Source organism: Nocardia terrae, from assembly GCF_009760405.1.
GTDB lineage: Bacteria > Actinomycetota > Actinomycetes > Mycobacteriales > Mycobacteriaceae > Nocardia > Nocardia terrae.
In genome coordinates this window covers 226,573-283,390 of record NZ_WRPP01000003.1, presented here as the reverse complement: position 1 = coordinate 283,390, position 56,818 = coordinate 226,573, and the positions used below count along the sequence as shown (strand labels likewise).

53 protein-coding genes (2 of these 53 running past the window's edge) are annotated in these 56,818 nt (G+C 68.6%); 27 read left to right on the top strand and 26 right to left on the bottom strand.

Translation table 11 applies throughout. From position 1 onward, the window contains the following. Together GPX89_RS16755 and GPX89_RS16750 are read right to left on the bottom strand one after the other, a co-directional pair. Positions 1-1,123: the 5' portion of an aminotransferase class I/II-fold pyridoxal phosphate-dependent enzyme gene (locus GPX89_RS16755; protein WP_157388495.1), read on the bottom strand. It extends 11 nt beyond the left edge of the window; the window shows 1,123 of its 1,134 coding nt (coding positions 1-1,123); its start codon is at positions 1,121-1,123; the stop codon falls past the left edge of the window. Positions 1,124-1,129: 6 nt separating this feature from the next. Further along, positions 1,130-2,770 (bottom strand): ABC-F family ATP-binding cassette domain-containing protein, encoded by a 1,641-nt coding sequence (locus tag GPX89_RS16750; RefSeq protein ID WP_328601920.1) that lies wholly within the window; start codon positions 2,768-2,770, stop codon positions 1,130-1,132. A gap of 116 nt (positions 2,771-2,886) precedes the next feature. Here GPX89_RS16750 and GPX89_RS16745 point away from each other — a divergent pair, with 116 nt between their 5' ends. From GPX89_RS16745 to GPX89_RS16730, 4 genes are all read left to right on the top strand, one after another. Then, complete coding sequence (locus GPX89_RS16745; protein WP_235947461.1) at positions 2,887-3,105, top strand: PspC domain-containing protein; 219 nt, start codon at positions 2,887-2,889, stop codon at positions 3,103-3,105. 104 nt (positions 3,106-3,209) lie between these two features. Further along, the gene (locus GPX89_RS16740; RefSeq protein WP_157388494.1) at positions 3,210-3,518 is read left to right on the top strand and encodes a DUF6802 family protein; all 309 of its coding nucleotides are present in this window, start codon (positions 3,210-3,212) and stop codon (positions 3,516-3,518) included. Positions 3,519-3,563: 45 nt separating this feature from the next. Then, positions 3,564-3,884 (top strand): hypothetical protein, encoded by a 321-nt coding sequence (locus tag GPX89_RS16735; RefSeq protein WP_157388493.1) that lies wholly within the window; start codon positions 3,564-3,566, stop codon positions 3,882-3,884. Next, positions 3,881-5,905, top strand: a complete 2,025-nt coding sequence (locus GPX89_RS16730; RefSeq protein ID WP_157388492.1) for a hypothetical protein — start codon at positions 3,881-3,883, stop codon at positions 5,903-5,905. Before GPX89_RS16735 ends, GPX89_RS16730 begins: the two co-directional genes overlap by 4 nt. A 319-nt stretch (positions 5,906-6,224) precedes the next feature. On the opposite strand, the gene GPX89_RS16725 is transcribed toward GPX89_RS16730, so the two are convergent. Then, entirely contained in the window at positions 6,225-7,088 is an 864-nt protein-coding gene (locus tag GPX89_RS16725; protein WP_328601919.1) for a dienelactone hydrolase family protein, read from the bottom strand. Positions 7,089-7,189: 101 nt separating this feature from the next. Between GPX89_RS16725 and glmS the strand changes: the two genes are divergently transcribed. Further along, a complete protein-coding gene (glmS, locus tag GPX89_RS16720) occupies positions 7,190-9,058 on the top strand; it encodes a glutamine--fructose-6-phosphate transaminase (isomerizing) (protein WP_157388491.1) in 1,869 nt (622 codons plus the stop codon). A 202-nt stretch (positions 9,059-9,260) separates the two neighbouring features. Here the strand turns inward: glmS and GPX89_RS16715 are convergent, their stop codons facing one another. Further along, the gene (locus GPX89_RS16715; protein ID WP_157388490.1) at positions 9,261-9,683 is read right to left on the bottom strand and encodes a cupredoxin domain-containing protein; all 423 of its coding nucleotides are present in this window, start codon (positions 9,681-9,683) and stop codon (positions 9,261-9,263) included. Between the two features lie 135 nt (positions 9,684-9,818). On the opposite strand from GPX89_RS16715, the gene GPX89_RS16710 reads away from it, so the two are divergent. After that, entirely contained in the window at positions 9,819-11,285 is a 1,467-nt protein-coding gene (locus tag GPX89_RS16710; RefSeq protein ID WP_328602060.1) for an NAD(P)H-hydrate dehydratase, read from the top strand. Positions 11,286-11,400: 115 nt separating this feature from the next. Here the strand turns inward: GPX89_RS16710 and GPX89_RS16705 are convergent, their stop codons facing one another. After that, positions 11,401-12,282, bottom strand: a complete 882-nt coding sequence (locus GPX89_RS16705) for a LysR family transcriptional regulator (RefSeq protein WP_157388488.1) — start codon at positions 12,280-12,282, stop codon at positions 11,401-11,403. 71 nt (positions 12,283-12,353) lie between these two features. Between GPX89_RS16705 and dapA the strand changes: the two genes are divergently transcribed. The 6 genes from dapA (at position 12,354) to tsaD (ending at position 17,274) form a co-directional block, all read left to right on the top strand. Then, positions 12,354-13,259, top strand: coding sequence for a 4-hydroxy-tetrahydrodipicolinate synthase (dapA, locus tag GPX89_RS16700; RefSeq protein ID WP_157388487.1), 906 nt, complete (start codon positions 12,354-12,356; stop codon positions 13,257-13,259). 116 nt (positions 13,260-13,375) lie between these two features. Then, complete coding sequence (gene alr, locus GPX89_RS16695) at positions 13,376-14,512, top strand: alanine racemase (protein ID WP_328601918.1); 1,137 nt, start codon at positions 13,376-13,378, stop codon at positions 14,510-14,512. 11 nt (positions 14,513-14,523) lie between these two features. After that, entirely contained in the window at positions 14,524-14,955 is a 432-nt protein-coding gene (gene tsaE, locus GPX89_RS16690; RefSeq protein ID WP_157389107.1) for a tRNA (adenosine(37)-N6)-threonylcarbamoyltransferase complex ATPase subunit type 1 TsaE, read from the top strand. A 59-nt stretch (positions 14,956-15,014) separates the two neighbouring features. Continuing rightward, a complete protein-coding gene (gene tsaB / locus GPX89_RS16685; RefSeq protein ID WP_157388486.1) occupies positions 15,015-15,725 on the top strand; it encodes a tRNA (adenosine(37)-N6)-threonylcarbamoyltransferase complex dimerization subunit type 1 TsaB in 711 nt (236 codons plus the stop codon). Beyond that, positions 15,722-16,246, top strand: a complete 525-nt coding sequence (rimI, locus tag GPX89_RS16680; protein ID WP_157388485.1) for a ribosomal protein S18-alanine N-acetyltransferase — start codon at positions 15,722-15,724, stop codon at positions 16,244-16,246. Before tsaB ends, rimI begins: the two co-directional genes overlap by 4 nt. Then, a complete protein-coding gene (gene tsaD / locus GPX89_RS16675) occupies positions 16,243-17,274 on the top strand; it encodes a tRNA (adenosine(37)-N6)-threonylcarbamoyltransferase complex transferase subunit TsaD (protein ID WP_157388484.1) in 1,032 nt (343 codons plus the stop codon). Before rimI ends, tsaD begins: the two co-directional genes overlap by 4 nt. 67 nt (positions 17,275-17,341) lie before the next feature. Here the strand turns inward: tsaD and GPX89_RS16670 are convergent, their stop codons facing one another. Further along, the gene (locus tag GPX89_RS16670; protein WP_157388483.1) at positions 17,342-18,784 is read right to left on the bottom strand and encodes an Hsp70 family protein; all 1,443 of its coding nucleotides are present in this window, start codon (positions 18,782-18,784) and stop codon (positions 17,342-17,344) included. A gap of 636 nt (positions 18,785-19,420) precedes the next feature. Between GPX89_RS16670 and groES the strand changes: the two genes are divergently transcribed. Continuing rightward, a complete protein-coding gene (groES, locus tag GPX89_RS16665) occupies positions 19,421-19,723 on the top strand; it encodes a co-chaperone GroES (protein ID WP_328601917.1) in 303 nt (100 codons plus the stop codon). Between the two features lie 220 nt (positions 19,724-19,943). Continuing rightward, entirely contained in the window at positions 19,944-21,551 is a 1,608-nt protein-coding gene (groL, locus tag GPX89_RS16660; protein WP_157388482.1) for a chaperonin GroEL, read from the top strand. Between the two features lie 92 nt (positions 21,552-21,643). Here the strand turns inward: groL and GPX89_RS16655 are convergent, their stop codons facing one another. The 5 genes from GPX89_RS16655 to GPX89_RS16635 form a co-directional block, all read right to left on the bottom strand. Further along, the gene (locus GPX89_RS16655) at positions 21,644-22,390 is read right to left on the bottom strand and encodes a hypothetical protein (RefSeq protein ID WP_157388481.1); all 747 of its coding nucleotides are present in this window, start codon (positions 22,388-22,390) and stop codon (positions 21,644-21,646) included. Positions 22,391-22,525: 135 nt separating this feature from the next. Further along, positions 22,526-22,729, bottom strand: a complete 204-nt coding sequence (locus GPX89_RS16650) for a hypothetical protein (protein ID WP_157388480.1) — start codon at positions 22,727-22,729, stop codon at positions 22,526-22,528. 168 nt (positions 22,730-22,897) lie between these two features. Continuing rightward, positions 22,898-23,212 (bottom strand): RskA family anti-sigma factor, encoded by a 315-nt coding sequence (locus tag GPX89_RS16645; RefSeq protein ID WP_235947458.1) that lies wholly within the window; start codon positions 23,210-23,212, stop codon positions 22,898-22,900. Position 23,213: 1 nt separating this feature from the next. Beyond that, positions 23,214-23,780 carry a sigma-70 family RNA polymerase sigma factor gene (locus tag GPX89_RS16640; RefSeq protein WP_328601916.1) on the bottom strand — a complete coding sequence of 189 codons (567 nt, stop codon included), beginning with the start codon at positions 23,778-23,780 and terminating at the stop codon, positions 23,214-23,216. Between the two features lie 497 nt (positions 23,781-24,277). Then, positions 24,278-24,571, bottom strand: a complete 294-nt coding sequence (locus GPX89_RS16635) for a WhiB family transcriptional regulator (protein ID WP_157388479.1) — start codon at positions 24,569-24,571, stop codon at positions 24,278-24,280. A 610-nt stretch (positions 24,572-25,181) separates the two neighbouring features. On the opposite strand from GPX89_RS16635, the gene GPX89_RS16630 reads away from it, so the two are divergent. The 3 genes from GPX89_RS16630 to GPX89_RS45455 all read left to right on the top strand — a co-directional run bounded on the left by GPX89_RS16630 (position 25,182) and on the right by GPX89_RS45455 (position 27,950). Further along, positions 25,182-26,096 (top strand): hypothetical protein, encoded by a 915-nt coding sequence (locus tag GPX89_RS16630; RefSeq protein ID WP_157388478.1) that lies wholly within the window; start codon positions 25,182-25,184, stop codon positions 26,094-26,096. 158 nt (positions 26,097-26,254) lie between these two features. After that, on the top strand, positions 26,255-26,836 hold the full coding sequence (locus GPX89_RS16625; protein ID WP_154786124.1) for a sigma-70 family RNA polymerase sigma factor: 582 nt from the start codon (positions 26,255-26,257) through the stop codon (positions 26,834-26,836). Next, on the top strand, positions 26,829-27,950 hold the full coding sequence (locus GPX89_RS45455; RefSeq protein ID WP_157388477.1) for an anti-sigma-D factor RsdA: 1,122 nt from the start codon (positions 26,829-26,831) through the stop codon (positions 27,948-27,950). The genes GPX89_RS16625 and GPX89_RS45455 overlap by 8 nt, the downstream gene beginning before the upstream one ends. 114 nt (positions 27,951-28,064) lie before the next feature. On the opposite strand, the gene GPX89_RS16615 is transcribed toward GPX89_RS45455, so the two are convergent. Further along, the gene (locus GPX89_RS16615; RefSeq protein ID WP_029923780.1) at positions 28,065-28,478 is read right to left on the bottom strand and encodes a DUF5319 domain-containing protein; all 414 of its coding nucleotides are present in this window, start codon (positions 28,476-28,478) and stop codon (positions 28,065-28,067) included. 323 nt (positions 28,479-28,801) lie between these two features. Between GPX89_RS16615 and guaB the strand changes: the two genes are divergently transcribed. Together guaB and GPX89_RS16605 are read left to right on the top strand one after the other, a co-directional pair. Continuing rightward, entirely contained in the window at positions 28,802-30,346 is a 1,545-nt protein-coding gene (gene guaB / locus GPX89_RS16610) for an IMP dehydrogenase (RefSeq protein WP_157388476.1), read from the top strand. 81 nt (positions 30,347-30,427) lie between these two features. After that, positions 30,428-31,561: a GuaB3 family IMP dehydrogenase-related protein gene (locus GPX89_RS16605; protein WP_157388475.1), complete on the top strand. Its 1,134-nt coding sequence runs from the start codon at positions 30,428-30,430 to the stop codon at positions 31,559-31,561. Between the two features lie 128 nt (positions 31,562-31,689). Here GPX89_RS16605 and GPX89_RS16600 read toward each other — a convergent pair whose 3' ends face one another. Then, the gene (locus tag GPX89_RS16600) at positions 31,690-32,508 is read right to left on the bottom strand and encodes an alpha/beta fold hydrolase (protein ID WP_328601915.1); all 819 of its coding nucleotides are present in this window, start codon (positions 32,506-32,508) and stop codon (positions 31,690-31,692) included. Between the two features lie 505 nt (positions 32,509-33,013). Here GPX89_RS16600 and guaA point away from each other — a divergent pair. Continuing rightward, entirely contained in the window at positions 33,014-34,612 is a 1,599-nt protein-coding gene (gene guaA / locus GPX89_RS16595) for a glutamine-hydrolyzing GMP synthase (protein WP_328601914.1), read from the top strand. A gap of 255 nt (positions 34,613-34,867) precedes the next feature. Here the strand turns inward: guaA and GPX89_RS16590 are convergent, their stop codons facing one another. The 6 genes from GPX89_RS16590 to GPX89_RS16565 all read right to left on the bottom strand — a co-directional run bounded on the left by GPX89_RS16590 (position 34,868) and on the right by GPX89_RS16565 (position 42,122). Continuing rightward, the gene (locus tag GPX89_RS16590) at positions 34,868-35,071 is read right to left on the bottom strand and encodes a hypothetical protein (protein WP_157388474.1); all 204 of its coding nucleotides are present in this window, start codon (positions 35,069-35,071) and stop codon (positions 34,868-34,870) included. Further along, positions 35,064-36,959 carry a PspC domain-containing protein gene (locus GPX89_RS16585; protein ID WP_157388473.1) on the bottom strand — a complete coding sequence of 632 codons (1,896 nt, stop codon included), beginning with the start codon at positions 36,957-36,959 and terminating at the stop codon, positions 35,064-35,066. Before GPX89_RS16585 ends, GPX89_RS16590 begins: the two co-directional genes overlap by 8 nt. Before the next feature lie 101 nt (positions 36,960-37,060). Then, positions 37,061-37,705 (bottom strand): MspA family porin, encoded by a 645-nt coding sequence (locus tag GPX89_RS16580; RefSeq protein ID WP_157388472.1) that lies wholly within the window; start codon positions 37,703-37,705, stop codon positions 37,061-37,063. Positions 37,706-37,817: 112 nt separating this feature from the next. Then, positions 37,818-38,003: a hypothetical protein gene (locus tag GPX89_RS16575; protein WP_157388471.1), complete on the bottom strand. Its 186-nt coding sequence runs from the start codon at positions 38,001-38,003 to the stop codon at positions 37,818-37,820. A 60-nt stretch (positions 38,004-38,063) separates the two neighbouring features. Next, positions 38,064-38,225, bottom strand: a complete 162-nt coding sequence (locus GPX89_RS16570) for a hypothetical protein (protein WP_157388470.1) — start codon at positions 38,223-38,225, stop codon at positions 38,064-38,066. A 90-nt stretch (positions 38,226-38,315) separates the two neighbouring features. Continuing rightward, entirely contained in the window at positions 38,316-42,122 is a 3,807-nt protein-coding gene (locus tag GPX89_RS16565) for a WD40 repeat domain-containing protein (protein ID WP_157388469.1), read from the bottom strand. Positions 42,123-42,896: 774 nt separating this feature from the next. Here GPX89_RS16565 and GPX89_RS16560 point away from each other — a divergent pair. The 4 genes from GPX89_RS16560 (at position 42,897) to GPX89_RS16545 (ending at position 46,118) form a co-directional block, all read left to right on the top strand. Beyond that, positions 42,897-43,784 carry a helix-turn-helix domain-containing protein gene (locus GPX89_RS16560; RefSeq protein WP_157388468.1) on the top strand — a complete coding sequence of 296 codons (888 nt, stop codon included), beginning with the start codon at positions 42,897-42,899 and terminating at the stop codon, positions 43,782-43,784. Further along, positions 43,781-43,993: a DUF397 domain-containing protein gene (locus GPX89_RS16555; protein WP_328601913.1), complete on the top strand. Its 213-nt coding sequence runs from the start codon at positions 43,781-43,783 to the stop codon at positions 43,991-43,993. The genes GPX89_RS16560 and GPX89_RS16555 overlap by 4 nt, the downstream gene beginning before the upstream one ends. A gap of 1,001 nt (positions 43,994-44,994) precedes the next feature. Next, positions 44,995-45,366, top strand: coding sequence for an HIT family protein (locus tag GPX89_RS16550; protein ID WP_198347474.1), 372 nt, complete (start codon positions 44,995-44,997; stop codon positions 45,364-45,366). A 29-nt stretch (positions 45,367-45,395) separates the two neighbouring features. Further along, complete coding sequence (locus tag GPX89_RS16545; RefSeq protein WP_157388467.1) at positions 45,396-46,118, top strand: nucleotidyltransferase domain-containing protein; 723 nt, start codon at positions 45,396-45,398, stop codon at positions 46,116-46,118. On the opposite strand, the gene GPX89_RS16540 is transcribed toward GPX89_RS16545, so the two are convergent. The 3 genes from GPX89_RS16540 to GPX89_RS16530 form a co-directional block, all read right to left on the bottom strand. Further along, positions 46,115-46,519 (bottom strand): nitroreductase family deazaflavin-dependent oxidoreductase, encoded by a 405-nt coding sequence (locus tag GPX89_RS16540; RefSeq protein WP_157388466.1) that lies wholly within the window; start codon positions 46,517-46,519, stop codon positions 46,115-46,117. The two genes, GPX89_RS16545 and GPX89_RS16540, sit on opposite strands and share 4 nt — an antisense overlap. A 65-nt stretch (positions 46,520-46,584) precedes the next feature. After that, positions 46,585-50,517 carry a WD40 repeat domain-containing protein gene (locus GPX89_RS16535; RefSeq protein ID WP_157388465.1) on the bottom strand — a complete coding sequence of 1,311 codons (3,933 nt, stop codon included), beginning with the start codon at positions 50,515-50,517 and terminating at the stop codon, positions 46,585-46,587. A gap of 89 nt (positions 50,518-50,606) precedes the next feature. After that, positions 50,607-51,266 carry an MspA family porin gene (locus GPX89_RS16530; RefSeq protein WP_157388464.1) on the bottom strand — a complete coding sequence of 220 codons (660 nt, stop codon included), beginning with the start codon at positions 51,264-51,266 and terminating at the stop codon, positions 50,607-50,609. 330 nt (positions 51,267-51,596) lie between these two features. Here GPX89_RS16530 and GPX89_RS16525 point away from each other — a divergent pair, with 330 nt between their 5' ends. Genes GPX89_RS16525 through GPX89_RS16515 form a run of 3 tightly spaced genes read left to right on the top strand, consistent with a single transcriptional unit; the run spans position 51,597 to position 53,921 of the window. Next, on the top strand, positions 51,597-51,929 hold the full coding sequence (locus GPX89_RS16525; protein WP_157388463.1) for a hypothetical protein: 333 nt from the start codon (positions 51,597-51,599) through the stop codon (positions 51,927-51,929). 36 nt (positions 51,930-51,965) lie between these two features. After that, positions 51,966-53,279 (top strand): ATP-binding protein, encoded by a 1,314-nt coding sequence (locus GPX89_RS16520; protein ID WP_157388462.1) that lies wholly within the window; start codon positions 51,966-51,968, stop codon positions 53,277-53,279. Further along, complete coding sequence (locus GPX89_RS16515; RefSeq protein ID WP_328601912.1) at positions 53,280-53,921, top strand: response regulator transcription factor; 642 nt, start codon at positions 53,280-53,282, stop codon at positions 53,919-53,921. A gap of 6 nt (positions 53,922-53,927) precedes the next feature. On the opposite strand, the gene GPX89_RS16510 is transcribed toward GPX89_RS16515, so the two are convergent. From GPX89_RS16510 to GPX89_RS16495, 4 genes are all read right to left on the bottom strand, one after another. Then, positions 53,928-55,082 carry a serine/threonine-protein kinase gene (locus GPX89_RS16510; RefSeq protein ID WP_157388461.1) on the bottom strand — a complete coding sequence of 385 codons (1,155 nt, stop codon included), beginning with the start codon at positions 55,080-55,082 and terminating at the stop codon, positions 53,928-53,930. A gap of 172 nt (positions 55,083-55,254) precedes the next feature. Then, a complete protein-coding gene (locus tag GPX89_RS16505) occupies positions 55,255-56,232 on the bottom strand; it encodes a sucrase ferredoxin (protein WP_328601911.1) in 978 nt (325 codons plus the stop codon). Beyond that, positions 56,229-56,789 carry a YdeI/OmpD-associated family protein gene (locus GPX89_RS16500; RefSeq protein WP_328601910.1) on the bottom strand — a complete coding sequence of 187 codons (561 nt, stop codon included), beginning with the start codon at positions 56,787-56,789 and terminating at the stop codon, positions 56,229-56,231. The genes GPX89_RS16505 and GPX89_RS16500 overlap by 4 nt, the downstream gene beginning before the upstream one ends. Positions 56,790-56,813: 24 nt before the next feature. Beyond that, on the bottom strand, positions 56,814-56,818 hold the final stretch of the coding sequence (locus tag GPX89_RS16495) for an alpha/beta fold hydrolase (protein WP_328601909.1). It continues 760 nt past the right edge of the window; the window shows 5 of its 765 coding nt (coding positions 761-765); its start codon lies beyond the right edge, outside the window; the stop codon is at positions 56,814-56,816.

Sequence of the window (56,818 nt, the reverse complement as noted above, 5' to 3'; positions counted from 1 at the left end):
GGCGGCTGATCGCTTCGCGGAGAGTCGCGTCCTTCTTGCAATAGGCGAAGCGCACCAGGGTGTTCCAGTCGGAGCGGTGGGACAGGGCGGCGACCGGGATCGCCGCCACGCCCGAGCGGGCCGGTAGGTCGCGGCAGAAGGCGGTCCCGTCGGTGCCGACGTCGGCGCACACGAAATAGCCACCCGCGCTGCGCTTCACATCGAATCCCCTGTCCCGCAGGGCATTCGACAGCAGCAGGTACTTGCCGTGCAGTGCCACGCGATTGGCCGCGGCCCAATCCTGTTCGTGCTCCAAGGCGTAGGCGATGGCGGGCTGGAACGGGGCCGGGGGCACGAAGGTCAGGTACTGCTTGGCGGCGAGCACCGCGGTGATCAGCGGTTCGGGCCCCAGCGCCCAGCCGATCCGCCAGCCGGTGACATTGAAGGTCTTGGCCGGTGCGGACACCACGACGGTGCGCTCGCGCATGCCCGGCAGCGCCGCTATCGAGGCGTGCGGGATCTCGTCGAAGACCAGGTGTTCGTAGACCTCGTCCGAAATCACCGGGAAGTCGTGCTCGCAGGCCAATTCGGCGATGGTGGCCAGGTCGGCGTCGCTCAGCAGTGAGCCGGTCGGGTTGTGGGGCGAGTTCAGCAGCAGCGCCCGGGTGCGCGGGGTGATCGCCGCGCGCAGTTCGTCGAGGTCGAGGGTGAAGCCGTCGCCGTCGGGTACCATCGCCACCGTGCGCGCCGTGGCTCCCGCCAGCGCGACCGCCGCCGGGTAGGAGTCGTAGAACGGCTCGATGAGGATCACTTCGCCGCCGGGTTCCACCAGGCCGAGCAGGGCGGCGGTGAGCGCCTCGGTGGCGCCGGCGGTGACCACCACTTCCGTTGCCGCGTCGTACCGTTCGCCCAGATGCCGGGCGCGTTCGGCCACGACGGCGGCCCGCAGCTCCGGCTGCCCCTTCGCGGACGTGTAGTGGTTCACCCCGCTCGCGATGGCCTCGCGGGCGCGGTCGAGCATCGCCCGCGGTCCCTCGTAGTCCGGGAATCCCTGGCCGAGGTCGATCGCGCCGTGCGTCACGGCCAGCTGGGACATCTCCCCGAAAACCGAAGAGCTGTAAGGGCGAAGCCGTTGGACGAGCATGGTGCGCTACTTTTCCGTGAGTTGTCCGTCTGCGATGTGCCAGCGGCGGGTGGCCCGCACATTGTCGAGCATGCGGCGGTCGTGGGTGACCAGAAGGACGGTGCCCTCGAAGGATTCGATCGCCTGCTCCAGCTGCTCGATGGCGGGCAGGTCCAGGTGGTTGGTGGGCTCGTCGAGGACGAGCAGGTTCACGCCGCGGGCCTGCAGCAGGGCCAGGGCCGCGCGGGTGCGCTCACCGGGGGACAGAGTGTCGTTGGGGCGCACGACATGCGGGCCGCGCAGGCCGAATTTCGCGAGCAGGGTGCGGACGTCGGATTCGTTCCAGTCGGGGATCTCGGCGCTGAAAGTGTCGGCGAGGGAGGCGGTTCCGCGGAACAGGCCGCGGGCCTGATCGACCTCGCCGATGGCCACCCCCGACCCCAGCGCGGCGGATCCGGTGTCCGGCTTCGTCTTTCCCAGCAGCAGTGCCAGCAGGGTGGACTTGCCCGCGCCGTTCACGCCGGTCAGGACGATGCGGTCACCCCAATCCACCTGCACCGTCACCGGCCCGAGGGTGAACTCGCCGCGGGTGACGGTCGCACCGGACAGGGTCGCCACCACCGATCCGCTGCGGGGCGCGGCGGCGATGGACATGCGCAGCTCCCACTCCTTGCGCGGCTCCTCCACCGCCTCCAGGCGTTCGATGCGCTTGACCGTCTGCTTGACCTTGGACGCCTGCTTCTCGGTGGCTTCCGCGCGGGCCTTGCGGCCCATCTTGTCGGAGTCGGCCTTGGACTTGCGGCGCGCGTTGCGCACTCCGTGTTCCATCCAGTTGCGCTGCATATTGGCGCGCGCCTCCAGACCGGCCTTGGTGTCGGCGTACTCGTCGTAGGCCTCGCGGGCGTGGCGGCGCGCGATCGCGCGTTCCTCCAGGTACGAGTCGTAGCCGCCGTCGTAGACGCCGACCTGCTGCTGGGCCAGATCCAGCTCGACGATGCGATTCACGGTGCGCGCCAGGAACTCCCGGTCGTGGCTGATCACCATGAGCGGCTCGCGGACGCCGGTCACGAACTGCTCGAGGCGGGCCAGGCCGTCCAGATCCAGGTCGTTGGTGGGCTCGTCGAGCAGCAGGATGTCGAAGCGGGACAACAGGACCGAGGCCAGACCGGCGCGCGCGGCCTGACCGCCGGAGAGCGCGGTCATGAGGGTGTCCAGGCCGTGCGGGAGGCTCTCGGCCAGGCCGAGGTCGGCGGCCACCTCCTCGGCACGCTGTTCGAGGTCCGCGCCGCCGAGCGCCAGCCAGCGCTCCAGGGCGGGGGAGTACTCGTCCTCGCCGCCGTCGGCCAGGCGCTCGGCGGCGGCGTCCATGGTCTGCTGGGCGGTGGCCACACCGGTTCGGCGGCGCAGGAATTCGAGCGCGGTCTCGCCCGCGATGCGCTCGGGCTCCTGGGCCAGGTAGCCGACGGTGGCGTCGGGCGGGCTCAGCACGATCTCGCCCTCGGGGGCGTCGCGGTCGGCGAGCATGCGCAGCAGGGTCGACTTGCCGGCCCCGTTCACGCCCACCAGCCCGATCACGTCGCCGGGGGCGAGGATCAGGTCCAGGTCGGAGAACAGGATCCGCTCACCGTGTCCGGCGGCCAGGCCGCGCGCATGCAGAGTGGTGCTCACCAGGGCGATTCTGCCGTGCTCGGGGTGAGACCCTGATTCCGGCCCTGTCGAAAGTCAGGGTCGGAATGGGGCGTAGGACCGATGTGCCCGGTGATCGAACTCGGCACAGTGGAGTCATGACCACACAGTTCTCCGGCCAGATGCCCACTCAGACCCCCAAGCGGCTGACCCGATCCAGCACCGACAACTGGATCGGCGGCGTGTGCGGCGGGCTCGCCGAATACCTCGGCTGGAACGCCAACCTCGTCCGCATCCTCTTCGTGGCGTCCTGCCTGTTGCCCGGACCGCAGTTCCTGCTCTACATCGCACTGTGGATCATCATCCCGAAGCGCTGAGTTATCCCCAGGGGCGAGTTATCCACATTCGGCATCGAAGGTGGTGCGAGGGGTGAGGCCGAATGCCAGGATGGGAGCCACGTCACGACTGAGGAGCCGAAACGATGGTCACATCGGGTGATCTGCCAGGGTTGGAGTTGCCGGATTTCGACGCGCATTCGGAATTGGGCGGACTCGGCGCGATCGAGTTGTCGCACCCCACACAGGATCTCGATGGGGACGGGCTGCTCGACACGGTGACCACCGGCACCGATCACGCCATGCAGGTGTGGACGGACATGGATCACGACGGGTTCGCCGATCACATGACCGTGGTCGACAGCGGCGGGGACTTCTCGGCGTGGGAGTTCCACCATCATCCCGACGGCACCACCGAATGGGTGCGGACGGACAACGGGCACCTCGGCAAGTAGCCCGGGGCGCGGGGGCTTTCACGACACGGGTTCGGAGGGGGGCCAATGGGTGGACACGGTGACTTCGGCGTGCGCGTTTCGATCCTGCACGCCGGGGCCGCAACGTTGCGCGACAATGCCGATGCCCTGCAGCAGCATTCGAGAGCGGTCGGTGAACACCCCTTCGGCATCGCCGAGAACGAGGCCGGTCGCAACTACGCGACGCAAGGCGCGGCCGTCCACCAAGGCTTCGAACGCGCGGCCGCATGCCTGCGCTACTGGGCCGCCGCCGCGACGGCTACCGCCGACGTATTCGATCGCGCCGCAACCGAATACACCCGGATCGACCAGGCCGGCGCCACCGTCCTCACGGAGGCGGGCCGATGAGCTTCGACCCGACCGGCAAGAGCGTCGACCAAATCCTCGACTACGGTGCCCCCGGCTTGCAGTACTGGGAACAATTTCTGCCTCTCTACGCCAAGGCTTTCGGCGCGCCCCACGGCCTGTTCCTCACCGACCTCTACGCCCGTTACGACGAACAGCGCGGCACGAGGCTCGCCGAATTCGACACCGCCCGAGCCGAACTCGACAGGGCCCTCGCGGACGCCGAGACGCGCTGGTCTGCCCAGCAATCGGTAGCCCACTCCCTCCCCGCCGCCTGGACCGGGCCCACCGGCGACGAGGCCCTCACCATCGTGAATTCCCAACTCCGCCAGGCCCGAGAAGACCTCGACACGGCTCACACCGCCACCGCCGCCATCTCCGCCGCCCTCGAACCCCTCCGGCACGCAGTCCTCACCAAGGCCGAGGTAACGCTCGCCCTTCTCGAACCCACCCGAGACGGCGAGGGCCGCGTAGCCATCGACGGCAAGACCGCCGAAGACATCGAAGACCTCGTCTCCGACGGCAGCGACCCCTGGCTCACCGCCACCTTCCGCCCGGACATAGAGCGCAAACTCACCACATTCACCGCCGCCTGCGACACCGCCGACCGAACCTTCGACTCCCACTACCGCACCATCCTCACCGCCTTCGCTCAGGTCATCGACCACCCCTACCCCCAACCGGCCCAAACCCTCCTGCCCCGACCCGACCCGGATCTGTCACCGAGTTCTCCCACAGCCCAGCCTGTTCCGGCTCCGAGGTCCTACCCAGCACAGTCGCAGCTGCCCGCCGCGGGTTTCGGGCAGACGCCGCAGCAGCCCGCTTACTCACTCGTCCCGGCCGAAACACCCGGTGCGGCCGAATCAGCCCGCGCATCCGCCGTGCCCGAAGGCGAGCCCCGAGAGCCGACGCACCCGGCTTCCACAGTTCCGGAAGCCCTTCCGGGCCCGGCCACCACGCCGCCTGCCACTTCGGAGTCGGCCGTCTCCACGCCGTCAACCGCCGATGCCGCAGATCCGTCACGACTCCAATCCGATCAATTCACCCGCTCTGCGACCACGGTCTTCGACCAACTCGAATCCGCCCTCCAACAGGGCATCTCCACCGCCCTCGAGAAACTCGGCTCCCTCACCGGCCAGCAGTCGCCTTCCGCGACCCCCGGGAGCACGCCCGACGCCCCCGAACCCGAGCCGAAGCCGGACAGCGCGAGCCTCCCGAACCTCCCCACCGGCCGCCTCGAATTCGACCTCGCCGGAAACCACTTCATCCTCGAACGCACCCCGGTCGGCGAACTCACCCTCACCATGACCGACCAATCCGGCCGAACCCACACCCTGACCCTCAACCAGAACGGCACCCCAACCCTGCCCGACGGCGACTCCACCGCTCCGCATGACAACCCCACCACCGCCGACCCGGCCGGGGACACCCCGACTTCCAGAGCATCGGCCCCCGATCAGCCACCTCCTGCCGTCTCTGCACCCCCTGACCCATCCGGCCTGGAACACCCCGCGCCACAAGAGGCTTCACCGCCAACAGCCGGCACCGACCGCAACGCGCCGGGCTGCCCATGCCCGCAGGACGCCCAGATCACTCCGACCCGCCCGCCCGAGCCCGCCGCTGATTGCCAACCCGCCAACCCGCCAACCCCCGCCCTGCGATCCGGCCCGGATCAGGCAGCGCAGCAACTTCCCCCGTCGTCGGCTGTATGCCAACCGCCGCATGACCAGGGACCGGCCACTCCTGCCTGCGACCCATCGCCACTCGAACCGGGTGTGCCGACCCCATCGCCGGATCCCCCTGGACCGCTGGACGTTTCGCCACCCACGCCTGCACCGACACCGCCCTCCAGCGGCTCCGAGCCACCGCAGGCCGCAAGCCCGTCGATCGAAAACAACGTGCCGACCGAACTGCCCGCGAATCCGCCGCCCTCACTGGGCAGTCCGGACGCGCCGCTGGAAATCCCGGAGGGTGGTGTCGAGATCCCCGAACTCTCCCCGCTCGTCGAATCGACCACGGAGTGAGGCACCCGGCTGGGTGGTCGGTACTCGGGCCGCATCGCCCGAACCCCTGCGTCCGGTGAAGCGCTTACGAATCGACTTCGTGCGGGGAATGCCCGGCGGCGAAGTGGACGACCTCGGAAGTGGTGTCCCGGGGCCTCGCTGCTCGTTGATCGGGGCCATGCGGTGCGGCGTGCCGTCGGTGTTCGCTATCTGGCGGCGTAGCTACGAATCCGGTTCCCGCGCTGGGTAATCCGGCCGCACTGTCGGCGGAGCCATCGGGATCTGTGACGCGGGCGCGCCGAGTTCGGGGTTGCGAGCAGCCAGGGTGTGGTGGGCGAGGCTACTTACGCAGGGCCTGGATGAGTTGGAGGACCGGGAGTTTTTGAGGCTGGTCGGTCTCTTCTTCCACGGCGTCAGGGTCGACGAGGGTGGTGTGGGGGAGGACTGCTTCGGGGTCGGCGAACGGCTTGTATTTCTTGTCGCCGAGGACTGTGTAGTTGAGGTAGCCGATGAGGAGGGCTCGGGTGAGGCGTTCGGTTTTGGGTTCGTGTTTGCCGGCGCCGAGGGCGGCGAGGGCGCGGCGGCCCTCGACCATGCCGTTGTGGCTGGCCTTGTCGAGGGAGCGGAGGATGGCGTCCTCGCCCCAGGCGGAGGCCAAGGGGGTGGCGTTGGAGCTGACCGAGTCGATGTCGGTGGCGCCCGCCAGGATCAGGGCGGGGGCGTCGATCTTGGGGGCGAGAGCCTCCGCCGAGGGGGCGGTGGGGGAGGGGTAGAGGGCCGCCACGGCGGCCACGTCGCGCTGGGAGGCGGCGATGGCGGCCGCGCCCGCGCCCATGCCGTGGCCGGCCAGGGCCAGCTTCTTCGGGTCGACGCTGATATTGCCCGCGCCCAGCCGCACCCCGGCGCAGATGTCCAGGGTGGTCAGCAGGTCGGTGGCCAGGTTCAGGTGCGAGGGGATCGGTCCGCGTTCGGTGTCGGGCGCGGCGGCCACATATCCCCAGGAGGCCAGGTGTTCCAGCAGCCGCCGGTAGTTGCCGACGCCGGTCAGCCACCCGTGCCCGAAGGCCACCGCGGGCAGGTTGAGTCCCTTCCCGGGCGTGTACACCACCCCGGGCAGCCCGGCGATGCCGAGATTCCCGCGCAGCACCTCGTGCGGGCCGCGCAGGGTCAGAGTGCTCAGAAGCGATTTCACAGACGCCGACACGGACTAGAACCTATCCGATCAACATGTACTTGGGGCGTTTCGCCCGGTAGGACATCGACTCGGATTCGTGTGACGGTGTCATCCCGTTAGGCTATGGGCCCATGTGCGGAATCGTGGGGTATGTGGGGTACCGGGATGCGCTCGAGGTGGTCGTCGATGCGTTGCGCCGCATGGAATATCGGGGTTACGACTCCGCGGGCGTAGCGATCCTCGACGGCGCGGGCGGGCTGGCCGTGGAGCGCAAGGCGGGCCGCCTGGCCAACCTCGAGGCCGAACTCGCCGAAGCGGGCCGGGAGCGTTTCGCGGGAGCCACCGGCATGGGCCACACCCGCTGGGCCACGCACGGCGCGCCCACCGACCGCAACGCCCACCCGCATCGCGACCACACCGGCCGGGTCGCGGTGGTGCACAACGGCATCATCGAGAATTTCGCTCCGCTGCGCCGCGAGCTGGAGGAGGCGGGTGTCGAGCTGGGCAGCGACACCGACACCGAGGTGACGGTCCACCTGGTCTCCCGCGCGTATGCCAAGGGCGACACCGCCGGTGACTTCGTGGCCTCCGCCCTCGCGGTGGTGCGCCGCCTGGAAGGCGCGTTCACCCTGGTCTTCTCGCACGCCGACCACCCGGGCACGATCGTCGCCGCCCGCCGCTCCACCCCGCTGGTGGTCGGCGTCGGCCGGGGCGAGATGTTCCTCGCCTCCGACGTGACCGCCTTCATCGAACACACCCGCGAGGCAGTCGAACTCGGCCAGGACCAGGCCGTCGTCATCACCGCCGACAGCTACCGGGTCACCGACTTCCACGGCGGGACCGACGGCGTCCGCACCCGCCCGTTCACCATCGACTGGGATCTGGCCGCCGCCGAGAAGGGCGGCCACGACTACTTCATGCTCAAGGAGATCGAGGAGCAGCCGCAGGGCGTCGCGGACACCCTGATCGGCCACTTCGACCAGGGCAAGATCATTCTCGACGAGCAGCGGCTGCACGATCAGGAGCTGCGCGAGGTCGACAAGGTCTTCGTGGTCGCCTGCGGCAGTTCGTATCACGCGGGCCTGCTGGCCAAGTACGCCATCGAGCACTGGACCCGGCTGCCCGTCGAGGTCGAGCTGGCCAGCGAATTCCGTTACCGTGACCCGGTTCTGGACCGCTCCACCCTGGTGGTGGCCATCTCCCAGTCCGGCGAGACCGCCGACACGCTGGAGGCCGTGCGCCACGCCAAGGAGCAGAAGGCGCGAGTCCTGGCCATCTGCAACACCAATGGCGCGCAGATCCCCCGCGAGTCCGACGCCGTGCTCTACACCCGCACCGGCCCGGAGATCGGCGTCGCCTCCACCAAGGCGTTCCTGGCACAGATCACCGCCAACTACCTGGTCGGCCTGGCGCTGGCGCAGGCGCGCGGCACCAAGTATCCCGACGAGGTCGCCCGCGAGTACGCCGAGCTGGAGTGCATGCCGAAACTCGTTGCCCAGGTGCTGGAGTCGGCCGAGCGGATCCGCGAGATCGCCCGGCGGTTCGCCCACGTGCCGACCGTGCTGTTCCTGGGCCGCCACGTCGGCTACCCGGTCGCGCTCGAAGGCGCGTTGAAGCTCAAGGAATTGGCGTACATGCACGCCGAGGGCTTCGCGGCCGGTGAGCTCAAGCACGGCCCGATCGCCCTCATCGAAGACGGTCTGCCGGTCTTCGTGGTCATGCCCTCGCCGAAGGGCCGCGCGATGCTGCACTCCAAGCTGCTCAGCAATATCCGCGAGATCCAGGCCCGCGGCGCCCGCACCATCGTGATCGCCGAGGAGGGCGACGACACCGTGCGCCCCTTCGCTGACCACCTGATCGAAATCCCCTCGGCCCCAACGCTGTACCAGCCGCTGCTCTCGACGGTCCCGCTGCAGATCTTCGCCGCCGAGGTCGCCCGGGCCCGCGGCTACGACGTCGACAAACCCCGCAACCTGGCCAAGTCGGTCACCGTCGAATAGCGCTCGTCGCACGGGATTCGGGGGTAGGGCTCTCCGCACCTGAGGGTCGAGGTAGGGCACTACGCACCTGAGGGTCGAGGTACGGCACTTGGCGCCCGGGGTTCGGGGGTGCGCACCGAGCATCCGGGGTGCGGGGACAGCGCTCGACTCCCGGGTTCGGGGTTTCAGGGGCGAAGCCCCTGAGAGTCCCCGAGAGTTGGGCCTACTGCACGGTGACGGTGCCCTTCATCTCAGCGTGCAGCGTGCAGATGTAGCGGTAGGTGCCGGGCGTGGTGAAGGTGTAGCTCCACTGGCCCTTGTGGATGATCGGGCTGTTGAGCGCCATCGCGATGTCGCCGACGCCCTGCACATTGTGCGGCGCCCGGTCATCGAACTTCCAGGTCACGGTGTCCCCGGCCTTGACGGTGATGTCGGCCGGGGAGAACTTCATGTCCTTCACCTCGACCGTCACGGCCGCGGGCGCCGCGGGACCGGTGGAGGTCGCCGCCCCGGACGTCGGTGCGGCGGTGGTGGAGGTGGCGGCGCTGTTCGAGCCGTTCGACGAGCAGCCCCCGGCGACCAGCGCCCCCGCCACGACGGCGACGAGAAGCAGGGCACGCGAAGACGACTGGCGGCGGATCCACATGCCAGCCAGGTTAGTCCCCGCCGATAGCGGACCGTTCGCGGGCACCCGCCCTGACCTGCGCGCCGGACTCCGCGGCGTAGTCTGCACAAGCGCAGGCAGTCGACTCCCGGGAGGCGAACCATGACCGCAGCGGCGGTGCGCGCGTACTACACGGCCGACGAGGTTCGAGCCGCCGAAGCCGAGCTCTTCACCCGCGTCCCCGCCGGAATGCCCATGCGGCGCGCCGCCTTCGGCCTCGCCGACGTGGTGGCGCGGGAACTCCGCGAACGCACCGGGGGAGTGGCGGGCCGGTCGGTCACCCTGCTCGTCGGCTCCGGCGACAATGGCGGCGACGCGCTCTGGGCGGGCTCGTTCCTGCGCCGTCGCGGGCTCGCGGTGCGCGCGATCCTGCTCTCACCCGAGCGTGCCCACGCGGAGGGTCTGGCCGCGCTGCGCCGCACCGGCGGCCGGGTCGTACCCGCTCCGGCCGCCGCGGACGAGCTGCGCGCGGACGACCTGCTCGGCACACCGGATCTGGTAGTGGACGGCATCGTCGGTATCTCCGGCCATGGCGCACTGCGCCCCGTGGCGGCCGAAATCGTTGCGGGCGTGCGCTGCCCGATCATCGCCGTCGACCTGCCCAGCGGCGTCGACCCGGACACCGGAGCCGTCGCCGGTCCCGCGGTCACCGCCGCGGTCACCGTCACTTTCGGCGCGTACAAGCCCGTTCATGCGCTGGGCGCGCCGCATTGCGGCCGAGTCGACCTGGTGCCGATCGGATTACGACTTCCCGCCGCGAATCTGATTGCGCTGGAACACCGTACGGTCGGCGCGGACTGGCCGGTCCCGGGCCCGTTCGACGACAAGTACACCCAGGGCGTCACCGGCGTCTGCGCGGGCAGTGCCACCTACCCCGGCGCGGCGGTGCTCTGTACCGGCGGCGCGATCGCCGCCACCTCGGGCATGGTCCGCTACGCGGGCACCGGCGCGGCCCAGGTCCTCGCCCACTTCCCGGAAGTGATTGCCGCCGAGACCATTTCCACCACCGGCCGCGTCCAGTCCTGGGTCTTCGGCCCCGGCGCGGGCACCGACTCCGCCGCCCGCGACCGCCTCGCCGAAATCCTCGCCACCGACCTGCCGGTCGTGGTCGATGCCGACGGCCTCACCCTGCTCGCCGCGGATCCATCCTTGGTGACCGGCCGCGCCGCCCCCACGGTCCTCACCCCGCACGCCGGTGAATTCGCCCGCCTGACCGGCTCCGACCCCGGCCCGGACCGGGTCGCCTCGGTCCGCAAACTCGCCGAATCCTGGCAGGTCACAGTCCTGCTGAAGGGCCGAGCCACCCTCATCGCCAGCCCTGGTCACCCGACCTACGTCAACGAGGCGGGCGGCTCCTGGGCCGCGACCGCCGGTTCCGGCGACGTTCTCTCCGGCATCATCGCCGCCCTCCTCGCACACGGCTCCGACCCCGCTCGGGCCGCCGCGGCCGCCGCCCGCGCCCACGCCCTCGCCGCCAACCTCGCCGCCCACGCGGCCACCACCGCCGGAGCCCCGATCTCCGCCTCCCCCTTGCTCTCCCACCTCCGCGCGGCCATCGGCACCCTGCGCGAACTCGCCGCCTGACCGTCCTCGAGCGGGTGTCCGCCCCGGTTCCGGCGGCGTGGCGCCCGGCCGGGCAGTGGGCGGAATGGTGGATCGGGGGAGGAGATCGGCACGGCCCTGATGAACCCGGAGCAGTTCACGCACCAGCTGCACGATCGGTAGCGGCGGCGTGCAGGGCGGCCCGCGCGGCGGCGACGATCGGATGTGCTCCGGTGCCGCGGCGGTAGGCCAGGCGGGTTCGGCGATGCGTCGGCAGCGCCGTGAGGGTGACGCCCGCCGGCACCGAGAGCACGCCCAGATCGGGGACAAGCGCGACGCCTTGGCCCGCGCCGACCAGCGCGAGGACGGTGCCGAAGTCGTCGGCGTGATGGCGGATGCGGGGAGTGAATCCCGCTGCGAGACAGGCACGGACCGTCATCTCGTGGCAGAGGGTGCCGGGTGTGCCCGCGATCCAAGGGCAATCCGACTGGGCGGCAAGCGGTCCGGGCTCGAGGGTGGCGAGGTGGATGACTTCCTCGAACAACGGCTCGGTGTCGAGGCCGGGTTCCGGCGCGAGGGGCACGTAGTCGTATTCCTGGAGCAGTGCGATGTCCAGGGTCTCGGCGCGCAGGGCGGCGGGCGCGGCGGCCGGATCGAGTTCGGTGACGAGCAGTTCCAGCAGGGGATGGTCACGGCTGAGTGCGACCAGGGCGGGGGACACGATCGTGTGGACGGCGGTGGGGAACGCGCCGATGCGCAGGGACCCGGTGAGCTCGGATCGGGCGGACGCGAGTTCGGCTGTCGCCGTTTCCAGCACGGCGAGGATCGTTTCGGCGTGCTCGACCAGGCGCAGGGCGGCCGGGGTGAGGGTGACGCTGCGGCCGGTGCGTTCGAGGAGCGGCACTCCGGCCTCGCGTTCCAGGGCGGTGAGCTGCTGGGAGACCGCCGACGGGGTGTAGGTGAGGGCGTCGGCGACCGCGGCGATGGTCTTGCGGTGCGCGAGCTCGCGGAGCAGGCGCAGGCGGCGGACGTCGAGCATCAGCTCAGCTTACGCTCGGAAGTAGAAACGTGAAATGGACCTGACGCACGGACTCGATAAGGCTGGTCGGCATGACATTCACCGGCTTGTACGTGCCCCTGATCACGCCCTTCACGGCCACCGACGAGATCGCCTCCGACGCGCTGGAGGCCCTCGCCCACGAGGTCCTCGACGCGGGCGCGGCCGGCCTGGTCGCCCTCGGCACCACCGGGGAGCCCGCCACCCTCACCGCCCACGAACAGACCCGGGTGATCGACATCTGCGCCGGAGTCTGCCGGGAACGCGACGCCGCCCTCATCGTCGGCGCGGGCTCGAACGCCACCCTCGACTCGGTGCGCGCCCTGACCACCCTCGACCCCCGCGCGACCGCGGCGCTCGCGGTCGTCCCCTATTACACCCGGCCCTCCGAAGCCGGTGTGGTGGAACACTTCCGGGCCCTCGCCGCCGCCAGTCCCGTGCCGGTGCTGATCTATCACATTCCCTACCGCACGGCCCGGTCCCTCAGCGCCGAAACCCTGTGCCGCCTGGCCGAACTGCCGAATGTCGCGGGCTTCAAATACACCGCCGGCGGCATCGACGACACCACCGTCGCCTTCATGAGCCGCCTGCCCGATCACACCTCGGTGCTCGCGGGCGACGACCTCTACGCCGCCCCGCTGCTCGCCCTCGGCGCCTCGGGCGCGATTCTCGCCTGCGCCAATGTCGCACCCGGGCCCTACGCCGAGCTGATCACCGCCTGGCATGCGGGCGACCTCCACCGCGGCCGTGAAATCGGCAACCGCCTGGCCCCTGTGGCCGCCGCCCTGTTCACCGAACCCAACCCCGTTGTCGTCAAGGCGGTTCTGGCCGCCCAGGGCCGCATCCCCACCCCCAACGTCCGCCTGCCCCTGCTCCCGGCGAGTCCGAACTCGCTGTCCGCCGCGTCGGCGGCGATTGCCGTCGCCAAGGTGACAACTGATTTCGTGAGATGCGGGTAACTCACCGGGTATGTCCACAATCGGTTCGGCACCCGACCGCCGGCACGGGTGTGGGATAGGTAACGGCTCTCAGCCGCCCGCTAAAGGCCCGGAGAGGCGGCATTAGCATCGAGGGCGTGAATACGCCCGACCCTCAGGTGGAGATCCTCGTAGACCTGGACGCCATTGCCCACAATGTGCGCATCCTGGCCGAGCACGCCGGAGACGCCGCCGTCATGGTCGTGGTCAAGGCGGACGGGTACAACCACGGCGCGGCCGAGGTGGCGCGGGCCGCCCTGAACGCGGGCGCCCGCGAGATCGGGACCACCACGGTCGCCGAGGCGGTCGCCCTGCGGGCCGCGGGCATCACCGCGCCGATCCTGTCCTGGCTCAACACTTCCGACGCCGACTACGCGAGCGGCATCGACGCCGATATCGAACTCGGCGTCTCCGCGCTCGCGCAGCTCGAGCAGGTGGCCGCGGCCGCCCGCCGGCTCGGCCGCACCGCCATCGTCAGCCTGAAGGTCGATACCGGTCTCAACCGCAACGGCATTCCCGCCGCCGAGTTCCCCGAGGTGCTCGACCTGCTCGAGAAGCTGGTCGCCGACGGCGTCGTGCGTTTCCGCGCCCTGTTCTCCCACCTGGCCATGGCCGACCTGCCCGAGCACCCGGTCAACGACATGCAGCGCGACCGCTTCCTCGAGTTCATCGCCGCCGCCCGCGACCGCGGCCTGGAACCCGAGCTCGTGCACCTGGCGAATTCCGCTGCCGCGCTGACCCGCCCGGACCTGGCCTTCGACATGGTGCGTCCCGGCATTGCGGTGTACGGCCTTTCGCCGATCCCGGAACTGTCCGACTTCGGCCTGCGCCCGGCCATGACCTTCCGCGCCCGGGTACTGCGGGTGAAGCGGGTCGCCGCGGGTGAGGGCGTCTCCTACGGTCATCAGTGGATCGCCGACCACGACACCACCGTCGCTCTGGTTCCCGCCGGTTACGCCGACGGCGTGCCCCGGCCCCTGAGCGGCAAGTTCTCGGTGTGGCTGGGCGGGGCGCGCCGCCCCCAGATCGGCCGGGTCTGCATGGACCAGTTCGTGGTGGATCTGGGTGAGAACGAATCCGGTGTCCAGCCGGGCGACACCGCCGTCCTGTTCGGGGGTGAGCCGGGCCACCCGCACGCCGACGAATGGGCCGACGCACTCGGCACCATCAACTACGAAATCGTGTGCGCCCCCCGCGGCCGCGTGATCCGCACCCACCTCGGAGGTACCCGGTGAGCGAGCACCGCATGCTCGCCACCGTCGAGGACACCGAGGCGCTGGGCCGCGAGCTGGCCGGGCAGCTGCAGGCCGGGGATCTGGTCATCCTCGACGGCCCGCTCGGCGCGGGCAAGACCGCGCTCACCCGCGGCATCGCGGCGGGGCTGGGCGTCGAAGGACGGGTCAGCTCACCGACTTTCATCATCGCCCGCCAGCATCGCGCCGGCACGCATCCGGGCGCGGTGGCCCTGGTGCACGTGGACGCCTACCGCCTCGCCGGCGATCTCGACGAACTCGACGCCCTGGATCTGGACACCGATCTGGACCACGCGGTCGTGGTGGTGGAGTGGGGTCTGGGCGTGGCCGAACACCTGGCCGACCGTCACCTGCGCGTGCAGCTGCGCCGCGAGCCGGAGTCGGATGTGCGCACCGCCGAATGGGAGTGGGTCGCCGCGAACTAGTTCCCGCAGGCAGACACCGCGCCTTGTGGGCTGTACCACCCGGTATCGTAAAGACAATCATGCTGATATTGGCTGTCGACACCGCGACTCCCGCTGTCACGGCGGGACTGGTGGAACTGGAACCGGCGCAACCCGGGTCGAACGCACCGCGCATCACCACGATCACCGCCAAGGTGACCGTGGACGCTCGCGCGCACAACGAGGTGCTGACCCCGCAGATTCTGGCCTGCCTGGCCGAATCCGGGCGCTCCCGTGCCGATATCGCCGCCGTCGTGGCCGGGATCGGCCCCGGCCCGTTCACCGGATTGCGCGTCGGCATGGCCACCGCGGCCGCCTTCGGCGATGCGCTCGGCGTGCCGGTTTACGGCGTGTGCAGCCTCGACGCCATCGCCGCCGACACCGAGAGCTACCTGCGCGAGAGCTCCGAGCCGACCGAGCTGCTGGTCGTCACCGACGCCCGCCGCCGCGAGGTGTACTGGGCGCGCTACCGCGCCACCGGCGACGGCCGCACCCTGGCCCGCGCCGAGGGCCCCGAGGTGAGCAAGCCCGCCGACCTGGATCAGGCCGCGGCGACCGTGATCGCCGGATCCGCCTCGCACGTCGACTATTTCGATCTGCCGGTGCTGCCGGTCGAAACGCCCTCCCCGGCCGGGCTGGTGCAGTGCGCCGCCGCCGAGATCCTGGCCGGCGCCCCGCCCGCCCCGCTGGTGCCGCTGTACCTGCGCCGCCCCGACGCGGTGGAGAAGAGTTACGCGCAGGTGGGCCGATGACCATCCGCATCGAACCGATGCGGCCGGCCGACGTCTCCCGCTGCGCCGAACTCGAGCAGGTGCTCTTCCCGGAGGACGATCCCTGGCACGAGGTTTCGTTCCTGTCGGAACTGGCCGGACCGCACAATCGCTACATCACCGCCCGCGACGCGGGCGGCCGCATGGTCGGCTACGCGGGAATCGCGCTGCTGGGCACCGCCGATCATCCCGAGGCCGAGGTCCACACCATCGGCGTCGACCCGGACTGCCACCGGCAGGGCGTCGGCACGCTGCTGCTGGAAGCGCTGCTGCTGGAGGCCGGACGCCGTGGCGGACCGGTGTTCCTCGAGGTCCGCACCGACAACGCGCCCGCCATCACGCTCTACGAGAAGCACGGCTTCCACATCATCGGTTTGCGCAAGAACTACTACCAGCCCAGTGGGGCCGACGCGTACACCATGCGGCGTCCCGACATGGCGGGTTCTTTCAACCGGCACCGTCCGCAGGACGGATTCACCACCGACGCCGAGGTCTCGTCATGATCGTCATGGGTATCGAAAGCTCCTGCGACGAAACGGGAGTCGGCATCGTGCGCCGATTGCCCGACGGCAGTTGCGAACTGCTCGCCGACGAGGTCGCCTCGAGCGTGGACCAGCACGCCCGCTTCGGCGGCGTGGTCCCCGAGATCGCCTCGCGCGCCCACCTCGAGGCCATCGTGCCCGCCATGCGCCGCGCGCTGGCGGCGGCGGGGATCAGCAAGCCCGACGCACTGGCCGTCACCATCGGACCCGGTCTCGCGGGTGCGCTGCTGGTCGGCGTCGCGGCGGCGAAAGCCTATGCGGCGGCGTGGGATATCCCGTTCTACGCGCTCAACCACCTGGGCGGGCACGTGGCCGTGGACACCCTCGAACACGGCCCGATGCCCCCGGCGGTCGCACTGCTGGTCTCCGGCGGCCACACCCATCTGCTGCAGGTCACCGATCTCGCCGAGCCGATCACCGAGCTGGGCAGCACGGTCGACGACGCCGCGGGCGAGGCCTTCGACAAGGTGGCCCGCCTGCTCGGTCTCGGCTATCCGGGCGGCCCGGTGCTGGATGCCATTGCCGCCGACGGCGATCCGCACGCCATCGCCTTCCCGCGCGGCATGACCGGCGCCCGGGATCCGCGCTACGACTTCTCCTTCTCCGGCCTCAAGACCGCGGTCGCCCGCTATGTCGAAGCGGCGCAACGCGAAGGCCGCGAGCTCCCGATCCCCGACATCGCGGCGTCCTTCCAGGAGTCGGTCGCCGACGTGCTCACCATGAAGGCCGTCCGTGCCGCCCAGGACATCGGTGTCGACACCCTCGTCCTCGGCGGCGGCGCCACCGCCAACTCCCGCATCCGCTCGCTGGCCGAAGAACGCTGCACCGCGGCCGGAATCACCCTGCGGGTCCCCAAGCCCCGCCTGTGCACCGACAACGGCGTCATGATCGCCACCCTGGGCGCCCACGTGATCGCGGGCGGCGCAAAGCCTTCCGCCCTGACGGTCGCCACCGACCCGGGCCTGTCGGTCTCCACCAGCTACCTGTAGACCTCAGAAAACGCGACCGCGACCGAGAGTCTGTGCTCCGGTCGCGGCGAGTAGTTGTTCGATGTAGCTAGTCGGTGGGGCGGACCAAGGTCGCGGTCGCGCCACCGGAGCCCGAAGTCGTGTTGGAGCGCGGCGAAGGCGAGACCTTCGGCTCCGATTCGACGGGCGGTACTGCGGTGCCGAGCAAGGGGCCGAGCAGGCGGGGCAGATCGGCCGGGAACGGGATCTGGGGTAGGTCCGGATCCGGGCGCAGCGGGGGCTGCTGAATCGAGGTGGCCGACGGCACGGTGGGAACGCCGGTGGCCGAACCGGATTGCGGCGGCGGGACGGCGGCGGTGGTGCGGTTGCCGCTCGGCGTGGTCGAGCCGTTGGACGGGCTCGGCGGCGTGGACGACGGAGTCGGCTGCTGCGGCCCGGTGGTCGAGGGCGAGTAGTGGGTGTTCTGCGGCTCGGGCACCACGAATTCCTTGACGCCGTACCCGATGATCAGGCCCACCACCACGATCGCTCCGGCCAGTGTGCCCGCCAGTTTGGTGAAGGTGCCGATCGGCGCGTCCGAACCCAGCCCGATCACCGGGAACGCGCTCGGCGTGCTCGAATCCGCCACCAGCGCGGCGCCCTTCGCGATCGCCGCCTCCGGCTCCGGCACGGTGACCACCGGCACGTCGAGCTGGCGCTCCAGCCCCACCACCATGATCGGGACGTTCGCGCCGCCGCCGATCACCGCGACCGCCTCCGGGAACTTCGGGGCTCGCGCGAACACCGCGCGCGCGAACACCGCCAGCTCCCGCAGCAGATCGGCCACGATCTCCTCGAAGTCGACCCGGGTGAGCTTGAGCGGCTGGCCGGCCACATGGTCGATGGTGACCGCCGGAACCACCGACAGATGCTCCTTGGCGGCCCGGCTGCGATTGAGCAGGATGCCCCGGTTGGGCCGGATGCCGCGGCGCGAGAGGTGACAGTCCAGCAGGTGCTGCAGGATCAGCTCGTCGATGGCATTGCCGCCGATGGCGGTGGTGCGCTCGGTGCGCAGCACGGTGTCGTCGGCGTGATCGGCGACCGTGACCGTGGTGCCGGTGGCCCCGATATCGATGACCGCGACGGTGTCCCAGCGGTCGAGCAGGCCGGTGTGCCGCAGATAGGCCAGGGCCGCGGTGCTCTCCGGGATGAGATGCACACCGTGGCGTTGCTTGCCGATCGCCGAGCGGATGATCTGGGCCTGTTCCCGGTCCCGGTAGGCGACGGCGATGTCGTTGGGCGGGGCCGCTTCGGGCTCGTGATGGTTGGCGACGCGGGCGACCGGGTGCGCGCCGACCGGATGCACCGCGTCGCGGGGAATCTGGGTGGTCATCAATTCGATCGAGGATGCCACCAGATCGCCGAGATCGGAGTGGGCCGTATCGGCCGTCACGACCCGGTAGTCGAAGTTCTGGGCGCCGTTGGGCGCGGTGGCGACCGTCGCCGAGCACACCACCTCGCTCCCGGCGGAGATGCCGAGGGATGTTCGCATGTTCACCTCCCTTCGAGCGGATGGTCCTGGTGGAGACGACCATCTCGAACGGACACCGGACGCGCCCTGCGGGTTTCAGACGATTCCGGCGAGCTACGGATCGCGGCGGGAGCGTGTCCGATGGGGCATGCGGACCTGCCACTGATCACTTGCGGTCTTGCTCTCTTCTCGAGCCCGTGCGGAGGGTGGCCGCACGGTTAGCGGGGTGAAGCAGTTGTGTAACTCTCGACGGCATGCGAGACGGGACCGATTCGGTCTCGTAGCGCGGCCGTCGTCCATGGTGTCACAATCCGTTATCCGAACGTTACAGATTTTCGGATTTCTTTGGAAGACCTCAGAATCCCGGGCGGTCGTGTCGGCGAGTCGCGGTGTCCAGCGGAGTCAGCGCGTTGTCCAGCGGCGTTACGGGTAACGGCCGGTTGCGTGTAGCAGTGCCTGGCCTTGAGCGCTGGCACTCACATGTATAGAGTGCTAGGTGGCATCGGATTAGTGCTGAGGTGCCAGCTGATGACTACTACGCAGGGGTCCCGGCACCCGCGACGACGGGGCTATTGCGCAGGGGTCACGCAAGACCGAAACCGTGAGTCCGGGGAACAGCCCCGGGCAAGAAGAATCCCCGAAAGTGGAGGGCTCAACGTGGCGAGCGTGAACATCAAGCCGCTCGAGGACAAGATCCTCGTCCAGGCCAACGAGGCCGAAACCACCACCGCCTCCGGTCTGGTCATCCCCGACACAGCGAAGGAAAAGCCCCAGGAGGGCACCGTCATCGCCGTCGGTCCGGGCCGGGTTGCCGAGGACGGCGTGACTCGTATCGCGCTGGACGTCAACGAGGGCGACGTCGTCATCTACAGCAAGTACGGCGGCACCGAGGTCAAGTACAACGGTCAGGAGTACCTGATCCTCTCGGCGCGCGACCTGCTGGCCGTCGTCACCAAGTAGGGACGCGCCAACTCTCGGGGCTCTCAGGGGGCTTCGCCCCCCGAACCCCCGATGAAAGGGGAGCGGGGGCGTTGCCCCCGAACCCCCGGATTTCCGCCCCGGAGTCGCAGCTGCGCACAACAGCATTCGGCCCGGGGCGGAGTGCGTTCCCACCCAACCTCTTCGGGGGTTCGGGGCCTCGTCCCCGGACCGACCCGGACCCACAGGAGTAGGTACACATATGGCAAAGCAGATCGAGTTCGACGAGAAGGCTCGCCGGGCTATGGAGCGTGGCGTCGACAAGCTCGCCGACGCCGTCAAGGTCACCCTCGGCCCGCGCGGTCGGCATGTCGTGCTGGCCAAGGCTTTCGGCGGCCCGACCGTCACCAACGACGGTGTCACCATCGCCCGCGAGATCGACCTCGAGGACCCGTTCGAGAACCTGGGCGCGCAGCTGGTCAAGAGCGTCGCCACCAAGACCAACGACGTCGCGGGTGACGGCACCACCACCGCCACCGTGCTGGCGCAGGCGCTCATCAAGGGCGGCCTGAAGAACATCGCCGCGGGCGCGAACCCGATGACGCTGGGCAAGGGCATGAGCAAGGCCGCCGACGCGGTCACCGCCGCCCTGCAGGCCGCCGCGACCCCGGTCAACGGCGAGAAGGCCATCGCGCAGGTCGCCACCGTGTCCTCGCGCGACGAGGAGATCGGCGCGCTGGTCGCCGAGGCGCTGACCAAGGTCGGCAAGGACGGCGTCGTCACCATCGAGGAGTCCTCGGGTCTGCAGACCGAGGTCGCCATCACCGAGGGCGTGCAGTTCGACAAGGGCTACCTGTCCCCGTACTTCGTCACCGACCCGGAGACCATGCAGGCGGTCTACGAGGACGCGTGGATCCTGCTGAACCGCGAGAAGATCAGCTCGCTGCCGGAGCTGCTGCCGCTGCTCGAGAAGATCGCGGAATCCGGCAAGCCGGTCGTGATCATCGCCGAGGACGTCGACGGCGAGGCGCTGTCCACCCTGGTGGTCAACGCGATCCGCAAGACCCTCAAGGTCGTCGCCGTGAAGGCCCCGTTCTTCGGTGACCGCCGCAAGGCGTTCCTGGACGACCTGGCCATCGTCACCGGCGGCACCGTGGTCAACCCGGACCTGGGCATCACCCTGCGCGAGGCCGGCCTGGACGTGCTGGGCAAGGCCCGCCGCGTCGTGGTCACCAAGGACGACACCACCATCGTCGAGGGCGCCGGCTCGCAGGCCGACATCGACGGCCGGGTCGCCCAGCTGCGCAAGGAGATCGAGACCACCGACTCCGACTGGGACCGCGAGAAGCTCGAAGAGCGTCTGGCCAAGCTGGCCGGCGGCGTGGCCGTCATCAAGGTCGGCGCGGCCACCGAGACCGAGCTCAAGGAGCGCAAGTACCGCGTCGAGGACGCCGTCTCCTCGGCCAAGGCCGCGGTCGCCGAGGGCATCGTCCCCGGCGGCGGCACCGCCCTGGTCCAGGCCGCGGCGACCCTGGGCGCCCTGCGCGACAGCCTCTCCGGCGACGAGGCCGTCGGCGTCGAGGTCGTGCGGCAGGCGCTGCTGGCCCCGCTGTTCTGGATCGCCAGCAACGCCGGCGTCGACGGCGCGGTCGTGGTCTCCAAGGTGACCGAGGGCAAGGACGGCTTCAACGCCGCCACCCTCACCTACGGCGACCTGGTCGCCGAGGGCGTCATCGACCCGGTCAAGGTGACCCGCTCGGCCGTCGAGAACGCGACCTCCGTGGCCCGCATGGTGCTGACCACCGAGTCCGCGATCGTCGACAAGCCGGTCGAGGAGGCCGCCGACGCGCACCACGGGCACTCGCACTGAGTCCCGCCGCGTCGGCCATCGGCTGATCGAGGCTGAAATTCGAGGCCCCCGGACGGAATCCGTCCGGGGGCCTCGTTGTCCGAGCGGCCGGGTCAGTCCAGGCCGCAGCGCCCCAGGAGCGCCTCGGCCTCGGCGGAGGTGAATTCACGGCTCAATTCCACCGAGGATTCGAGTGCCTGGTGGAGCACGCCGTACATATTCGACGGCCGCCAGTTGAAGTGGATTCCCTTGGGGGCCACGGTGAGCAGCGGTTTGCCCTCGAGGAGGGGCAGCTCCTCCGGGGAACCGGACCCGGGCATGAAGCCCACGCCGGGATGGGCGAAATTGAAGCGCTGATGGTCCATCAGCGTTGCGGCGGAGGCATAGTCGTCGCGGGTGAGGTGGTCGTTGCGGGCGTAGCGGACCGCCTGGGGATCGACCGGTTCGGCATCGAGGTAGCCGGGTCCCGTGTGACGCAGGAGCGCGTCCTGCAGCAGTGCGGGGCAGTGATAGAGCCGATCCTGCACACCGACCAGTCGGAATTCGAAGGCGCGCCGGTTCTTCGGGTCCAGGACGACCAATTCGACATCGTCGTGCAGCAGGAATATCTCGCGCAGCCAGAGCGGTACGAGCCCGTCCTCCTCGAGCTGGTCGAGCCGATCCATGATCTCCGGCCGTTCCCGCCACCGCTTGCGCGTCTCCTTGGAGCGGCTGAGCATCGTCATCGCGGCGGGAATGCTCAATTGCCCTGCCGCGCGGGTGAGTTCATCGGGCTTGTCCGCCAAGGCGTTCAGTTGCCCAACCAGCAATTCCAGTGTCGCGTCGATGGCCGCGCCCGGGTCCGCCCCATGCTCGACCATGGTTCCGCGGTCCGGGCTCGGCCGGGCCTCGAGGGTGCGATGGTCACCCGCGCACTCTGATCGGATTCTGCGGGCGGACTCGCGACGGGCGGTCGGCCCGGTGGATCGGCGGGGATCGGGTTGCGACGCGACCTGTCAGGACGTCGGGGGCGCCCAGTCGAAATGCGGGCCGAGGGTGACGGTGACCGGAGGCAACGGGGTCGCGGGGGAGGAGTCCTCGGGATGGGCCTTGGGGACATGGGCGAAGGCCGTGAGGCCGGTGACGACCAATACGAGGGCCGCGGCCGCGCCCATGGCGGCACGGATGTAGGTGAGGGTGGGGAGGCCGAGAAGGCGCATGCCGGACGATCCGTTCGTGGGGCGCAATGAAGTTCGTGAGGGCGCTGTGAATTCTCATGGCGCACACGGACTTTTGGTGTCCGAATCGTCCGGTTCAATGCGGGCGTTACCGGCGAAGCGTGCAATCAAAACCGGTCAGGCGACCTGGTTTGGTGGCATGCGAAAGGGCTAGTCCCGGACGGGACTCGCGGAACGGCCGTTTCCATGGTGGAACGCGGTGTGGGAGTGGTGAATCGTGCTCGGCGGGGCCTGGTCTGTAGCTATCGCAGCGAGAAGGCGGTCGCGGAGCGCGGGGGGCGGGGGGACCGCCACCGTCGTCGCGGCCAGCGCGAGCGCTTCTCGGGTCTGCTGCACTTCCTGGGTAAAGGCGGCGCGCAGTACCGAATCGTCGGTATCCAAAATCTCCGCCACTGCGCGCTGATCCTCGTCGCCGATCGATCCGAGCGCGACAGTGTGCGCGAGATCGATCTGGCTTTCGTTCATCTCACGTCACTCCCAAACTTTTCTTGAGTCGTGTCAGTCCATCCCGTATACGGGACTTAACGGTAGGTAACCCTACGCCCAGATATGCCGCTACCTCGGCATATGTCCGCCCACCGAAGTAGGCGAGAGAGATGGCTTCCCGTTGTGTCTCCGTCAACGTGGCCAGGCCGGCGAGTACCGCCTGCTGCTCCAGCCGTCGTCCGACTTCTTCGGTGACTTCATCGAATTCGTTACCGAGAGTGCTGGTGCCGTAGGCGACCTCGCGCTGGGCGTGGGCCTGCTCGGCACGGACTCTGTCGACCGCGCGTCTATGGGCCAGCGTCATCAGCCAGGTGACCGCCGAGCCCTTGTTCGGGTCGAAATTGGATGCCGTGCGCCAGATCTGGAGATAGACCTCCTGTGTGGTCTCCTCCGCGTAGCCAGGGTCATGTAGCACGCGTAGGACCAGGCCGAAGACTCGTGCGCTGGTGCGGTCGTACAGCTCGGCGAACGCCTGCTGATCCGACTGCCCGCATCGCTCGAGAAGTGCGGCGAGTTCGAGACTTTCGGCTGCGCGTGCCGTCACCACAGAGTCAACACTGGGAGTTCCCACCCGACCGTCCCTCGAACTCTGGAACGAGTCGCCCTCTGCGGCAGGCGGCCGCGTTGTCACAACGCTCCGTTCTGTGTCATCGGCCACGAGGGTAGCGTGCCGCTATGACCTCCTCTCGGGTGGGGGTATCGGCAAAGCGACTGTCGCACAGCGGTTTTCCGTTTTGCACCGAAACGCCGCAATCGTGACATCGAAGACACGCCGGGACGCATCGGGCCGCCACCGACCCCCATCGAGCGGTGCCGGGTGTTTGCTAGACATTCGGCACACCCACCCGAACGGATGGGAAAAATCTCGAGCTCACCCCGCCGCCCGCATCAACGACACCGCTGGTGAACATCGGTCACACGGGTTTGCTCGCCTACCCGCGCCGACTGTCTCGAAGCCCGATCGACGCCCTCACGAAGGTGAGCCCGTGACGACTCGACTTCGGCGAGAGGGAGCGTCCGAATTCGCGTGTAGGGGGCTTACGTTCAGGCGACGACGCGACGGCGGTTGCGGCGGGCGTGTAGCTCGCGCTCGGTCTCGGACATTCCGCCCCAGATGCCGTAGGGCTCGCTGACCTTCAGGGCGTGCGAACGGCAGTGCAGCAGCACCGGGCAGGCCTTGCAGATTTCCTTGGCGCGCATCTCGCGCTGGGACCGAGCGCGGCCGCGCTCGCCGTCCGGGTGGAAGAACACCGATGAGTCCTGGCCGCGGCAGGATCCGCGCATCTGCCAATCCCATACGTCGGCGTTAGGACCAGGGAGGTGGGTCGGCATGGGCATGGTGAACTCCTTGTGGTGCGAGCTCGTCGGCATTGTCGAGCGGTGCTGGTGGCAAACAGGTGGCCGCATCGCCGTGGCCCGGCGATCGCACTTCATTGGCTCCGCAATTCAACGCGACGCCAACGGTGGCGATGTCGTACGTTAGGTCGAACAACGAAATCGAGTCAATAGCTTCATTCGTCTCGAGCCGAATGTTGGGACATTAGAGAATTAACATCCTCGCTATTTACAAAGAGCCCCGACTGTGGTGATACTGTTCGGTTGCCCAGCGTCGTGACCAACCTGTGATAGCCCATCCGACTGGTCAAAGTGCCTGGTGGGAGATGATTTCCGGGTACCAATACCTGTCACGCGATCTATGCAAGCATCGCGATCAGAGTGATCTCAGCCATTGGACATCCGGCCCTGAGTACGGTAGAAGTGGCCGCTTCGAGGCGCTCAGGTTAATAGCGCGAAACGCTATACGAATTCCTAACGGGCGTGCTAGGCGATAGCGAGAACAGATTTACGGAGTGGAAACACAAGAGCGCTTGTGAATGCTGATGGGTTGCTGGAGAACTGTGATATGGCAGCTGCCCTCACTTGGCCTCGCGCTGGTTAGAGTGCGGCTGTGCCTGTGCTCGAAGTGAACTCCGAACTCGCCGACGCCGCCTTCGGCTCGGCCCCAGAACGCGCTGCCGTCGGGTTGCCCACAGCGGCCGGCGCCCGGGAATCCTGGCTGCGGGCCGTTGCGCTCGGTGGCGTCGGGCACTACGCCGCCGCCCGCGCCGAACTCGCCCGCGCCCGCCGCGCCACCGCCGACCCGGCGCTGCTGTCCCTCACCCACGGCACCGAGGGCTCACTGCTGCGCCAGCTCGGATGGCACACACACGCCGCTGTCGTGGATGGCCGCGCCGCCGCCCTCGTGCTGCCCGCCGCAGTGGGCCGTACCCCCGCGCCCGCCGCGACCCCCGCCGAAATTCTTCATGCCGAAGCCGTTTGCGACGCATTGACCGGACTCGCCGCGGACGCGCTCGGCACCCTCCGCCCGGCGCTTGCCGCCCGGCTGCTGAACCGTTGCCGCAAGTATCTCGACATTCACCTGCCCGATGCCGGGAGTGCGTGGCGTCCGCGTGTCCGCCTGCACTGGGTGTCTGCTGAGACGGCGCTGTCGGCCCCCGGCTCCGGACTGATCTCCGTGCCCTCCGCCGACCGCTCCGCCGATCCCGCCCTGGCGCACGCCGAGGCCGCGGTCGTCCTCGCCGAAAACTCGCCCTCGCTGCGGCATCGAGTCAAATCCCGGCTACTGCTGGCCGCCGCCAGCGCCGCGTCCGGCGATCTCGACCGATCCCGTGCTCTCGCAACCGAAGTCGACCGCGACTGCCGCGACCATGAGCTGCTGCCGCTGCGCTGGGCCTGCGGCATGCTGCGCTCGGGCGTCGAGCCGACCGGCGACGGCGCCGAGGTCGCCGCCGCCTGTGCGCGGTTGCTGGCAACTCGCGGTGGGCGATTGCGTTCGGCGAGCGAGGTTCTCGGCCGCCCCTGAGTGTCCCCGGGGACTTCCCTGAGTCGTCCCCGAGAACAGACCCGTAACGCCTGGCTTGAATGAGCCAGCCGCTATTGTTGGACCGTTCCGCCCCTCCGCGGAAGCACCGGCCCTCCCGCCGCCGTGCCCTCTCGTAAACGCCAGGAACAGCTCTGACGATGAACAACACGGGTGAGGAGTTGGATCCCGCTGTCGTCGCTGCCGCAGCGCAGGGCGACCGGGCGGCCCTTTCCCAGGTACTGGTGAGCATCCGCCCCCTCGTGGTGCGGTATTGCCGCGCACGCATCGGAACGGCCGAACGCGGCCAGCTCTCGGCCGATGACGTCGCGCAGGAGGTGTGTCTCGCCGTCATGACGGCCCTGCCGCGATACCAGGACCAGGGCAGACCGTTCATGGCATTCGTCTACGGCATCGCCTCGCACAAGGTCGCGGACGCCCACAGAAATTCCGCCCGTAACAAGGCGGACGCCATGGCCGAAGTACCGGATGTCATATCCACCGACCAGGGGCCGGAGCAGCGCGCTCTCGAATCCGAAACGAGCCGGCAGATGAACGCTCTGCTGGCGACTTTGCCGGAGAAGCATCGAGAGATCCTGATCCTGCGCTTGGTCATGGGTTTGTCGGCTGAAGAAACTGCAGTCGCGGTGGGCAGTACCGCGGGTGCTATACGAGTCGCCCAGCACCGGGCACTCGCGAAACTCAAGTCTCAAGTGGCGAGGGCAGGTGAAATGTATGGCTAGGGATGGCGAGCGCGGTCGGGGCGACTGGAAGGCGCGACCTGGATCGCAGAACAGCGGTCCCTACGCCGAGGCGTCCGGTGATACCGGGCCGGTGGATATCGCCGCGGTGCGACGCGACGATGCGCTGATCGACGCCATCTCCGGTGACGGTCCCGTGCAGACGGGCACCTCGGAGGAGTATCAGCTCGCGGCCCTGCTGGCGGACTGGCGCGCGGAGATCATGGCCGAGCCGTTGCCGGCCGGACCGGACCTGGATGCCATTGTCGCAGCGGTCAATCAGGAGATCGGCGCCCGGCAGGCGCGGATCGGCGCGTCGAACCGGGGGCGACTACGGCTGGTTCGGCCTCTGCTCGGTGCTGCGGCGGCCGTGGCGCTGATCCTCGGCGGTCTGACGGCGTTCTCCTACAACGCGAATCCGGGTGGTCTGCTCTGGCCCATGAAGGAGGTCGTGTTCAGCGAGCAGGCGCAGTCCACCGTGGTGGCGCGGGCGGATGACAACCTCGTTCAGGCGGAGCAAGCCTTGGCGCAGGACAAGCCCGAGGAGGCGAGGAAGGCGCTGGAGAAGGCGGCCGACAATGCCAACCAGGTCAACGACTCCGGCAAGAAGGACGGTCTGAACGACCGCTGGCAGCAGCTGTTCGCGCAGCTGCAGCAGGTGGCGCCCACGATCGCGGCGCCGCTGACGTCGCTCATGCCGACCACCACCAAGGTGCCGGTTCCGACGACCACGCTGAACCAGACGACGGAGCCGCAGGTTCCGTTGCCCGACAGCAGCGGCAACCCGTCGACGACGGTGGACCCGCGACTGGCCAGCCCGAACCCGAATCCGTCCTCGGGAGGCGGTGTTTCGACGCCGCCGACGCAGACGCCGGTGACAACGATTCCGACGCAACCGTCTTCGGAGCCCTCCGAGCCGGCGACCCCGCCGACCGGTAATCCGGGGACCACGACCGTGGTGGTGCCGACCGGTGGCAACACCGGCGGCGCGGTGCCGCCGACACAGCAGCCGACGGTCGAGAAGCCGCCGAGCACCGTGGCGGTGGTTCCGACCACGCTCGTGCTGCCGACCGGCGTGCCCGTGTTGCCGCCGGCTCCGGCACCCGGGACGCACTGAGCCCGACAGCTGTACCCGATCGTCGTGTGGCGGTCGGTTTTTCATGAAGAGATACAGCATGAAGACATACGGAAAGGGCCTGCATCCCTGGGATGCAGGCCCTTTCCGTATGAATCAGACGTCGAACCCGTCGAATCCGTCGCCGTGCAGTGCCTCGTTCATCGAGGCGTCCGCGTAGCCACGGCAGTAGTCCCAGGTGACGTACGCCTCGGGCGTCGGGTCGTAGGCGGGCTCGTGCGGTCGCACCGTGCCGTCCACCAGTAGCTGGAGGAGGTTGGCGCGCAACATGTCCCAGTCGTGGTAGTGGTCCTGTCGGCAGTCCTCGCAGCTGACCACGAGACCGCGGATGCCGCGGTGGGCCAGCAGTGCCTCATATACCGCGAGGTCGGCGAGATCCTCTTCGACCGCTAGGCGCTCGTGAGGATCCAGCGGCTCCCCCGGCTCGATGGCATCGAGCGCGGCCGACGGGTCGGAGGGGTCTCCGGCGAACGGATCCGGCGGCAAGCCAGGTGGTAGATGGTCACGCACAGTCCCACGGTACGCAGAACCACCCCTTGTGCGCCAGCGCTGAAGGGGATTTGCCCTCACTTCGCTGGTGGTGGAGCACACAGTGATGTCGTGGCAGTCGACACAGTAATGGCATAGCCGACAAACCGCAGCGGTTGTGGTCCTCGAGACAGCGCGGTAAGGCCCGCTGACGCGGGGTTGGGCGGGGTGCGGCCGGGAATCGGGGAGCCGATACCATGGTTGACCAAAGGCCGGGTAGCAAACGCCGGCATTGCCATTCATCCCAGCGTCCGCCGGTGCCCGGTCCGGTGGACGACGCCGAGGTCCAGGAGGGGTCGATCCGAATGAGCAGTCCCGTGACGGGCGAACGAAACACTGGCCGCCCCCATACGGGCGGCGACGATCCCGACAAGATCGCCATGCTCGGCCTCACTTTCGACGATGTGCTGCTGCTGCCCGCGGCTTCGGACCTGATTCCGAGTTCCGTCGACACCTCGAGCAAGCTGACGCGCGACATCTCGCTGCGCACGCCGCTGGTGAGTTCCGCCATGGACACCGTGACCGAGGCGCGCATGGCCATCGCCATGGCCCGCGCGGGCGGAATGGGTGTGCTGCACCGCAATCTGTCGGTGGAGGCGCAGGCCGCGCAGGCCGAGACCGTGAAGCGGTCCGAGGCGGGCATGGTGACCGATCCGGTGACCTGTCGCCCCGACGACACGCTGGCCGAGGTCGACGCCATGTGTGCGCGCTTCCGCATCTCCGGTCTGCCCGTTGTCGATGACCGAGGGATTCTGATCGGCATCATCACCAACCGCGATATGCGCTTCGAGGTGGATCAGGACCGCCATGTCTCCGAGGTGATGACTCCCGCGCCGCTGATCACCGCGCAGGAGGGCGTCACCGCGGAGGCCGCGCTGGGCCTGCTGCGCCGCCACAAGATCGAGAAGCTGCCGATCGTGGACGGGTCCGGCAAGCTGCGCGGACTCATCACCGTGAAGGACTTCGTCAAGACCGAGCAGTACCCGAACGCCACCAAGGACCGCGACGGGCGACTGCTCGTCGGCGCGGCCGTCGGTGTGGGCGAGGACGCGTGGGCGCGCGCCATGACGCTGGCCGAGGTCGGCGTGGACGTGCTCATCGTGGACACCGCGCACGGGCACCAGTCCGGTGTGCTGCAGATGGTGTCGAAGGTCAAGGCCGAGGTCGGCGACCGCGTGCAGATCGTCGGCGGCAACGTCGCGACCCGCGCGGGCGCGCTGGCGCTGGTCGAGGCGGGCGTGGACGCGGTGAAGGTGGGTGTGGGCCCCGGCTCCATCTGCACCACCCGCGTGGTCGCCGGTGTCGGCGCGCCGCAGATCACCGCGATCCTCGAGGCCGTGGCCGCGTGCAAGCCGCACGGCGTTCCGGTCATCGCCGACGGCGGCGTGCAGTACTCCGGTGACATCGCCAAGGCGATCGCCGCGGGCGCGTCGACCGTGATGCTCGGTTCGCTGCTGGCCGGTACCGCCGAGTCGCCGGGCGATCTGATCCTGGTCGGCGGCAAGCAGTTCAAGAGCTACCGCGGCATGGGTTCGCTGGGCGCCATGCAGGGGCGTGGCGAGGCCAAGTCCTACTCCAAGGACCGCTACTTCCAGGACGACGTGCTGTCGGAGAAGAAGCTGGTGCCCGAGGGTATCGAGGGCCGGGTGCCGTTCCGCGGCCCGCTGGACCAGGTGATCCACCAGCTGGTCGGCGGTCTCCGCGCGGCCATGGGTTACACCGGCGCGCAGACCATTCCGGATCTGCAGGCGGCCCAGTTCGTGCAGATCACGGCGGCGGGCCTGAAGGAGTCGCACCCGCACGACATCACCATGACCGTCGAGGCTCCCAACTACACCACCCGTTCGTAGCCGGACATGACCGGTTCGCGCACTGCCGCGGACCGGTTTTGTCATGTCTGGCAACCGAACTCCAGAGAGGACTGAAACACGATGCGCGATATGGTCGAGATCGGCATGGGCCGTACGGCTCGGCGCACCTACGAGCTGGACGATATCGACATCGTGCCCTCGCGGCGGACCCGCTCGTCCAAGCAGGTGTCGTTGGCCTGGCAGCTGGACGCCTACCGCTTCGAGATCCCGTTCCTGGCGCATCCGACCGACGCGCTGGTGTCGCCATCGTTCGCCATCGAGCTGGGCAAGGCCGGCGGTCTGGGCGTCATCAACGGTGAGGGTCTGTGGGCCCGGCACGCCGATGTGGACGCCAAGATCCAGCAGCTGACCGAGGTCGGCGAGAAGGAGGGCGCCGAGGCGGCGGTGGCGATGCTGCAGGAGCTGCACGCCGCGCCGATGCAGCCCGATCTGCTGGCCGCCGCGGTCGCGCAGGTGCGTGCCGCCGGTGTCACCACCGCGGTGCGGGTCAGCCCGCAGAACGCCCGGGCGCTGACCCCGGCGCTGGTGCAGGCCGGTATCGACCTGCTGGTGGTGCACGGCACCATCATCTCCGCCGAGCACGTGGGCGACGGGGAACCGTTGAACCTCAAGACCTTCATCGCCGAGCTGGATGTGCCGGTGGTCGCGGGCGGCGTGTCCGATCACCGCACCGCGCTGCACCTGATGCGCACCGGCGCGGCGGGCGTCATCGTCGGCTACGGCTCGATGCAGGGCGCGACCACCACCGGTGAGGTGCTCGGCATCGGCGTGCCGATGGCCACCGCCATCGCCGACGCCGCGGCCGCGCGCCGCGACTACCTCGACGAGACCGGCGGCCGCTACGTGCACGTCATCGCCGACGGCGAGACCCTGACCTCCGGCCACATCGCCAAGGCCATCGCCTGCGGTGCGGACGCGGTCATGCTGGGCGTGCCGCTGGCCATGGCCCGCGAGACCCCGGGCAACGGCTGGTACTGGCCCTCGGCCGCCGCCCACCCGTCGGTCCCGCGCGGCGCGGTCCTGCCCTACGCCGTCGAAGAGGAGCGCGTCCCGCTGGACCACGTCCTCAACGGCCCCTCCAACGACCCGTTCGGCTCCCTGAATCTCGTTGGCGGCCTGCGCCGTTCGATGGCCAAGACCGGCTACTGCGACCTCAAGGAATTCCAAAAGGTCGGTTTGAACGTCCGGGGATAAACGAAGACCGCACAACGCGCCCTGGCCCATTCACGCGAATGGGCCAGGGCGCGAGTCGTTTCCGGGCCTTCCGACTCGGTTGGAATGCCTCCGGGCTTGCGGGTTGGGCTTGCGGGATGGTGGGTTGGTCAGCGTCGCAGGCCGGTTTGGGGTGTGGGGCGCGAAATCGCTAGATCGCGCAGGAACTCTCGGATGGCGGTGTTGACGGCTACCGGGTGGGTCATGTTCACCGTTTGGCGGGCGCCTTCGATCTCGATGTAGCGGGCGTCGGGGAGGCGGTCGGCCAGCTCGCGGGCGTGGGCTCGGGGGATGCCGGAGCGGGTGGGGTGGATGACCAAAGTGGGGCAGGTGATTTCGGGTAGTCGGTCGAGGATGGAGTCGCGGTTCAGCAGGGCGCCGGCGGCCACCTCGGTGGCGCTGGGGTCGCGGGCGAGCCAGCGTTTCACCCAGACGGCGCGGTACCAGTCGTCGTCGCCGATGAGCCAGCGGGCGAGGTATTCGGCGAGAGCGGGGCGGGGGCCGTCTTCGTGCCATTTGTCCAGGAATTTCCGGGCATTGGTGAGTTCGGCGGGGGTGGGCTCGTGGGCCTCGCTGCAGAGCAGGACGAGGGCGGCGACGCGGTCGGGGGCCGACAGGGCGGTGCGCAGGGCGATGAAGCCGCCCTGCGAGGTTCCGCCCACCACGGCCCGTTCCACGCCGAGCTGATCCAGTACGGTCAGCGCGTCCCGGGCGGAGGTCCAGTAGGTGAACGGCAGCCCCTCGTCGCGGGTGCGGCCGTGCCCGCGCGCGTCCCAGGTCACGATCCGGAACTCCGGAGTCAGCGCCGCCTGCTGCGACGCGAACATCGTTCGGTCCATGAGGAATTCGTGCCCCAGCAACACAACCGGACCTTCGCCCCCGCTGTCCTCGTAGTGGATCTCGGCATCGATCGCACGGGCGAATGGCACGAGGTAGAGGATAGCCAGACGGGGTGACAAACTGCCCGGCTTTCCCCGCCACCGCCCCAGTCGGTGTCGCTGGACACCTGCCGCGCCGGCCGGAATTCCCCCTCCCTCAGGGGCTCTGTGCCCTACCGCCGACGTCCCGGCGGGACTACGGTGCGGCGCTGGAGTTTTCGCGGTCGCATGTCCAGCTTTCCTGCGGTCGTGTCGGATGTGGGAATTCGTGCACTACGGACCGAATGGACATCTTCCCCCGGAACCGTAGTAGCCGGGCCGTTTCCGGGGTGATGGCCACAGGGCTGTGCGGTAGGGGTCGGAAGTCTCTATCCAGGGTCGAGAGGCCGCGAATACCGTCCCGATGCCACCACTTCCGGGCCGGACGGCAACCGCTTCCGAGGCGCGGCGAGACCGGCCCGGGGTGGAGGTCCAACGGCCGACCTCGACGGTATTTCTGAGCTGGTGCGACGAGCCGTTGCCCGAAGCAAGTGTGTCCTATGTCGCTCCGTAGACTGTGGCGGTGGCAGAAACCCAGCGACCAGTCCTTGTCGTCGACTTCGGTGCGCAGTACGCGCAGCTGATCGCGCGCCGGGTGCGCGAAGCGAGTGTGTATTCCGAAGTGGTTCCGCACACGATCACCGTGGAGGAGATCGCGGAGAAGAAGCCCCTCGCGGTGATTCTCTCCGGCGGACCCAGCAGCGTGTACGCCGAGGGCGCGCCGCAGCTGGACGCGCGGCTGTTCGATCTGGACCTGCCGGTCTTCGGTATCTGCTACGGATTCCAGGCCATGGCGCAGGCGCTCGGCGGGACGGTGGCGCACACCGGGACTCGCGAGTACGGGCGCACCGAGCTCAGCGTCGACGGCGGCATCCTGCACGGCGGGCTGCCGACCCGGCAGCCGGTGTGGATGAGCCACGGCGACGCCGTCACCGACGCGCCGGCCGGGTTCGAGGTGACCGCGACCTCCGCGGGCGCGCCGGTCGCCGCGTTCGAGGATCGGGCGCGCAAGCTCGCCGGTGTGCAGTACCACCCGGAGGTGCTGCACTCGCCGCACGGCCAGCAGGTGCTGAGCCGGTTCCTGCACGAGATCGCCGGGATCCCGGGCGCGTGGACCGCGTCCAATATCGCCGAGGCGCTGATCGCGCAGGTGCGGGAGCAGGTCGGTGACGGGCACGCCATCTGCGGTCTGTCCGGCGGTGTGGACTCCGCGGTCGCGGCCGCGCTGGTGCAGCGGGCCATCGGTGACCGCCTCACCTGTGTGTTCGTCGACCACGGTCTGCTGCGCGCGGGCGAGCGCGAGCAGGTGCAGCGCGACTTCGTCGCCGCGACCGGGGCCAAGCTGGTCACCGTCGACGCGGTCGACAAGTTCCTCGGTGAGCTGAAGGGCGTCACCGATCCGGAGGAGAAGCGCAAGATCATCGGCCGGGAGTTCATCCGGTCGTTCGAGGACGCGGTCTCCGAGGTGGTGAGATCGGAAGGCGAGACTGCGTCCGATGGGCGTTCCGCAGGCTCCGTGCCGAAGGTCGAGTTCCTGGTCCAGGGCACGCTGTACCCGGACGTGGTCGAGTCCGGCGGCGGCGCGGGTACCGCGAACATCAAGTCGCACCACAATGTCGGCGGTCTGCCCGACGATCTGGAGTTCGCGCTCGTCGAGCCGCTGCGGCTGCTGTTCAAGGACGAGGTGCGCGCGGTCGGCCGCGAGCTGGGCCTGCCCGAGGAAATCGTTGCGCGCCAGCCGTTCCCGGGCCCGGGTCTGGCCATCCGCATCATCGGCGAGGTGACCCACGACCGGCTGGAGCTGCTGCGTCAGGCCGATGCCATTGCGCGCGAGGAGCTTACGGCCGCCGGTCTGGACAAGTCGATCTGGCAGTGCCCGGTGGTGTTGCTGGCCGATGTCCGCAGCGTCGGCGTGCAGGGTGACGGCCGCACCTACGGCCACCCGATCGTGCTGCGCCCGGTCTCGTCCGAGGACGCCATGACCGCGGACTGGACCCGCCTGCCCTATGAGGTGCTCGAGCGCATCTCGACCCGCATCACCAATGAGGTGGCGGAGGTCAACCGCGTGGTGCTCGACGTGACGAGCAAGCCGCCGGGGACCATCGAGTGGGAGTGAGCTCCCCCGCCTCCCCGCGACTTCAGCGGGCGGCTGAGAGCCGTTGACTGTCGTGCACCCGTGCCGGCGGCTGGGAGCCGAACCGATTTCGGGCGTACCCGGCGAGTTACCCCGGTCGACGCGAAATCAGTTGTCGCGTAAGTAACGAAGGCCCCGCACCTGGAAGGGTGCGGGGCCTGCGGCCTTCTCGGAGGGCAGTTCCTCGAAGGGGTTGCGCTGTCCCGGCGAGGGGAAGGGGCAGCGCGAGTCGGCTTGCTAGTCTCGGTGCCTCTTCGGGGTGAGGACCAGGACGATGCCGACGACTATCGCGGCGATCACGACGATCCAGCCCAGGGACAGGCCGCCGGAGACGGGCCAGGAGCTGGGGCCCACGAAGGCCCAGATGCTCACTCCCAGGCCCAGCAGCCCGGCCAGCAGGAGCCCGAAAGAGGGGCGACGGTTGTTCTTGTTCTCAGCCACGGTTCACCTCCGCGTTTCCCATCTGCACGTCGACGGTCAGGTTCAGGACGGGACCCGTTGCCGGGCCGGACAATCCGCTCAGGCAGTTCGAATCACCCATGCGGACATTGCATGTCGTGTTGACGCGCAGGTTGGGCGGCAGGATCACGCGGGCGTCGCCCATGCGCACCTTCACCTCGACCGCGCGGTCCTCGGTCAGCTGCAACTTGCTCAGGTCGAGGGTGCCCGAGCCCATCGACACGTGGTACGAGGGCAGCAGCTCGGAAGACGTTGCGGCGGTCCACTGATGGTCGCCCATCGCGCCCTTGTCGAACTCGATCGGGCCGACCATGGAGGCCAGGATGACGAACCCGGCCAGCGGGGCCAGCAGCACCATGAGGCCGTATCCGCGCCGCAGGAACGCGCCGATGATGAGGCCGAGCGCGATCACCGCCAGCGCCGCGGCCCCGATGCGTCCCGGCGTCATCCAGTCCACGCCCGACGCGGCGACCGAACCCGCCGCGGCGGCGGCCAGAATCGCCAGGCCGATGGTGAGGACGGTCAGCCGTGAGCGGGGCCGGCGGGCCGGGGCCTGCACCGCGGACTGCTGGACCGGTGCGCCCGGTTCGGGCAGGTCCCAGGCCAGCGGGGAGACGCCGAGCGGATCCCAGCCGGGCGGGGTGGGGCCGAAGTCGGGGGAGATCGGCGCGGGGCCGTATCCGGCGCGCGGGCGGTCGCCGCTGGATGGAATGCGGTGCAGGGTACGGGGTTTGCCGAGCGTCTCCGGCGTCGAACCGGTGGGCGGGGTCTGGGCTTCGCCGGTCGCCGGTGTATCGGTCGCCGGAGCATCCGTGGTGTCCGGCTGGACGGGGTTCTCGGCGGGAGCGGCCGCATTCGACGCGGCGGTCTTGTCGAGTCGTACAGGTCCGGCGGCGTTCGCGGCTGCCTGGGTTTCGGATTGCGGGTCTGAGGGGCTGCTCTCGGCGGAGCCGCCCGCCGGTGCGGAAGCGGCCTGGCGCGAGGCGGATCCGGGCTTGTGCAGGACCACTGTGTCTGTCACCGAGGACGCCGGGGCGTAGCGGGTGTCGAGTACCTCGGTCACGGCCTCACCCGGAAGATCCTGCGCCGTCGGCGATTCCGGGTTCAGCACAGCGGTATCGGGGTCGGCCGAGCCGGTGCGGAGTACGGCGGTATCGGCCTCGCCCGGACCGGTCTGCGCCATGAACTGTTCGGTGCCGGTCTGCGACATGCTCTGTGCCGCAGCGGATTGCGCGGAAGATTGCGGCTGGTTCGGGTCGGGCTCGTAATGGTCGGGCAGGGTGGTGTAGGGCCCGTAGGTCTCGAAGGTGACCGCATTGGTGCCGGGGTAGCCGGTCCAAAACGGGTTGGTGGTGCCGGGGTAGCCGGTATTGAGGATGCTGTCGGCCGACGCCTGCTCGAAATAGGCTGCGGGCGGCTGAGGTTGGCGCTGATAGAGCAGCCACCACCCGGCCAGCATGAGCGCGAAGCTGATCACTCCGGACCCGCCGAGCCCCACGCCGACCGGGCCCACCGTGGTCACGGCGATCCCCAACGCCACCATGAGCACGATGGTCTTGGACGAGTTCTGCGAGGACCGGCCCCGGCCGAAGAGCGATTCGGCCGCCGAGGACTGGTCGCCCACCTGGTTGAGCAGCAGCCAGCACGCCAGGTAGAGCACGATGCCCGCCCCGCCGAACAGCGCCGACACCACGAACGCCACCCGCACCAGCACGGGGTCCACGTTGTACCGGCGGCCGAACCCGACGCAGACGCCCGCGATCGGTCCATCCTTCGAAAAGCGCACCGGCCGGGTCTGCCACAGATCGTGAAGCTGATCGGAGAAGCCGGTACGTCCGGCGCCCTTGGACCAGTCGCTCGTTCTCGTCATGGCATTCATCGTGCTGGTCGGTCCCGCTCAGCCGCATCGGGGATCACCCTGAATGGGAACCTGAACTTGACCCGGGCCGGTCACCGCCCGGTCGGTCCGCGCTACAGCGTGATCGGGTCGCCGTACACCGCGCCGCTGCCGCTGTCGCCGCCGGAGTCGGCGCGTATCTGGGTGTAGGGCCGGATGGTCAGTTGCCCCCCGCAATCGCCGACCATGAGGTGGAAGTCCTGGATCAGCAGGGTCCCCGTGCTCCCGTCGCCGGGTAGATCCTTCTCCCCGGCCACCACGTCCGCGATCTTGCCGGGCGCGATGGAGATGTCCACGCCGACGCCGCCGGTGACCGTCGGCCCGACGCTGAGGTCCACACCCGCGTGCGGGCCCAGCGAACTGTCGATTCCGGCATCGGCCGTAATGGTCGGATTGAGGTCCAGTTCCGGATCCAGATGCAGCTTGGCGTCGATGTCGGCCTGGCAGGCCACGTAGTACCCGGCCTTCAGGTGCCCGGTGCCGCCCTTGGGCACGGTTCCGTAGGAAGTGGTGTCCAGGAACACTTCTCGATTGGTCGGCATCCCGTTCATCGCCGCGACCGGATGCGCGTCCACATCCTTCTGGCCGACAGTGAACTCGAACCCGCTCGACGTCGAATAGGTCTTCTCGTGCGGTGCGTACGCCGCGCCCGCCGGTGCCGTGATCATGGCGTATCCGACGGCCGCCGCGACAGCCGTCAACACCCGTGCGCCCAACATCGTTCTCCCCGCGATCCTGCCCGAACCTGCGGCACGCACCGGCGGGCCGCAGTCGATCTTCAGCGCGAAAACTCCGGGGCGCCTGCGTGATCGCTGTGAGTCGACTGTGGGGTCAGCGGCGCAGTGGGCGGCGCGAAGGCTTACGGCGGACGATCCGCCAACCCACCCAGACGAACGGGACGAGAAACCCGGCGCCGATGAGTATCGAGATGACGCCGCCCTCCCGGGCGCTGCTGCGCATCTGATCGCGGCTGTGCAGGTGCCGATCGGCGGGAATGCTGTCCGCGCCGCCCCTCATCAGCCCGCCGGGCCAATAGAGCTGAATGTCGTGCGAGCCGCGGGTAGTGCCGGACAGGACCTAGCATCCGTCGATCGAGCTCATGGTCCGGCCGCCGCAGGTCGGTTCCCGGGTCAGATCACGAATGCCGCCGACGATCACGGTCAGCCCCACCGCGACCATCAACACCGCCGATAGCGCCGCGATCACCAGCGCCGGCCATCCGACGTCTCTCGCCCGCATGCTCGACCTCCCTCCACCGATCACGATGCTCCATCGATCATGGTGCCGAACCGGCTGTTCACTGTGCCCGGTGGGCCGGTTCGGGTGTGGTCAGCAGGGTGGGTGGTAGGGGAGTTGGGGGAGGTAGGCGTGCCAGAGGGCTTCGGTCCAAAGGGTGCCGGTGAGCGCGCAGATGCGGTCGATGGCGTGGTGTTCGTCCAGGTCCCACAGGTGCACGGTGCCTTCGGAGGAGACGGAGGCGATGTGATGCTGGTCGGGGGACAGGGCCGCGTCTCCGCTGAAGTTCATCGATTGGTTCAGCACGGTGGTGCGAGCGGGATGGGCTCGGTCTGAGATGTCCCAGCGCTGCAGGGTGCCGTCGACGCCCACGTCGAAGAGGGTGTGATTGTCCGTGGTCAAGCCGAAGGGCACGATCGGCACCGTGTGGGCGGTGAGCCATTCGCTGAGTGGCACCGGTTTCGTGGGTGAGCTGATGTCCCAGAGTTGGACCCGTTCGTTATCGGTTGTGACCATCGTGCGCTTGTCGTCGCTGAGAGCGACGATCTGGAAGAGTGCGGCGGGTTCTCTGAACAGCTCCGAAATTCGCTGCGGTCGGGCCGGATCCTTGATGTCCCATAGCTCGACGACGAGCTGGCGCTCGTCCGCCTTCCCGTCCATCCGGGCCATCAACAAGGTGTTGTCCGGTCCCAACAGCGGCCCGCCTTGCTCACCCAACGGCAGGCGGGTGCCGACAGGCTGCGGCCGGACCGGGTCCGAGAGATCCCAGAGCTGGAAGGTGTCGTCCCGGGCGGTGGCCATCAGCCGGTGATTCTCGCTGATGCTCTTGATGCCTCGGGACTCCGGAGCCGGGGGCGTCCAGTCACCGACCGGATGGGGATGGGCGGGGTCCGAGATATCCAGCGTCCGCACTCGTCCGGTCGGTACGTCGAAGATGATCAGGGTGTTTCCCTCCGGGGTGAGTCCCGGAACGACGTTGTCGGATTCGGCGCGATACTCGCCGATTCGTTTGGGCGGTCCGGGATTTCGGAGATCCCATAGCTCGATCAGGCCCGAACGGGCGGTGGTCGCCATGCGCGTGCCGCCCGCCGCGAAAGCGGGAGGCACGCCTCGCCCCGCGTAGGCCGCGGTGACGGCTGACGGCAGCGACCAGACCTGGAGGTCACCGCTGAAGCCACCGGTAACGAGTTCCCGGCCGTCCGGTGTGATGGCGAGCGCGTTGGGTCCGGCGATGCACTGTGAGGTCATCGGACCGAAATGGCAGAGCGCAGATCTGGTCGTCAGCTTGTCGAGCAGTGGGTGCGGATCGGCCGGATCCGTGACGTTCCAGACCGTCGATCCCCGATTGCCGGAGATGACGAGGGTCGCCGCGTCCGGTGCGAATTCCAGTGCGTGCACGATCGTGTTGTCGGTGCGCACGGAAGTCAGTTGGCGGGGGTGCGAGGCATCTCGCACATCCCACAGGCGTACGCCGGGATTTTCTGTGCCCCAGATGGACTGGGGGGATCCGCCACCAGTGGCGAGCAGTGTGCCGTCGGGACTGAAGGCGGTGGTGAACGTGAGGTCGGCCGGTGTGTCGACGGCCGGGGTCGGCTGCGTGGGAGCGGCCGGATTCCGCACGTCCCACAGCTGTACGGCGGTGGTTTTCGTGCTGTCGTCCGTGCTGACGACGGCGAGCAGACGACCGTTGGGGCTGAACCGGATGTCGCCCGGGTCGCCGCTGGTGCCCGCTGCGCGCAGCGGCCGCAACGCGGAAAGGACCGGTGCCCGTGGGTCGCTCACATTCCAGAGCGCGAGGTGGGTCCGGGTCGATATCGCCAGGGTGTGGCCATCGGAGGTCGTGGCGATTCGGAGATTGCCGGTGTCGGGCAGCTCCGGGATCGTCGCGAGTGGCCGGGGCGTGGCCGGGGTGGAGATGTCCCAGAGCGTGACGGCACGCGGTGAGCCGTCGGCCGAACTGTCGGTCACCAGCAGCTGTCCGGCGGCGAACGCGAAATCATCGACTCCGTCCAACTGCCGCCCGAGCTGTTGTGGATGCCGTGGGTCGGTCGAATTCCACAGCCGCAGACCGTGGTCGGAGGCAAGGGAAGCCAGTATCTTCCCGTCCGGCTGATAGCCGAGCTTCACCAGGACCTGCGGATGTCCCGGTGTGACGGTGACCAGTGCTTCGGTTTGGGACTGCAGTAGTCGGGATCGAACCTCGTTGTCTCCCGGTCGCATCCGCCACGCGACCAGATTCATCTGCGCGGTCAGCGACGGGTCGGTTTGCTGGACGCGGTCGGCTTCGGCCAGCACTGATGCGAACGTCTTGTCATCGGCGCGCTGGTCGGCGAGGCGGGTCTGGTTGTACACACCGGCGCCCATGATCAGTAGGCCGATGCCGAGGAATGCAGAGTTCAGCTTGGTTCGCCGGGAGCGGCGCCGGGACTTGCGGTCCGCGGTATCGGCGGCGGTGAGGAATTCGTGGGCGAGAGTGCCGGCGGGGGCCGCGTCGGCGGTGTCGAGAGCGGTGCGGAGGCGGGTGCCTCGATACAACAGGGACGGATCGCGTTCTTGCCCGAGCCATTCCGAGGCATCGGTCTCGAGGCGCTGGCGGACCAGGTAGCCGACTCGGTCTTCGTCGATCCAGGAACGGAGACGAGGCCAAGCGGTGAGAACGATCTCGTGGGTGAGGGTGACGGAATCCGCGTCGAGGGTGATGAGGCGGGTCCGGGAGAGCAGCTCCAGTGCGGTCTCGGCCGATTCGGAGTCGCCGGCGCGACGGATCAGGTCGGCGCGATTACCCGGGCGGCGGGTGTCGCGGGTGTCCTGGCCGACCGCGACCAGTCCCAACAGGATCGTCTTCGCGGCGGCCTGCTGGCCGAGAGTCAGTTCGTTCCAGGCATTTTCGGCGGTATCGGCGACGGAGCCGACCACGCCACCCGCCTTGCGATAGCCGATGACGGTGAGGCGGCGTCCCTCCCGGTGCTGCCAGGTGGCGGCCATCACGTGAGCGAGCAGGGGTAGTGCGCCGGGGTCGTAGCCCCTGCGGCCGTGATGGTCTCCGGTGGCGCACAATTCAGTGATCACGAGCTCTTCGAGGCCCGGCTCGAGCTCCAGTCCGACGGCGCTGGCCGGGCCCGAGATCGCCTGCGCCAGTTCGTCCATGCGCATCGGACCGAGTGGATAGCTGCGGTGTTCGAGGGCATCGCGGAGGACGGGATAGTTCAGGCAGCGGGTGTAGAAGTCGGCGCGCAGGGCGATCACGACGGTGAGGGGATCGGCAGTGCGGGTCGCGCATTCGTGCAGGGCAGCCAGGAACTCCTCGCGGCTCGCCTCGTCGTCGCAGGTGGTGAAGAGTTCCTCGAACTGATCCACCACCAGCAGGCGGTGTGGCCCGTCCCGGCGTGCGGCGAGGTCGGGCAGGGCGGTGTGCGGCCGCGCGCCCGGGGTCAGAGTGGTGATCTCCCAATCCGACAGGGCGGGAAGCACGCCCGCGGCGAGCAGGGAGGACTTGCCGACTCCGGACGCACCCAGCACGACAACCGGACCGGTGGCCTCCCGGACGAGCGCCGAGAGCTCACCGGTGGCGGTGACGCGGCCGAAGAAGAGCGCGTGGTCCTCCCGCCGATAGGCGCTCAATCCCGGATACGGGCAGGCGGCCTCATCGTCCTCGTCCGGGCTCCAGGTGGTCGCCGCACGCCAGACACGCTGCCACTCCTTGGGTTCCGCGAGCGCCCGGGGCAGCGGATTTCCCGCCTTGCGCGCCGACTCCACCAGCGTGAGCACCACGGGCAGCAGGGACTCGAACCGAGCCGGCACATTCCGCCCGGCCTTCCAATCACTGATCCGCTGCGCCGACGCCCCACTCGGCCGACTGCCCTGCGCCGCCCGCATCCGAACCTCTGCGGTCGCCGCCACCCGCCGAAGCGTCGGATTCCCCGCAGCCTCATACAGTTCGGCGAACCGCTCCGCGAACAACGCTCGCGGAGAACGAGTCCGGTCAACGCTATCGACATCCCCCGCCCGCACGAGATCAACCTAGCCAAACAGCCTGCGGCAGCACCACCGAATACCGACGGTGAGCCCCGGTCGGCCATCATCGGAATGATCGGTTCTCGCACTCGATCCGAGCCCGAATCGCCGCCACCGAGTACCGATCCCGGCTGTGCCGTGCACCCGCCGCCCCCGAACTCCGAACCATCGGACGCACCGCGACCACACCCCAGCACCCCAGTGCCACCACGGTCGACAAGATCTCAATCAACATGGCCCACCCCCTCGCAGTACTCCCGAGCCCGAACCTTCCTGGGACACGGCGGCTCACAGGCGGCATGTATCGCCAGAATCCCCTCCGCCCGCCTCCGGGAAATCGGGACGATCCGGTCATCCCAACAGTCATCCCCGACCCACGACGCCATGGGGCCGGGATCACCCTCGCAATCAAGCAGATTCATCACAACCTCCGTCTCGGTGAGCTGGGAGTGCGCCTGGCGAGGAGCGGGTTCCACCTCTGATCGGACGCAGTCCTATCGAAGTCGCGGCGCGTCGGTGGTGTTCGTCAAATCGGTGACTCCGGATCGGTTTCGCCGAATCGCCTGCGCAACCCCCGAATTCGGCGGATGCTTGCACCGAAGCAGTGACGAGGACGGTCCGAAGTGGGTGAATGAGGCCACGCGAGACGGAGGACGTGCCATGTCTGATCTTGGGGTCGGCTCGACGGTGCCGTTGAGGCAGCTCGGCCGGTTGATGCTCGAGTGGAGGAACCGTTCCGGCTTGAGCCAGGCGCGCGCGGCAGAGCTGCTCGAGATGGGGGCGACCAGTCTGGCGCGGATCGAGAAGGCGGAGATCACGCGGGTCAGGACCAGTACGGTCAAGGAGGCCTGCGGCGTCTACGGGGTACCCGCCGACGTCACCGAGGGCATGGTGCGGCTGGCGCAGCAGGCCAAGGTGAAGAGCTGGTGGCACTCGTACTCCGATCTGCTGCCCAAGAACCTCGACGTGTATGTCGGACTTGAGGCCGCAGCCGCCGAATGTGTGACATACCAACCGGAGCTGATTCCTGGGTTACTTCAGACAGAGAACTACGATCGCGCTCTGCTGAGTGAGCGTTGGCCGAATGACCCTGCAGAGGAACGTGATCGGCGCACGCAGATCAAACAGCACAGGCAAGCGGCGATCACGCGGAAACACCGCCCGCTGGAACTCGACGTCGTGATCGGCCAGGCAGTCCTTCACCGGCCCGTGGGTGGGGCCAAGGTAATGGCCTCGCAACTGCGGCATCTCGCGGACAGCTCGACGCGCGAGAACGTCTCGATTCGCGTGCTTCCGTTCGAGGCCGGTTTTCCAGGTGGCATCTCCATGTTGCCCTTCGTGATACTGGACTTCGGCACCCCGCCTCGCGGGGAACCAACGGAGCCTCCGGTTGTGTACCTGGAGGGCGATGTCGGCAGCATGTACCTCGAGAGCGAGGACGATGTGCGGTTCTATACCGACGCCCACAACACACTCCGCGAGGCCGCCCTGGAGGATTCGGCCTCCCGAGACCTGTTGAGACGGATAGCAAGGGAGTACTCCTCGTGAGCCTCAGCCAATTCGACGCACGATGGTTCAAGAGCAGCTACAGCCAAGCCGGCGGCGAATGCGTCGAAGTCGCCTTCCTCAGCGCGGGAATGGTAGGCATCCGTGATTCAAAAGATGCCGCCGGCCCCGCACTGATCTTCTCCCCCCACGACTGGACCGCCTTCACCACCTCCATAACTGGCGGCACCTTCGACCTCCCGACCGCATAACCCCGCGCATCGTCACGAGCATGCAGTGAGGTGCGGCAATTCAGACATTTGCGTTCCTCATTGCATGTTCGTCGGGGGTGCGGGCGCCGGCGGCGCGGAGGGCGGCGGCTACTCGGGTGAGGGTGGTGTGGGGGGCGGAGGTGGGTGGCGGAGAGTCGGATTACTGTCCAGCCCTGGGAGGTTAGGTCGGCGTGGCGGTCTATGTCTCGGGTGCGTTGGCGGGGGTCGAGCCAGTGGTGGGTGCCGTCGTATTCGACGGCTACCTTCCATTCGGGCCAGCCCATGTCGAGGCGGGCTACGAAGGTTCCGTCGGGGCGGTAGACGGGGATTTGAGTGGTGGGGGGTGGGAAGCCGGCGGATATCAGGAGGAGGCGGGTCGCGGTTTCCTGCGGTGATTCCGCACCTGCGTCGACGGCCGCGATCACGGTGCGGAGGTGGGAGTTTCCGCGAGCACGGGGGTGGGCTGCGCGAATGGCGAGAATCGTTGCGGGGTCTCGGCCGGTCACGTGACAGAGCGAGTCTACGACCGCGACGGCTCGGCCGAATGGCAGCCGACGACCGAGGTCGTATCCGGTCCGGGCGGCGGTAGTGACTCGTATGCTGTCGATCGTCTCCACCTCGGTCGGCAGCAGATCGTATTGCCGCGCAACGATTCCGGACGGTGCACGAGTGATATTGGGACCCAGTACCTCGGCCGGCTCGCGGTCGAACCATTCGACCCCATGCAGAGCCAACGCCGAAAACCCAACCAGTACAGCCTCATCCCCACCCCAGCAGGCCGCGGCAAACATTCGTGCCCGCAGATCTACCTCCACGCCTTTCCTGATGTAGACCCCCGGATGCAACCGCCGGTAGTCCCTCTTCAACCGGCGCGCGCTCACAACCCCATCCCGCACCGCCCGACTCCCGCAAAATGGCAGTTCACCCCTCATGCCCTCAGTTTGACCGGCTCGAACCCCCGAGCTGTCCCGCTTTTGAACTTCGGACCCCGAGAGATAGTCGTGCACAACCATGAGCCCGTCGGATATGACTGTCCGTTCTGTTTCCTGCTCGCAGGGGGTGAGACCGCGCTCGATAGTCCACGCGACGTGGTGTTCCGCTCCGAGCGCGCAACGGCGTTCACCGCAGCGCGCTGGTGGCCGAACAACCATGGGCACGTCTTGGTGATCCCCAATGCTCATTACGAGAATCTGTATGACCTGCCGTCGGAGTACGGGCATGCGGTGCACGACGTGATTCGTGAGGTCGCGGTCGCGATGCGAGCCACCTACGGCTGCGACGGGGTATCGACGCGTCAGCACAACGAACCTGCTGGTGGGTGGGTCTACACCGACCTGTTGCGCGACTACTTCGATTCGTTGCCCAGTACTTGACGGGGTCGGCTGGATGCCAGACTGGCGTGATGGCGGTCGACGGGATTGATGTTGCGCGGCAACTGGTTCGGGAGAGGTTCCCTGAGGCGCGGGCGGCGTGGCTCGGGGGCAGTGTTGCGCTCGGAATGGCTACGGCTACCTCTGATCTGGATATCACCGTGCTGATGGCGGGAGCGCCTGCGCCGTACCGGGAATCGTTGCACTACCTGAGATGGCCTGTGGAGTTGTTCGTCCAGACCGAGGCGTCGCTGGAGCATTTTCTGGCTCTCGAACACGGTGAGCGGCAGCCGAATACATTGCGCCTGATCGGTAGGAGCCATGTGCTGCTCGACGCTGATGGCGGCGGGGAGCGGTGGAGGGCACTATGCGCGAAGCTGTTGGCGGCGGGCCCGGATCCTCTGTCGGAGCGCGAATTGCGGTCTGCACGTTATGGAATTACCGATCGACTGGATGATCTGATCGGGTCGGCGGATCCCGGTGAGCGGCTGATGATCGCGGCCGCATTGTGGCAGGCCGTGGCGGATCTGCTGCTCACCGGGAACGGCCATTGGACCGGGCGGGGCAAGTGGCTGCACCGCGAGTTGGCCGACTTCGATCAGAACGCGGGCACGACGTTTGCGCGACGGCTGGCGGAGGGCGTGCGAGCGGTCGCGAGTGGGTCGGTCGAGCCGATGGTCGAAGTAGCCACCGAGGTCCTGAATCTGTTCGGTGGCCGGCTGTTCGACGGCTTCAGCATGGAAGGCCCCCGCTAGCGGCGCACCGCCACTACGGGGATCTTCCGCGTGGTCTTGGTGCGGTACTCGGCGAAGACGGGCATGAGTTCGATCATGCGCTCGTAGAGTTCGTCACTCTCCGGGCCGGTGATGAATTCGGCTTTGCCGGTGTAGGTTTCGGTGCCGAGCTCGATGGTGATCTCGGGGTTCGCACGCAAGTTGTGGTACCAGGCGGGGTGCTTGTCCGCGCCGCCGTTGGAGGCGATGAGCACGATGCGGTCGCCGTCGGGGACGTAGACCAGCGGGTTGGTCACGGCCCTACCGGATTTCGCGCCGGTGGTGGTGATCAGCACCATGTTCGTCCGCCCCTCGAACGGGCCACCCACCTTGCCGCCGTTGGCGCGGAATTCCTCGATCACCGACTCGTTGAAAGCGTTCATCTCACCTGTCCTTTTCCGGCTTCGTCGCTGCCAACCGGGACCGGCTCGGAGAAATTCCGGAGGTGTCAGTTGGCCGGGCAGGGCGGGTGGTAGGCGAGTTGGGGGAGGTGGTGGTGCCAGAGGTCTTCGGTCCACAGTGAGCCGGTGACGGTGCAGATTCGGGAGATCGCGTCGTGTATGTCGTTGTCCCAGAGGCGGATTGTGCCCTGACCGGTAGCGGCGGCCAGGTAGCGGCCGGAATCGGAGATCGTTGTGGCCCAGGGTTGCGGGCCCGAGACCGTTGGGGTCTCGGTGCGGTGGGGATGGGAGCGGTCGGTGAAGTCCCACAGTTGGATTTCGCCGTCACCGCCGGCGGTGAGCAAGGTTCGGGAGTCGGCGGTGAAGCTGGTTTCCGCGATCTGCAGAGTGTGCGCGGTGACCGGCCCGCCCAGGCGGGCCGGTTCGGCGGGGTTACTGATATCCCAGGTCTGGAAGGTGTTGTCGCCGATCACGAGCATGGTCTTGCCGTCCCGGGTGAAGGCGAGCTCGCTGATTCGAGGGGTGGTTTGCCGCACCAGCTCGGAAATCTGACGTGGGTGGGCGGGGTCGGCGACATCCCAGAGAACCACCACACTCTCGTCGTGGCCGTTGACCCGGACCATTCCTTGGATCGCGATCTTCGTGCCGTCGGCGACGAACGCGATGTCTTCGTTCATGGTCGACACCAACGGCACTGTGGTCCCGACGGCGGTGGGATGCGTGCGATCCGAAAGATCCCACAGCTGAACGGTATTGCCGGTGGTCACGGCCAGCCTGTGCCAGTCGGGGCTGATCGCGACGGTGCCGCCGGCAGTGACCGGCTGCTGCCAGTCGTAGGCCCGGCGGATGTGTGCCGGGTCGGTGATGTCGAGGACATAGTGGGTCGCCGCTTCGGGGCCGGAGTAACTCGTCACCAGCAGTGCGTCGCCCTCTGGAGAAGGGTGGAGAATCTTGGAACCCGGATCCGCCCGATACTCGCCGAGGCGTACGGGAGCCAGCGGAGTCTCGATGTCCCACAGGTCGATTCGACCGTCACCGGAGGCTGTGGCCAGGCGCTTGCCCGCCGAGTAGAACACCGGTGCGGCAGGGGCACCGCTCTGCCCGGTGAGGGTGGCCGGGGGTAACGACCACACATGGACATCGCCGTTGACGCTTCCGGAAGTAAGGACGGATCCATCGGGGCTGAAGGACATCACGGCCGGACCTGTGCGGCATGCGTCCGATTCCCCGGTCACCGAGCAGATGGTGGGGCTCAGCGAGAGTTGTTCGCCGAGCGGTGTCGGATTGTCGAGGGCGGTGATGTTCCACAGCCGGATTCCGTCGTCGTTACCGGTAGCGAGGACACGGCCGGCGGGAGCGAAGGCCAACGCGTTCGTGAACGGTGCTCCGGTACTCAATGTGGCGGAGGCGCGGGGGTGATTCGGATCGCCGATATCCCAGATCCGCACCAGGGATTTGCCTTCTGCCGTCGAGTACGTGCTGGAATCGTCGGCGAGGGCCAGCAGGGCGTTGTCCGGGCTGAACGCGAGGGTATGTCCACGGAAGTCATTGGGGATCGTTGTCCGCACCACAGGGTTGGTGGGAACGGCGACGTCCCAGAGTTCCAGCGTCTTTCGACCGTCGTCCTGAGCGAGGGCGAGTAGTCGCCCATTCGGGGAGAAAGTCGGGTATCCGGTGTCCGCACTCGGGTTCGAGCTCACTGGCAGGGATCTGGACAGCACCGGAGCGGACGGAGTACTCACGTCCCACAGCGTGAGGATCGGACCGGAGAGGACGGCAAGCAGGCTTCCGGCCGGGGCGAAAGCCACGTGGACGACCGAATGTCCGGAGATGCCGTCGGATAGCTCGACCAGGCGGCGGGGCATGTCCGGTTTCGAAATATCCCAGAGCGTCACGCCTTTGGGCCCGTCGCGCCCGATGCTACTGGTGGCCATGGTCATCCCGTCCGCGCTGAAGGCGGCGTCCGTGATCGAGGAAAGCAATTGCCCTACCGGACTCGGATGTTGCCGGTTGGCGACATCCCACAGCCGTAAGCCGTCGAGATAACTGAATGAGGCCAGCAGTTTGCCGTCCGAACGGTAGATGACCTTCGCGACGCTGCCCCGATGCGCGCTGGTTACCGTCACCAGTGGGGCGGCCTCGGAACGAAGCAGTCGAGAGCGGACTTCGTTGTCGTCGGGGCGCATTCGGAATGCGACCAAGTCCAGCTGGGCGGCCAGGGAGGGATCGATCTGGCGGACGCGATCGGCCTCGGTCAGGACGGCGGCGAAGTTCTTGTCGTCGGTGCGTTGGTCGGCGAGGCGGGATTGGTTGTAGGCGCTGAAGGCGAAGATGAGGATGGCCACGCCGAGAAGGGCGAGGCGGGCTCGGAGCCAGGTGGCTCGGCGGCGGGACTTCTTGCGGGCTGTTGCGGCGGTGGTGAGGAATTCGGTGGCGAGGGGGCCGACCGGGGGTGGGTCTACGTGGTCGAGGGCGTTGTCGAGGCGGGTGCCCTGGTAGAGGAGGGATGAGTCTCGGTCTTGGGCTGCCCATTCGGCGGCGTCGGTTTCGAGGCGTTGGCGGACGAGGTAGCCGACTCGGTCTTCGTCGATCCAGGTGCGGAGGCGGGGCCAGGCGGTGAGGACTATTTCGTGGCTGAGGTTTACGGCTTCGGCGTCGAGGCTGATCAGGCGGGTGCGGGAGAGGAGTTCGAGGGCGGTGAGGGCGTCTTCGGTGTTGCCGGCGCGGCGGAGTAGGTCGTTGCGTTGGGCGGGGCGGCGGGTGTCTTGAGTGTCTTGGCCTACGGTGACGAGGCCCAGGAGGATTTCCTTGGCCGCCGACTGTTGGGCGGGAGTCAGTTCGTTCCAGGCGTATTCGGCGGTTTCGGCTACCGAGCCGACTACGCCGCCCGCTCGGCGGTAGCCGGTGATGGTGAGGCGGCGGCCTTCTCGGTGTTGCCAGGTGGCGGCCATGACGTGGGATAGCAGGGGGAGTGCGCCGGGGTCGTAGGTGCGGCGGCCGTGATGGTCTCCGGCGCCGCACAGTTCGGTGATGACGAGCTCTTCCAGGCCGGTTTCGAGTTCGAGGCCGACGGCGCGGGCGGGGCCCGCGATCGCTTGGGCCAGTTCGTCCACGCGCATCGGGCCGAGCAGGTAGGAGCGGTGTTCGAGGGCGTCCTGGAGTGCCAGGTAGTTGAGGCAGTGGGCGTAGAAGTCGGCACGGAGTGCGATGACCACCGCGATCGGGTCGTCGGTGCGGGACGAGCAGCGGTCCAGGGCGGTGAGGAATTCCTCGCGTTCGTGTTCGTCCTGGCAGGTGGTGAACAGTTCTTCGAACTGGTCGATGATCAGGAGACGACGGGGGCCCTCGGTGCGCGGGACCAGGGTGGCGGTCGCGGTGAGCAGGGCTTCGAGTGGATGTGCACCCGGCGTGAGGGCGGTGACGTCCCAATCGCTCAGCGCCGGAGCCAGTCCGGCGGCGAGCAGTGAGGACTTGCCTGCGCCGGAGGCTCCGACGACGGCGATGAGGCCGGTTGTCTCGCGCACCAGGTCGGTGAGTTCGGTGGTGGCGCGGGTGCGGCCGAAGTAGAGGGCGCGGTTCTCGCCGCGGTAGGCCGCGAGGCCCAGGTAGGGGCAGGCGGATTCGCTGTCGGTTTCGGGGTTCCAGGTGGTGGCGGCGTGCCAGAGGCGTTGCCACTCCTTGGGTTCGGTCAGGGGGCGGGGGAGTGGGGCGCCCTTCTTGCGGGCGAGGTCGATGAGGGTGAGTACTACCGGGAGCAGGGATTCGAAGCGGGCCGGGACGTTTCGGCCCGCTTTCCAGTCGCTGATGCGCTGGGCGGACGCGCCGCCCGGGCGGTTGCCCTGGGCGGCGCGCATGCGGGTTTCCGCGGCGTCGGCGACTCGGCGCAGGGTCGGATTACCGGCCGCCGCATAGAGTTCGGTGAAGCTCTGTGCGAAAAGTGCGCGTGGTGAGGTGGTTTCGTCACCGTTGTCACCGCTCATCGGCATGTCCCCGCCCCGCATTCGATCTCTCCCCGCTCCGCCGCCGTCAATTGTGCTGGTATCTACCGCTTGTCACCGAATCGGGCATCTCACAGGCTGATCGCGTCGCCCATGATCTCATCGGTCGCGTCCGCTTCGGGCGAGCTGGCCTCGATGATCACGTACGGCTTGACGGTGAGCGGGCCGGCGCAGTTGTCGGCGGTGAGCCGCCAGTCGCGGAAGACGGCGTAGACCGTGTTCGAGCCCGTCAACTGCTTCTCGCCGAGGTCGATCTGCTTGATCTTGCCGGGCGTGATGCTCAGGTCGAATCCGACGCTGCCGCCGATCTCCGGTTCGATGGACACGCTCGCGGTCGGCGTCACCTCGGTCAGGCTCGCCTCGGCCCCGAGCGTGACATTGGCGTCGATGCCGACCTTGCCGTCGACATTGAATTTCACGTCCAGGTCGACCGCGCAGCCCGCGAAGAAGCCGTACTTGATCTTGCCGGTCCCGCCCTCGACCTTGCCGTAGAACGTGTCGTCCAGGTACGCCTCGCGGCTGGTCGGCCAGCCGTTCATGGGCGCGACCGACCGGACCGCTTGATCGGACGCGCCGACGGTGATGCTCATGCCGTTCGGCGCGGTGGTCGTCCGTTCGTGCGGTGCGATTCCCCCGTCGGCGTGGGCGATGCCCAGCGAGCCGCTCAACAACGACGCGGTGGCGATGACGCCCGAGACAGCGGTCTTGGCGATCAGGTGGTTGGTGAACATGATGAGTCCTCCCCGACTCTCGTTTCGGAGCCCGGCGGCTCCGCTGAGATGAAGGTATGGAAAGGGCTGCGGGGCAGACGATGTCGATTTCCGCGAAAGAGCGGGAAACCGCAGATCGGCGGCCTCGGAGCAGTTATCCGGTCCGGTCGGGTCCGGATCGGGCCGAGTCGGGCCGGCCGTCCGGTCAGGTCTGAGGAAGATCTGAGAAGCGCCCGCCGACGCCGCCGCCCGGATTTGCGTCCGGGCAGGTCAGGGCGGCTTTATCGTCCGGACCGGACAAGCCGGCGACGCGATGGGGTCGGTAGCCGCGCCGAGGGAGTCCGCCTGTGCGTGAACGGAGTTCACCTCGCCCGGGAATCCGGCTCGCGTGCGATCGAAGGCTGGACGCTGATGATGCTCAGCCGGGCCCACCTGCAGGCCGGGGACTACCCGTCGGCCGAGACCACGGCTCGGGAAGCGATCATCGCCGCCGAATGGGCGGGCCGTGGCGTGGAGACCCGGGCCCTGTTGTTCCTGGGCTCCGCCCTCCGGGCATCCGGCCGGGTCCACGCGGCGAACTTCGCGTTCCAGCAGGCCGGAGAGGCCATCGACCGGGCCGAGGTGTCGCTCAGCCGGTGGGAGCCGGGGCTGCTGCCTCAGGGCTCGAATCGGGGTGTTTCCTGATGTCGGGTGTCAGGTAGCCGTGCCAGTATCGGAGGCATGTACCCGTCCGCGCCCCTGTACGACCCTGCCCGCGGGGCGGTCACACCCGTGACCCCGCCCAAGTTGGTGCGGCGGACCGGTGGGCGGATCGTGGGCGGGGTGGCGGGCGGGCTCGCCGATCATCTCGGGGTCGACGCGTTCAAGGTGCGGATCGGGTTCGTGCTGCTGGCCGCGATGGCCGGTGCGGGGATCGTGGCGTACGGGATGCTGTGGATCTTCACGCCGGGCGGCGCGGACGAGTCGCCGCCGAAGGGGTCGGAGCGGCGGCAGGGTATCGGGCTGGCGTTGCTGGGCATGGCGTTGTCGGTGGCCACCGCGTGGCTGTTCAGCGGGACGTCGGCCGCGCACGTGGTGGGCCCGATCCTGGTGGTCGCCGTCGGCGCGGCGCTGGTGTGGCGCGAATTCGACGCGGACGGGCCGAGATCGGTCTTCGGGCTGCCGACCAAGCCGTCGGTGGTGACGTGGGCGCGCATCGTCGGCGGGGCCACCCTCATCGTGGTGGGCCTGGGTGTGGTGGTGCTGGGGCGGATCAATCTCAGTTCGCTCGGGTCCGCGTTGATCGCGGTGGCCGTGACGCTGGTCGGGGCCGGGCTGCTGACCGTGCCGCTGTGGCTGCGCATGGTGCGGGCGCTGAATGCCGAGCGCGCGGCGCGGATTCGCAACGACGAGCGCGAGGAGATCGCCTCCCACCTGCACGATTCGGTGCTGCAGACGCTGGCGTTGATCCAGCGGCAGGCCGACGATCCGCAGGAAGTGGTGCGGCTGGCCCGCAGTCAGGAGCGCGAGCTGCGCAAGTGGCTGTTCGAGGACACCGGGCCGGCGCAGTCGAGTCTCGCGGCGGCGCTGCGCACGATCGCCGGCGAGGTGGAGGATCAGCACGGGGTGAAGGTCACGCCGGTCACCGTCGGCGATGTGTCGATGGATGTCGACGACAGCGGAATCGGGCTGCCCAAGGAGCATTTCACCGCGGTGCTCGGGGCCGCCCGCGAGGCGCTGGTGAATGCCGCCAAGCACGCCGGGGTGCCGACCATCGACCTGTACTCCGAGGTGGAGCCGCATCAGGTGAGCGTGTTCGTGCGCGACCGCGGCAAGGGCTTCGACCCGGATACGGTGTCGAAGGATCGGCAGGGCGTGGCCAAGTCCATTCACGGCCGCATCGAACGCCGCGGCGGGCACGTGGAGATCAAATCCGCGCCCGGCAGCGGGACCGAGGTGCGAATCTACATGCCGCGCAACGACGGTGGTGACGAGCGGCTGGTGGTGCAGCAGGATGTGAGTGTGTCGGGTTCGGTGTCAGATGAGGAGAACTAGGTGAGCGTCCGGGTCTTTCTGGTCGACGATCATGCGGTGTTCCGGTCCGGGGTGCGGGCGGAGCTGAGCCGCGAATCCGATATGGAAGTGGTCGGCGAGGCGGGCGGCGTGGGCGAGGCCATCGCCGGGATCAAGGCGACCACGCCGGATGTGGTGCTGCTGGACGTGCACATGCCCGACGGGGGCGGGGTCGCGGTGCTGCAGGGGATCGATCCGGGGCCGGTGTGCTTGGCGCTCAGCGTGTCCGACGCCGCCGAGGATGTGATCGCGGTGATCCGGGCGGGCGCTCGCGGCTATGTCACCAAGACGATTTCGGGACCCGAACTGGCCGACGGCATTCGGCGGGTGTCGGGCGGCGATGCCGTCTTCTCCCCGCGCTTGGCCGGTTTCGTGCTGGACTCGTTCACCGGTAAGTCGCCGGTGCCCGAGCCCCCGCTGGACCCGGAACTGGATTCGCTCACCCCGCGCGAGCTCGAGGTGCTGCGGTTGCTGGCCCGCGGCTACACCTACCGCGAGATCGCCGAAACCCTGTTCATCTCGGTGAAGACCGTGGAGACGCACGCCTCCAACGTGCTGCGCAAGACCCAGCAGTCCAACCGGAACGCCCTCACCCGATGGGCGCACCGGCGTCGTATCGATTGAGAGCGCTTACAGCACAACAACCAGCACGATGATGATCAGCAGGCCGATGAGCAGGCCGACCGCCACCGCCAGCGGGCCCGCGTTCGGGCCCAGCGCGCTGAAATCCAAACCCTTCGACTTCGGTTGCGGCGCGGCCGGAGCCGCCGCCTGCGCACGCTGCGGGCGCGGCAGCGGGGCCGAGTGCGGGCTGCGCAGCCCGGCCGCCGAGTTGCGGGCCGCCCACGCCGGAATCGTCCCGTCCTCGGTGCGGACCGGCGCGTTGAGGATGTAGGGCGCGGTGCCGGGTCCGAAAGCGGCGGTGAGGATTTCGTTGCGCGCCTCGGTCATGGTGGGGCGGCGCTGCGGAGCCGGTTCCATCATGTGCAGCAGCACGTCGGTGAGCGGGCCGCTGCGGGCGGGCGGAATGATCTGCGCCATGGCGGCGCGCTCGACGATGACATTGCTGTCCTCGTCGAAGCCGTAGGGCGGCTGGCCCTCGATGGCGGTGTACAGCGTTGCGCCGAGCGAGAATACGTCGCTGGCCGTGGTGGGCCGGGCGCCGCGCGCGACCTCCGGCGGCAGGTAGGCCGGGGTGCCGGTGATGACGTCGCCGATCTCCTCGGAGGCGTCGTTGGCTCCGCTGGAGATGCCGAAGTCGGACAGCTTCACCATGCCGACCTCGTCGCCGCGATCGGCGACCAGAATGTTGCCGGGCTTGATGTCGCGGTGCACGATGCCCGCCGAGTGCGCGGTCGCCAGCGCGTCGGCGACCTGCGCGCCGATCTGGGCCACCTCGATGGGCGAGAGCTGATCCACCAGCGCAAGCGCTTTGGCCACACTGCGCGAGGGCAGGTACTCCATCACCAGCCAGGGCTCACCGGCCTCGAGCACCACGTCGTACACGGCGATGGCGTGCTCGTGCGACAGCTTGGCCGCCACCCGCCCCTCGTGCATGATGCGGCTGCGCACCTGCTGCGCCTCCTCCTCGGAGAGCCCGGCGGTGGAGAGCACCTGCTTGATGGCCACATCCCGATGCAGCAGCCGATCGGTTGCCAGCCATACGGCACCCATGCCGCCACCACCCAGCTTGGACTGGAGTCGGTAGCGGCCGGCCACCAGATAATCGGGGCCGACAATGGGACGGGCGCGTTCGGTCACGGGTGCAGGGTAGCGGAAAACCATCCTGACTGGCCTGGTTCGAAACCTGAGGTTTGCTGGACCTCGGCCTCCGGACCTGCGGCCTTACCCCAGACCCATACGGACACAGCGCGTTTCGCTTCGAGCGGACGGCCGGGAAACGATCATGCCGGATCTCCCGGTCTTCCTGACCTTCCGGACGAAAGCGCCATCCCGCTCAGGGCAGCCGGCGGATCTCGTCGGCGACCACCGCGGTGGCCGGTTTGGGGGCTGCGCCGCAGCTGGCCTGACGGGGTGCGTAGGCCAGGGCGCGGGCGGTGACCAGCCAGCGGCGGCCGTCCCGATGGCTCACCTCGGCCGACCCCGCGAAAGTGGCTGGGTCGGTCGAGAGTTCAGGCCGGTCGGGAGCCGGTGTCACGGTGAGGTCGTCGATGCCCGCGTCGACATCGGTGGTGGCGGTCTCGCCGGTGAGCGGAGTCGTCAGGGTGTAGGAGGCGTCGGCCAGGCGCTGGCGGACGGCCACCTCCGCCACCTGCTCGACCGGGGTGTAGCAGCTGCGGCCGCGGAAGCCGGTCAGGGAGACCTCGCCCTTGTCGGCGGCGGCGAGCATGGCGTGCGCCGAATCCTCGTCCAGGCGGCCGTAAGTCAGACCGGTGGGCAGCACGATGACGGCGGGGGCGAAGCGGTGGCCACCGGTGTGGGAGCACTCCCAGACCCGGTTCGGGTGGGCCGCGGCCAGGCTCGCGGCGATCGGGCGGCCCAGCCGGGCACAGCACTGATCGCGTTTCCCGTGCGCGCACACCAGAACCAGCGGATCGGTCACCGTCGCACCGATTCCGGGCGGCGGGCCGTTCAGCAAGTGCAAGTCGATATCCAATAGTTCTCGCAGATCACTGATTTCGAAGCGCTCACACCATGAACCCTCGGGACGAGAACTCGCAATGAGAACTGTGCGAACTCCGGTGAATTCATTACGGCCGGGACGGCGAATTAGTGTCGGACGCACATGTGCGGCTTTTGTGCGAGCCGCCAATTCCGGGGTTATCGCCGGACCGAGCACCTCGTCGCCGATCACATCGCGGCCCCACGCGCCGGGTTGCTCGACGCACAGCCAGCCGGTGATCCGGGTCGCGCTGCCGGGTAGCGGAACCTCCTCCGCCGCAGCCGAACACGACAGTCCCTCGAACCCCGTCACAGTGGTTTCCCGTCGATCAACTTCTGAATCACCTGTTCCAGCCGCCGCGCTCGCGTCTCCGGCCGCACCGCGCTGCCCAGGTGGTAACCCACCGCGATGCGGGACTGCATGGGCAGGCTCTCGAAGAAGGCCGCCGCCTCCGGATACCGGGCCAGCGCGTCGAGGAAATCCTGCGGCAGGTCGCGGCCGACGGCGTTGTCCCAGCGGCCGTCGGCGCGGGCCCGGTCGATCTCGGCCTGGCCGGCCGGGTGCATGAGCCCGGCCGTGATCAGCTCGCCCGCCAGGCTCACGTTGCGCTGTGACCACTGGCTGCGGCGGCGCCGGGGCGTGAAACCCATGATGAAGAAGTCGTCGTCGAGCTTGCGGGACTGGCCGTCGATCCAGCCGAAGCACAGGGCCTGCCGCAGCGCCCCGTCATAGTCGAGCGAGGTGAAGGTGGAGTCCTTCTTGGCGAACTTCAGCCAAATCCCGTCCACGGCCGCGTGATTGGCCGTCAGCCAGTCCCGGAAGGACGGCTCGTCGGGAAACCACAGCGTGGGACGCTCGGATGCGGACACCGTTCAACTGTAGATTCCGCCTGCTCAAT

Bases quoted from the DNA above. Each gene is read 5' to 3' on its own strand.
- GPX89_RS16645 (WP_235947458.1), bottom strand. From the start codon at position 23,212: ATGAACGAAAGCCAGATCGATCTCGCGCACACTGTCGCGCTCGGATCG.
- rimI (WP_157388485.1), top strand. From the start codon at position 15,722: ATGACCATCCGCATCGAACCGATGCGGCCGGCCGACGTCTCCCGCTGC.
- GPX89_RS16530 (WP_157388464.1), bottom strand. From the start codon at position 51,266: ATGTTCACCAACCACCTGATCGCCAAGACCGCTGTCTCGGGCGTCATC.
- GPX89_RS16605 (WP_157388475.1), top strand. From the start codon at position 30,428: ATGCGCGATATGGTCGAGATCGGCATGGGCCGTACGGCTCGGCGCACC.
- GPX89_RS16705 (WP_157388488.1), bottom strand. From the start codon at position 12,282: ATGCTCGACGTCCGCCGCCTGCGCCTGCTCCGCGAGCTCGCGCACCGC.
- GPX89_RS16745 (WP_235947461.1), top strand. From the start codon at position 2,887: ATGACCACACAGTTCTCCGGCCAGATGCCCACTCAGACCCCCAAGCGG.
- guaB (WP_157388476.1), top strand. From the start codon at position 28,802: ATGAGCAGTCCCGTGACGGGCGAACGAAACACTGGCCGCCCCCATACG.
- GPX89_RS45455 (WP_157388477.1), top strand. From the start codon at position 26,829: ATGGCTAGGGATGGCGAGCGCGGTCGGGGCGACTGGAAGGCGCGACCT.
- GPX89_RS16540 (WP_157388466.1), bottom strand. From the start codon at position 46,519: ATGAACGCTTTCAACGAGTCGGTGATCGAGGAATTCCGCGCCAACGGC.
- GPX89_RS16575 (WP_157388471.1), bottom strand. From the start codon at position 38,003: ATGAGGGGCGGCGCGGACAGCATTCCCGCCGATCGGCACCTGCACAGC.
- GPX89_RS16635 (WP_157388479.1), bottom strand. From the start codon at position 24,571: ATGCCCATGCCGACCCACCTCCCTGGTCCTAACGCCGACGTATGGGAT.
- tsaE (WP_157389107.1), top strand. From the start codon at position 14,524: ATGCTCGCCACCGTCGAGGACACCGAGGCGCTGGGCCGCGAGCTGGCC.
- GPX89_RS16735 (WP_157388493.1), top strand. From the start codon at position 3,564: ATGGGTGGACACGGTGACTTCGGCGTGCGCGTTTCGATCCTGCACGCC.
- GPX89_RS16535 (WP_157388465.1), bottom strand. From the start codon at position 50,517: ATGAGCGGTGACAACGGTGACGAAACCACCTCACCACGCGCACTTTTC.
- GPX89_RS16740 (WP_157388494.1), top strand. From the start codon at position 3,210: ATGGTCACATCGGGTGATCTGCCAGGGTTGGAGTTGCCGGATTTCGAC.
- groL (WP_157388482.1), top strand. From the start codon at position 19,944: ATGGCAAAGCAGATCGAGTTCGACGAGAAGGCTCGCCGGGCTATGGAG.
- GPX89_RS16715 (WP_157388490.1), bottom strand. From the start codon at position 9,683: ATGTGGATCCGCCGCCAGTCGTCTTCGCGTGCCCTGCTTCTCGTCGCC.
- GPX89_RS16560 (WP_157388468.1), top strand. From the start codon at position 42,897: ATGTCTGATCTTGGGGTCGGCTCGACGGTGCCGTTGAGGCAGCTCGGC.
- tsaD (WP_157388484.1), top strand. From the start codon at position 16,243: ATGATCGTCATGGGTATCGAAAGCTCCTGCGACGAAACGGGAGTCGGC.
- tsaB (WP_157388486.1), top strand. From the start codon at position 15,015: ATGCTGATATTGGCTGTCGACACCGCGACTCCCGCTGTCACGGCGGGA.
- GPX89_RS16585 (WP_157388473.1), bottom strand. From the start codon at position 36,959: ATGACGAGAACGAGCGACTGGTCCAAGGGCGCCGGACGTACCGGCTTC.
- GPX89_RS16570 (WP_157388470.1), bottom strand. From the start codon at position 38,225: ATGCGGGCGAGAGACGTCGGATGGCCGGCGCTGGTGATCGCGGCGCTA.
- GPX89_RS16670 (WP_157388483.1), bottom strand. From the start codon at position 18,784: ATGCGAACATCCCTCGGCATCTCCGCCGGGAGCGAGGTGGTGTGCTCG.
- GPX89_RS16650 (WP_157388480.1), bottom strand. From the start codon at position 22,729: ATGCGCCTTCTCGGCCTCCCCACCCTCACCTACATCCGTGCCGCCATG.
- GPX89_RS16545 (WP_157388467.1), top strand. From the start codon at position 45,396: ATGGCGGTCGACGGGATTGATGTTGCGCGGCAACTGGTTCGGGAGAGG.
- GPX89_RS16655 (WP_157388481.1), bottom strand. From the start codon at position 22,390: ATGGTCGAGCATGGGGCGGACCCGGGCGCGGCCATCGACGCGACACTG.
- glmS (WP_157388491.1), top strand. From the start codon at position 7,190: ATGTGCGGAATCGTGGGGTATGTGGGGTACCGGGATGCGCTCGAGGTG.
- GPX89_RS16520 (WP_157388462.1), top strand. From the start codon at position 51,966: ATGTACCCGTCCGCGCCCCTGTACGACCCTGCCCGCGGGGCGGTCACA.
- GPX89_RS16510 (WP_157388461.1), bottom strand. From the start codon at position 55,082: ATGGTTTTCCGCTACCCTGCACCCGTGACCGAACGCGCCCGTCCCATT.
- GPX89_RS16730 (WP_157388492.1), top strand. From the start codon at position 3,881: ATGAGCTTCGACCCGACCGGCAAGAGCGTCGACCAAATCCTCGACTAC.
- GPX89_RS16580 (WP_157388472.1), bottom strand. From the start codon at position 37,705: ATGTTGGGCGCACGGGTGTTGACGGCTGTCGCGGCGGCCGTCGGATAC.
- dapA (WP_157388487.1), top strand. From the start codon at position 12,354: ATGACATTCACCGGCTTGTACGTGCCCCTGATCACGCCCTTCACGGCC.
- GPX89_RS16625 (WP_154786124.1), top strand. From the start codon at position 26,255: ATGAACAACACGGGTGAGGAGTTGGATCCCGCTGTCGTCGCTGCCGCA.